Annotated in this window: 53 protein-coding genes, 2 tRNA genes and 1 pseudogene (1 of these 56 only partly in view); 37 read left to right on the top strand and 19 right to left on the bottom strand. The window is 67.5% G+C overall.

The window, feature by feature from the left end; genetic code table 11:
- Window positions 1-396, bottom strand: the 5' portion of a protein-coding gene (locus AB4Y72_RS04700; protein WP_441425019.1) for a hypothetical protein. The gene continues 225 nt to the left of window position 1, outside the view; only the first 396 of its 621 coding nucleotides appear in the window; it begins with the start codon at window positions 394-396; the stop codon falls past the left edge of the window.
- Between the two features lie 87 nt (window positions 397-483).
- Here AB4Y72_RS04700 and AB4Y72_RS04695 point away from each other — a divergent pair, with 87 nt between their 5' ends.
- From AB4Y72_RS04695 to AB4Y72_RS04665, 7 genes are all read left to right on the top strand, one after another.
- Window positions 484-1,620, top strand: coding sequence for a GuaB3 family IMP dehydrogenase-related protein (locus AB4Y72_RS04695; RefSeq protein WP_441425018.1), 1,137 nt, complete (start codon window positions 484-486; stop codon window positions 1,618-1,620).
- 92 nt (window positions 1,621-1,712) lie between these two features.
- Entirely contained in the window at window positions 1,713-3,464 is a 1,752-nt protein-coding gene (locus AB4Y72_RS04690; protein ID WP_441425017.1) for a glycerol-3-phosphate dehydrogenase/oxidase, read from the top strand.
- 89 nt (window positions 3,465-3,553) lie between these two features.
- Window positions 3,554-4,042 (top strand): PTS sugar transporter subunit IIA, encoded by a 489-nt coding sequence (locus AB4Y72_RS04685; protein WP_441425016.1) that lies wholly within the window; start codon window positions 3,554-3,556, stop codon window positions 4,040-4,042.
- A 93-nt stretch (window positions 4,043-4,135) separates the two neighbouring features.
- Complete coding sequence (locus AB4Y72_RS04680) at window positions 4,136-5,020, top strand: SURF1 family protein (protein ID WP_441425015.1); 885 nt, start codon at window positions 4,136-4,138, stop codon at window positions 5,018-5,020.
- Complete coding sequence (locus AB4Y72_RS04675) at window positions 5,017-5,526, top strand: DUF3817 domain-containing protein (RefSeq protein ID WP_441425014.1); 510 nt, start codon at window positions 5,017-5,019, stop codon at window positions 5,524-5,526. The genes AB4Y72_RS04680 and AB4Y72_RS04675 overlap by 4 nt, the downstream gene beginning before the upstream one ends.
- A 172-nt stretch (window positions 5,527-5,698) precedes the next feature.
- Window positions 5,699-7,288, top strand: a complete 1,590-nt coding sequence (guaA, locus tag AB4Y72_RS04670) for a glutamine-hydrolyzing GMP synthase (RefSeq protein WP_441425013.1) — start codon at window positions 5,699-5,701, stop codon at window positions 7,286-7,288.
- Between the two features lie 320 nt (window positions 7,289-7,608).
- Window positions 7,609-11,829 carry a DUF4011 domain-containing protein gene (locus AB4Y72_RS04665; RefSeq protein WP_441425012.1) on the top strand — a complete coding sequence of 1,407 codons (4,221 nt, stop codon included), beginning with the start codon at window positions 7,609-7,611 and terminating at the stop codon, window positions 11,827-11,829.
- Between the two features lie 30 nt (window positions 11,830-11,859).
- Here the strand turns inward: AB4Y72_RS04665 and AB4Y72_RS04660 are convergent, their stop codons facing one another.
- From AB4Y72_RS04660 to AB4Y72_RS04650, 3 genes are all read right to left on the bottom strand, one after another.
- Window positions 11,860-12,429: an RcpC/CpaB family pilus assembly protein gene (locus tag AB4Y72_RS04660; RefSeq protein WP_441425011.1), complete on the bottom strand. Its 570-nt coding sequence runs from the start codon at window positions 12,427-12,429 to the stop codon at window positions 11,860-11,862.
- Between the two features lie 428 nt (window positions 12,430-12,857).
- A complete protein-coding gene (locus tag AB4Y72_RS04655; protein WP_441425010.1) occupies window positions 12,858-13,124 on the bottom strand; it encodes an FmdB family zinc ribbon protein in 267 nt (88 codons plus the stop codon).
- A gap of 139 nt (window positions 13,125-13,263) precedes the next feature.
- Entirely contained in the window at window positions 13,264-13,953 is a 690-nt protein-coding gene (locus AB4Y72_RS04650) for a 5-formyltetrahydrofolate cyclo-ligase (RefSeq protein WP_441425009.1), read from the bottom strand.
- Between the two features lie 105 nt (window positions 13,954-14,058).
- On the opposite strand from AB4Y72_RS04650, the gene galU reads away from it, so the two are divergent.
- The 10 genes from galU (at window position 14,059) to AB4Y72_RS04600 (ending at window position 21,695) form a co-directional block, all read left to right on the top strand.
- Window positions 14,059-14,976 carry a UTP--glucose-1-phosphate uridylyltransferase GalU gene (galU, locus tag AB4Y72_RS04645; protein ID WP_441425008.1) on the top strand — a complete coding sequence of 306 codons (918 nt, stop codon included), beginning with the start codon at window positions 14,059-14,061 and terminating at the stop codon, window positions 14,974-14,976.
- Between the two features lie 5 nt (window positions 14,977-14,981).
- A complete protein-coding gene (locus AB4Y72_RS04640) occupies window positions 14,982-15,602 on the top strand; it encodes a GNAT family N-acetyltransferase (protein ID WP_441425007.1) in 621 nt (206 codons plus the stop codon).
- 141 nt (window positions 15,603-15,743) lie between these two features.
- A complete protein-coding gene (locus AB4Y72_RS04635; RefSeq protein ID WP_441425006.1) occupies window positions 15,744-16,727 on the top strand; it encodes a hypothetical protein in 984 nt (327 codons plus the stop codon).
- A gap of 135 nt (window positions 16,728-16,862) precedes the next feature.
- Window positions 16,863-17,684: an SDR family oxidoreductase gene (locus tag AB4Y72_RS04630; protein ID WP_441425005.1), complete on the top strand. Its 822-nt coding sequence runs from the start codon at window positions 16,863-16,865 to the stop codon at window positions 17,682-17,684.
- A gap of 46 nt (window positions 17,685-17,730) precedes the next feature.
- Window positions 17,731-17,803: transfer RNA gene (locus AB4Y72_RS04625), tRNA-Ala, on the top strand.
- A gap of 312 nt (window positions 17,804-18,115) precedes the next feature.
- Entirely contained in the window at window positions 18,116-18,337 is a 222-nt protein-coding gene (locus tag AB4Y72_RS04620) for a hypothetical protein (RefSeq protein ID WP_441425004.1), read from the top strand.
- 77 nt (window positions 18,338-18,414) lie between these two features.
- Complete coding sequence (locus AB4Y72_RS04615; protein WP_441425003.1) at window positions 18,415-18,576, top strand: hypothetical protein; 162 nt, start codon at window positions 18,415-18,417, stop codon at window positions 18,574-18,576.
- 249 nt (window positions 18,577-18,825) lie between these two features.
- Window positions 18,826-18,898, top strand: a tRNA-Arg gene (locus tag AB4Y72_RS04610).
- 59 nt (window positions 18,899-18,957) lie between these two features.
- Window positions 18,958-20,493: a N,N-dimethylformamidase beta subunit family domain-containing protein gene (locus AB4Y72_RS04605; protein WP_441425002.1), complete on the top strand. Its 1,536-nt coding sequence runs from the start codon at window positions 18,958-18,960 to the stop codon at window positions 20,491-20,493.
- 146 nt (window positions 20,494-20,639) lie between these two features.
- Entirely contained in the window at window positions 20,640-21,695 is a 1,056-nt protein-coding gene (locus AB4Y72_RS04600; RefSeq protein ID WP_441425001.1) for a matrixin family metalloprotease, read from the top strand.
- Window positions 21,696-21,786: 91 nt separating this feature from the next.
- Here AB4Y72_RS04600 and AB4Y72_RS04595 read toward each other — a convergent pair whose 3' ends face one another.
- Window positions 21,787-23,013, bottom strand: a complete 1,227-nt coding sequence (locus AB4Y72_RS04595; RefSeq protein ID WP_441425223.1) for an LGFP repeat-containing protein — start codon at window positions 23,011-23,013, stop codon at window positions 21,787-21,789.
- A gap of 283 nt (window positions 23,014-23,296) precedes the next feature.
- Here AB4Y72_RS04595 and AB4Y72_RS04590 point away from each other — a divergent pair, with 283 nt between their 5' ends.
- From AB4Y72_RS04590 to AB4Y72_RS04580, 3 genes are all read left to right on the top strand, one after another.
- Window positions 23,297-23,767, top strand: coding sequence for a GatB/YqeY domain-containing protein (locus AB4Y72_RS04590; RefSeq protein WP_441425000.1), 471 nt, complete (start codon window positions 23,297-23,299; stop codon window positions 23,765-23,767).
- Complete coding sequence (locus tag AB4Y72_RS04585) at window positions 23,764-25,356, top strand: ABC-F family ATP-binding cassette domain-containing protein (RefSeq protein WP_441424999.1); 1,593 nt, start codon at window positions 23,764-23,766, stop codon at window positions 25,354-25,356. The genes AB4Y72_RS04590 and AB4Y72_RS04585 overlap by 4 nt, the downstream gene beginning before the upstream one ends.
- Before the next feature lie 101 nt (window positions 25,357-25,457).
- Complete coding sequence (locus AB4Y72_RS04580) at window positions 25,458-25,781, top strand: hypothetical protein (protein WP_441424998.1); 324 nt, start codon at window positions 25,458-25,460, stop codon at window positions 25,779-25,781.
- 74 nt (window positions 25,782-25,855) lie between these two features.
- On the opposite strand, the gene corA is transcribed toward AB4Y72_RS04580, so the two are convergent.
- The gene (gene corA / locus AB4Y72_RS04575; protein ID WP_441424997.1) at window positions 25,856-26,851 is read right to left on the bottom strand and encodes a magnesium/cobalt transporter CorA; all 996 of its coding nucleotides are present in this window, start codon (window positions 26,849-26,851) and stop codon (window positions 25,856-25,858) included.
- Window positions 26,852-26,858: 7 nt separating this feature from the next.
- Window positions 26,859-27,398 carry an Lrp/AsnC family transcriptional regulator gene (locus AB4Y72_RS04570; RefSeq protein ID WP_441425222.1) on the bottom strand — a complete coding sequence of 180 codons (540 nt, stop codon included), beginning with the start codon at window positions 27,396-27,398 and terminating at the stop codon, window positions 26,859-26,861.
- Window positions 27,399-27,574: 176 nt separating this feature from the next.
- On the opposite strand from AB4Y72_RS04570, the gene AB4Y72_RS04565 reads away from it, so the two are divergent.
- Window positions 27,575-28,816 carry an MFS transporter gene (locus tag AB4Y72_RS04565; RefSeq protein ID WP_441424996.1) on the top strand — a complete coding sequence of 414 codons (1,242 nt, stop codon included), beginning with the start codon at window positions 27,575-27,577 and terminating at the stop codon, window positions 28,814-28,816.
- 77 nt (window positions 28,817-28,893) lie between these two features.
- On the opposite strand, the gene AB4Y72_RS04560 is transcribed toward AB4Y72_RS04565, so the two are convergent.
- Window positions 28,894-29,391 carry an Lrp/AsnC family transcriptional regulator gene (locus tag AB4Y72_RS04560; protein ID WP_441424995.1) on the bottom strand — a complete coding sequence of 166 codons (498 nt, stop codon included), beginning with the start codon at window positions 29,389-29,391 and terminating at the stop codon, window positions 28,894-28,896.
- 133 nt (window positions 29,392-29,524) lie between these two features.
- On the opposite strand from AB4Y72_RS04560, the gene AB4Y72_RS04555 reads away from it, so the two are divergent.
- Window positions 29,525-30,688: a trans-sulfuration enzyme family protein gene (locus tag AB4Y72_RS04555; RefSeq protein ID WP_441424994.1), complete on the top strand. Its 1,164-nt coding sequence runs from the start codon at window positions 29,525-29,527 to the stop codon at window positions 30,686-30,688.
- A 15-nt stretch (window positions 30,689-30,703) separates the two neighbouring features.
- Here the strand turns inward: AB4Y72_RS04555 and AB4Y72_RS04550 are convergent, their stop codons facing one another.
- Window positions 30,704-32,020: an MFS transporter gene (locus tag AB4Y72_RS04550; protein ID WP_441424993.1), complete on the bottom strand. Its 1,317-nt coding sequence runs from the start codon at window positions 32,018-32,020 to the stop codon at window positions 30,704-30,706.
- 117 nt (window positions 32,021-32,137) lie between these two features.
- Here AB4Y72_RS04550 and AB4Y72_RS04545 point away from each other — a divergent pair, with 117 nt between their 5' ends.
- Window positions 32,138-33,160, top strand: coding sequence for a LysR family transcriptional regulator (locus AB4Y72_RS04545; RefSeq protein WP_441424992.1), 1,023 nt, complete (start codon window positions 32,138-32,140; stop codon window positions 33,158-33,160).
- A 49-nt stretch (window positions 33,161-33,209) separates the two neighbouring features.
- Here AB4Y72_RS04545 and AB4Y72_RS04540 read toward each other — a convergent pair whose 3' ends face one another.
- Window positions 33,210-34,250 carry a nitronate monooxygenase gene (locus tag AB4Y72_RS04540; protein WP_441424991.1) on the bottom strand — a complete coding sequence of 347 codons (1,041 nt, stop codon included), beginning with the start codon at window positions 34,248-34,250 and terminating at the stop codon, window positions 33,210-33,212.
- A gap of 36 nt (window positions 34,251-34,286) precedes the next feature.
- On the opposite strand from AB4Y72_RS04540, the gene AB4Y72_RS04535 reads away from it, so the two are divergent.
- From AB4Y72_RS04535 to AB4Y72_RS04495, 9 genes are all read left to right on the top strand, one after another.
- Entirely contained in the window at window positions 34,287-35,240 is a 954-nt protein-coding gene (locus tag AB4Y72_RS04535; RefSeq protein WP_441424990.1) for an N-acetylglucosamine kinase, read from the top strand.
- Window positions 35,241-35,275: 35 nt separating this feature from the next.
- Window positions 35,276-35,731, top strand: coding sequence for an NUDIX hydrolase (locus AB4Y72_RS04530; RefSeq protein ID WP_441424989.1), 456 nt, complete (start codon window positions 35,276-35,278; stop codon window positions 35,729-35,731).
- A 435-nt stretch (window positions 35,732-36,166) separates the two neighbouring features.
- Window positions 36,167-37,339, top strand: a complete 1,173-nt coding sequence (gene rsgA / locus AB4Y72_RS04525) for a ribosome small subunit-dependent GTPase A (protein ID WP_441424988.1) — start codon at window positions 36,167-36,169, stop codon at window positions 37,337-37,339.
- Window positions 37,340-37,578: 239 nt separating this feature from the next.
- Complete coding sequence (locus AB4Y72_RS04520) at window positions 37,579-38,682, top strand: ABC transporter ATP-binding protein (protein WP_441424987.1); 1,104 nt, start codon at window positions 37,579-37,581, stop codon at window positions 38,680-38,682.
- Entirely contained in the window at window positions 38,682-39,416 is a 735-nt protein-coding gene (locus tag AB4Y72_RS04515) for an ABC transporter permease (RefSeq protein ID WP_441424986.1), read from the top strand. Before AB4Y72_RS04520 ends, AB4Y72_RS04515 begins: the two co-directional genes overlap by 1 nt.
- Window positions 39,413-40,159 carry an ABC transporter permease gene (locus AB4Y72_RS04510; protein WP_441424985.1) on the top strand — a complete coding sequence of 249 codons (747 nt, stop codon included), beginning with the start codon at window positions 39,413-39,415 and terminating at the stop codon, window positions 40,157-40,159. Before AB4Y72_RS04515 ends, AB4Y72_RS04510 begins: the two co-directional genes overlap by 4 nt.
- Window positions 40,156-41,121 carry an ABC transporter substrate-binding protein gene (locus AB4Y72_RS04505; RefSeq protein WP_441424984.1) on the top strand — a complete coding sequence of 322 codons (966 nt, stop codon included), beginning with the start codon at window positions 40,156-40,158 and terminating at the stop codon, window positions 41,119-41,121. The genes AB4Y72_RS04510 and AB4Y72_RS04505 overlap by 4 nt, the downstream gene beginning before the upstream one ends.
- Window positions 41,122-41,249: 128 nt before the next feature.
- Window positions 41,250-42,470 (top strand): pyridoxal phosphate-dependent aminotransferase, encoded by a 1,221-nt coding sequence (locus AB4Y72_RS04500; protein WP_120950967.1) that lies wholly within the window; start codon window positions 41,250-41,252, stop codon window positions 42,468-42,470.
- Window positions 42,471-42,540: 70 nt separating this feature from the next.
- Window positions 42,541-43,395, top strand: a complete 855-nt coding sequence (locus AB4Y72_RS04495; RefSeq protein WP_441424983.1) for a polyphosphate kinase 2 family protein — start codon at window positions 42,541-42,543, stop codon at window positions 43,393-43,395.
- A gap of 13 nt (window positions 43,396-43,408) precedes the next feature.
- Here the strand turns inward: AB4Y72_RS04495 and AB4Y72_RS04490 are convergent, their stop codons facing one another.
- Window positions 43,409-43,636 (bottom strand): exodeoxyribonuclease VII small subunit, encoded by a 228-nt coding sequence (locus AB4Y72_RS04490; protein WP_441424982.1) that lies wholly within the window; start codon window positions 43,634-43,636, stop codon window positions 43,409-43,411.
- 139 nt (window positions 43,637-43,775) lie between these two features.
- The gene (gene xseA, locus AB4Y72_RS04485) at window positions 43,776-45,059 is read right to left on the bottom strand and encodes an exodeoxyribonuclease VII large subunit (RefSeq protein WP_441424981.1); all 1,284 of its coding nucleotides are present in this window, start codon (window positions 45,057-45,059) and stop codon (window positions 43,776-43,778) included.
- Between the two features lie 204 nt (window positions 45,060-45,263).
- On the opposite strand from xseA, the gene AB4Y72_RS04480 reads away from it, so the two are divergent.
- Together AB4Y72_RS04480 and AB4Y72_RS04475 are read left to right on the top strand one after the other, a co-directional pair.
- On the top strand, window positions 45,264-46,124 hold the full coding sequence (locus AB4Y72_RS04480; protein ID WP_441424980.1) for a hypothetical protein: 861 nt from the start codon (window positions 45,264-45,266) through the stop codon (window positions 46,122-46,124).
- A gap of 9 nt (window positions 46,125-46,133) precedes the next feature.
- Complete coding sequence (locus AB4Y72_RS04475; RefSeq protein ID WP_441424979.1) at window positions 46,134-47,222, top strand: 4-hydroxy-3-methylbut-2-enyl diphosphate reductase; 1,089 nt, start codon at window positions 46,134-46,136, stop codon at window positions 47,220-47,222.
- A gap of 31 nt (window positions 47,223-47,253) precedes the next feature.
- Here AB4Y72_RS04475 and AB4Y72_RS04470 read toward each other — a convergent pair whose 3' ends face one another.
- On the bottom strand, window positions 47,254-48,492 hold the full coding sequence (locus AB4Y72_RS04470; RefSeq protein WP_441424978.1) for a DNA recombination protein RmuC: 1,239 nt from the start codon (window positions 48,490-48,492) through the stop codon (window positions 47,254-47,256).
- Between the two features lie 119 nt (window positions 48,493-48,611).
- Between AB4Y72_RS04470 and ychF the strand changes: the two genes are divergently transcribed.
- Together ychF and AB4Y72_RS04460 are read left to right on the top strand one after the other, a co-directional pair.
- Entirely contained in the window at window positions 48,612-49,697 is a 1,086-nt protein-coding gene (ychF, locus tag AB4Y72_RS04465; RefSeq protein WP_441424977.1) for a redox-regulated ATPase YchF, read from the top strand.
- Window positions 49,698-50,724: 1,027 nt separating this feature from the next.
- The gene (locus AB4Y72_RS04460) at window positions 50,725-51,249 is read left to right on the top strand and encodes a hypothetical protein (protein ID WP_441424976.1); all 525 of its coding nucleotides are present in this window, start codon (window positions 50,725-50,727) and stop codon (window positions 51,247-51,249) included.
- A gap of 532 nt (window positions 51,250-51,781) precedes the next feature.
- Here the strand turns inward: AB4Y72_RS04460 and AB4Y72_RS04455 are convergent.
- The 5 genes from AB4Y72_RS04455 to AB4Y72_RS04435 all read right to left on the bottom strand — a co-directional run bounded on the left by AB4Y72_RS04455 (window position 51,782) and on the right by AB4Y72_RS04435 (window position 54,844).
- A complete protein-coding gene (locus tag AB4Y72_RS04455; protein WP_441424975.1) occupies window positions 51,782-52,345 on the bottom strand; it encodes a copper resistance CopC family protein in 564 nt (187 codons plus the stop codon).
- Window positions 52,346-52,434: 89 nt separating this feature from the next.
- Entirely contained in the window at window positions 52,435-53,175 is a 741-nt protein-coding gene (locus AB4Y72_RS04450) for a YcnI family copper-binding membrane protein (RefSeq protein WP_441424974.1), read from the bottom strand.
- A 144-nt stretch (window positions 53,176-53,319) separates the two neighbouring features.
- A complete protein-coding gene (locus AB4Y72_RS04445; protein WP_441424973.1) occupies window positions 53,320-53,910 on the bottom strand; it encodes a hypothetical protein in 591 nt (196 codons plus the stop codon).
- A gap of 146 nt (window positions 53,911-54,056) precedes the next feature.
- A complete protein-coding gene (locus AB4Y72_RS04440; RefSeq protein ID WP_441424972.1) occupies window positions 54,057-54,257 on the bottom strand; it encodes a hypothetical protein in 201 nt (66 codons plus the stop codon).
- Window positions 54,254-54,844, bottom strand: coding sequence for a metal ABC transporter solute-binding protein, Zn/Mn family (locus tag AB4Y72_RS04435; RefSeq protein WP_441424971.1), 591 nt, complete (start codon window positions 54,842-54,844; stop codon window positions 54,254-54,256). The genes AB4Y72_RS04440 and AB4Y72_RS04435 overlap by 4 nt, the downstream gene beginning before the upstream one ends.
- Window positions 54,845-55,044: 200 nt before the next feature.
- On the opposite strand from AB4Y72_RS04435, the gene AB4Y72_RS04430 reads away from it, so the two are divergent.
- Window positions 55,045-56,373 (top strand): CAP domain-containing protein, encoded by a 1,329-nt coding sequence (locus AB4Y72_RS04430; protein WP_441424970.1) that lies wholly within the window; start codon window positions 55,045-55,047, stop codon window positions 56,371-56,373.
- A 15-nt stretch (window positions 56,374-56,388) separates the two neighbouring features.
- On the opposite strand, the pseudogene AB4Y72_RS04425 reads toward AB4Y72_RS04430, so the two are convergent.
- Window positions 56,389-56,823, bottom strand: a pseudogene (locus tag AB4Y72_RS04425) (hypothetical protein); the annotation flags it as partial.

The raw sequence follows: 56,823 nt of genomic DNA, 5'->3' as shown, positions 1-56,823 counted from the left end.
GGGACTGAGCCGGGCCGCGAGCGGGCTGATGGCCTGCAGCCACCGCGGATGCACAGCCAGCGCACGAGGGATGAGCCGTGCTGCCATGCCGAGGGCCGTCCGCGCACCGAGTGCAGCACGCAACTGCAGGTGCCCGGCATCCAGCGTCAACGCTCCGCCGGCGTGCTGGACCCCAATGTCCACCACCCGGATCTCGTCAAAGTTGTAGACGGCAGCGACGAAGTCAGCCACCTCAGCGGTCGGGGCGAGCAAGATCCGCCGGCCCGAGGGCAGTTCCACCATGGCGTCGGCGAAGGGGCCGAACGGGGACCCCTGCCACAGCCCCACCACGGCGCGCAGGCCCGAGGCCGTGCCGATGCCGGCGATGTGGCCGTCGAAGATCCACCGCTTATCCATGCGGCCACCTTACGTCGGTAGCCGTCGGTGCGCTGCCGCGCGGGACACGGTCGCCGGGAAAACCGCGCCCTGGGATAACCTAGAGCAGTGACTTACGAGATTGAGATCGGCCGAGGCAAGCGTGGGCGTCGTGCCTACTCCCTGGATGACATTGCGATCGTCCCCAACCGACGCACGCGTGACCCCAAGGACGTATCCGTCTCCTGGCAGATCGATGCCTACAAGTTCGACATGCCGGTCATCGCGGCGCCGATGGATTCGGCCATGTCGCCGGAAACCGTGATCGCCCTGGGCCGCCTCGGAGGCCTCGGTGTCCTCGACCTCGAGGGCCTTTGGACCCGGTATGAAAACCCGCAAACCGTACTGGACGAAATCTCCGTTCTCGCGGATGAGACCAACAGCCCCGCCGTCACCCGGCGCATGCAGGAGCTCTACCAGGCGCCGATCCAGCCCGAGCTGATCACCTCGCGCCTGGCCGAGATCCGCGCCGCCGGCGTCACCGTCGCCGGCTCGCTGACCCCGCAGCGCACCCAGGAACACTACAAGACCGTGGTGGCCGCCGGCGTCGACATCTTCGTCATCCGCGGAACCACCGTCTCCGCCGAGCACGTCTCCAAGGACCACGAGCCGCTGAACCTCAAGCAGTTCATCTACGAACTCGACGTCCCCGTGATCGTCGGCGGGGCGGCAGGCTACACCCCGGCCCTGCACCTGATGCGCACCGGTGCTGCCGGCGTGCTGGTCGGCTTCGGCGGGGGAGCCACCTCCACCACCCGCCGCGCGCTCGGCATCCACTCGCCGATGGCTTCCGCCATCTCCGACGTCGCCGCCGCCCGCCGGGACTACATGGACGAATCCGGCGGACGCTACGTGCACGTGATCGCCGACGGCGGCATGGGAACCTCCGGTGACATCGTCAAGGCCATCGCCATGGGCGCCGACGCCGTGATGCTGGGCAGCGCCCTGGCCCGCGCCGAGGAAGCACCCGGCAAGGGCTGGCACTGGGGGCAGGAGGCCCACCACCTCGAACTGCCCCGCGGCGACAGGGCCAATGTCGGAACGGTGGGTCCGCTCGAAGAAGTCCTGTTCGGCCCCGGCCACCACACCAACGGCACCTCCAACCTGATCGGCGCGCTGCGCCGTTCGATGGCAACCACCGGATACTCCGACCTGAAGGAATTCCAGCGCGTCGACGTCGTCGTCTCACCGTACGCCGGCAACTGAGCCCTGCCCTGGCGGGTGACTAGCCCTGCCCATCCGGGAGACTTGGACGTAGTCTGGTGCCCTACGAGGTTTGATCCGGATGGAGGCGTGACATGAACAGTTTTCCCGGCGGTTCTGCCGTGGCCGGAGGTGCCCTGGGCCCCGCAGAGCGCGATGCGTCGATCGCGCTGCTCAAGGGCACCGCTGACCCGGGCAAGGAACTCGACATCCTGATCGTGGGCGGCGGCATCGTCGGCGCCGGCGCTGCCCTGGATGCCATCACGCGCGGGCTGAGCGTCGGCATCGTCGAGGCCAACGACTGGGCGGCAGGCACGTCGTCCCGGTCTTCCAAGCTCATCCACGGCGGCCTGCGCTACCTGGAGATGCTCGACTTCGCGCTGGTCAAGGAGGCCCTGCACGAGCGCGGGCTCATTCTTTCCGTCCTCGCCCCGCACCTGGCCCGGCCGGTGCCGTTCCTGTACCCGCTGACCAAGCACGTGGTGGAACGCCCGTACGTGGGCGCCGGGATCGCGCTGTACGACGTCATGTCGATCACCGGCGGACACAGCCGGGGAGTGCCGTTCCACAAGCACCTGAGCCGCCGCGGGACGCTGCGGGCCGCCCCGAGCCTCAAGGACGACGCCTTCGTGGGGTCCATCAGGTACTACGACGGCCAGGTGGACGACGCGAAGTATGTGGCCAACCTGGTCCGGACCGCGGCGCACTACGGCGCGCATGCGGTCAACCAGATGTCGGTGGTGGACTTCCTGCGCGAGGGGGAGCGCGTGGTCGGCGCCAAGGTGGTCAACCACGAGGACGGCTCAACGTTCAACATTCGGGCCAAGCAGGTCATCAACGCCACCGGCGTCTGGACCGACGAGACCCAGGCCATGGTCACGGACCGCGGACAGCTCAAAGTGCGCGCCTCCAAGGGCATCCACCTGGTGGTGCCCCGGGACCGGATCCAGTCCACCGTGGGCCTGATCCTGCGGACCGAGAAGTCCGTGCTGTTCGTGATCCCCTGGGGCAGGCACTGGATCATCGGGACCACGGACACCGACTGGCACCTCGACAAGGCCCACCCGGCGGCCTCCAGCAAGGACATCGACTACCTGCTGGAGCACGTCAACAAGGTCCTCAAACGGCCCCTGACGCGCGAAGACGTCGAGGGCGTCTACGCGGGACTGCGCCCGCTCCTGGCCGGGGAAAGCGATTCCACTGCCAAGCTCTCGCGCGAACACGTGGTGGCCCACCCCGTGCCGGGGCTCGTGGTGGTGGCCGGCGGGAAGTGGACCACCTACCGGGTCATGGCCAAGGACGCCGTGGACGAGGCAACGCGCAGCATGGACGAGCGCGTCCCGCCCAGCTGCACTGAGTCCATTCCCCTGCTGGGGGCCAGCGGCTTCAAAGCAGCGTGGAACAAGCGGAACCGGATGGCGGAGGAGACGGGTGTGCACGTCGCCCGGATTGAACACCTGCTCAACCGTTACGGCGCCATGACTCCGGAGGTGCTTGCCCTGATCGCCGGCAACCCGGAACTGGCCGAGCCGTTGCCGGGCGCGGACGACTACCTCGCCGCTGAGGCCGTCTATGCGGCCACGCACGAGGGCGCCCGGCATGTCCAGGACGTCCTGACCCGACGCACCCGGATCTCGATCGAGGCCTGGGACCGCGGTGTGTCCGCCGCTCCGGTAGTCGCTAAGCTAGTGGGAGACGTTCTCGGCTGGAGTGATGCGCAGCGCGAGGGCGAAATCAAGCACTACCTGGCCCGGGTCGATGCCGAGCGCCTGAGCCAGCAGCAGCCGGACGATGAATCCGCCGACGCCGCACGGCTGGGTGTGGAGGATATCGTCCCGCTGCGCTGAGCCGCAGCGGCGGCCGGCAGTGCTGACCAGATCGCTAGTCAACAGACTGCCGGCCGGCGTGCACTGACGCCACTTCGAAGGGACATCACTTGGCGCAACCACTGGACCGGTACGACGCCGGGCTCACCACGCCCGAGATGGTGATCCTCGAAATGGACGCCGCCGACAAACTGGACGCCACATCCCAGCTCGCCGAGCGCATGTATGCGGCGGGTCGGATTTCCGATCTCGATGGCTTCCTCAAGCAGGTGAACGCCCGGGAGCACCAGCTCGCCACCGGCCTGCCCGGCGGAGTCGGACTGCCGCACGCCCGCAGCGAGCTGGTCTCGCAGACGTCCATCGCGGTCGGCATCACGAAATTCGGCAGGGCGCTGGACTTCGGCGCCGCAGACGGGCCGGCCACCGTGATCCTGCTCATCGCCACGCCGGCGAGCTCCTTCTCCGATCACCTGGAAGTGCTCGCGACCCTGGCCCGCTCACTGTCGAAGGAGTCCTTCCGCGAGTCGCTCCGCCGGGCCTACGACGCCGAAGTGATCGCCGAACTCATCAATTCGTCCCTGGTGTTCTTCGACCACTAAAGATTGGCGCAGGCCCTCTCGTGTCGACTTCTCGCCACGTAAGGACCGGGGCCCGTTTCGCTGTTCTACACGGGGACGAAGTACGGTTAAGAGGTGCTGAAAACTGCCCTCAAACCCCGCTGGATCGCAGGACTTGTGTTCGCGATCGCCATTTCCGGGGTGTTTGTGCTGCTCAGCCAGTGGCAGTTCGGCCGCTCAACGCAGCCGGAAGCCCCGGTTTCCACCACAACCGAGGACCCCCGCGAGCTCACTTCGGTCCTGCAGCCGGGGGGATTCTTCCCAGGTTCGGTCGCGGACCAGATCGTCTCCGCAACCGGCAGCTACGATCCCCAAAAGCAGGTTCTCGTCCCGGGCCGACTCAACGACGGCGCCAAGGGCTACTGGATTGTCTCGGCCTTCGCCGTCAAGGATGCCCCCGTCCTTAAGGGCGCCGGAGCCACACCGCAGACCTGGATCCCGGTGGCCCGCGGCTGGGTCGCGGATCCCGCGGACGCCGTGGCGCCGCCGTCGGGCACCATCAAACTGACCGGGCGGCTGCTGCCATCCGAGTCCCCGCTGCCGCGCACGGACCCTGGCCCGGGCCGTGTCAGCGCCGTCTCGGTCGCCGAACTCATTAACAACTGGAACGTCAGCAGCTATCCGGGCTTCGTCGCCGCGCGGACGGAGTTCTCCGCCGGAACCGACGTCGGCGCGCCAGCCCGCAGCGGTGCCGTCAAACCGCTGCTGATCGGGCCGCAGCCGCCGGCCCAGCAAGTCAACTGGCTCAACCTCTTCTACTCCGTCGAGTGGGTGGTCTTCGCGGGCTTCGCGCTGTTCATTTGGTGGCGGCTCGTGAAAGACGACTACCGCCGCGACCTCGAAGACGCGCTCGACGACGAATTGTCCGGCCAGACCCCCGACTCGCATCCCGCAGATCCCTATCCCACCGCCCCCCATCCCACAGCCCCCCATCCCACAGACCCGAGAGTGCAATCATGATCGAGCCCCAGCCCGCCATCCAGCCGCAATCAACCAACGGCGCGGGGGCCGCCGGCAAGAAGCGACGCTTCGGCGGCACCGAGGCCCAAATCCGGTCCGCCCTGAAGTTCTACAAGGTGCTGGCCTACCTGACCGGCTCGATGCTGCTCCTGCTGTGCGCCGAGCTGATCGCCCGCTATGGCTTCGGGCAGTACCTCTTCGCCGGCGGCACCGACGCCGTCACCGGGCAGCCCTTCGGCCTGGGATTCGCCGACGCCGAGCCGCCGGGGGTGATCGGGGGCGTCAACCTCTCCATCACCGTCCTGATCGTGCACGGCTGGATGTACGTTGTCTACCTGATTTCCGACTTCCGTCTCTGGTCCCTCATGCGCTGGCCGTTCAGCAAGCTGGTGATCCTGGCCCTGGGCGGCGTCGTGCCGTTCCTGTCCTTCTTCGTCGAGAAGAAGTTCCACGCCGAGGTCGAGGCCGAACTCGCGGCGAACCCCCAGGCACCCCAGCGGTACTGACCCTGCGGTACTGAAGCGGTACTGAACCCGGCGGTAGTGAAGCGGTGCTGAACCCGGGCACCCTCCGGCTGCCGCCGTCGGGCGTGTGAATTCGCTTACCCCGGGCGCGATTCCGGGCCCGCAGCGGCTTCTCAATGTGCGGGCAGGCTGCGGCGCGAAGTAGTCTTGTGGGGTGACTACTCCCACTGCATCCCAGACGTCCCACAGGCCGGTTCTGGTCGTTGACTACGGTGCCCAGTACGCGCAGCTGATTGCCCGCCGCGTCCGGGAAGCGAATGTGTATTCGGAAGTGGTTCCGCATACCTACAGCACCGAGCAACTGCTGGCCAAGAATCCCGCCGCCATCATCCTCTCGGGCGGCCCCGCCAGTGTCTACGCTGACGGTGCCCCCAGCGTGGGCGCCGACCTCTTCGAGGCCGGCGTCCCGGTCTTCGGCATCTGCTACGGCTTCCAGGCCATGGCGAACGCCCTCGGCGGCAAGGTCGCCCAGACGGGACTCCGCGAGTACGGCGCCACGGAGACCACCACGATCGGGGAAGGCCGGTCCATCCTGGCCGGCATGCCGCAGCACCAGAGCACGTGGATGAGCCACGGCGACTCCGTGCATGAGGCCCCGGAGGGCTTTGAGGTCCTCGCGACGACGGCGGGAGCCGACGTCGCCGCCTTCGCCAACGAGGACAAGCGGCTCTACGGTGTCCAGTGGCACCCTGAGGTCAAGCACTCGGCGTACGGCCAGCAGGTGCTCGAAAACTTCCTGTTCAAGGGCGCCCGGCTGGAACCGAACTGGACCACGGGCAACATCCTCGAGGAGCAGGTCCAGCGCATCCGCGACCAGATCGGCGACTCCCGGGTCATCTGCGGGCTGTCCGGCGGCGTTGACTCCGCAGTGGCGGCTGCCCTGGTCCAGCGTGCGGTCGGCGAGCAGCTGACCTGTGTCTTCGTCGACCACGGCCTGCTGCGCGAGGGTGAGGCCGAGCAGGTCGAACGCGACTTTGTGGCTGCCACCGGCGTGAAGCTGTATGTCGCCAACGAGCAGGAGCGCTTTCTGAGCGCACTGGCCGGCGTCAGCGATCCGGAGACCAAGCGCAAGATCATCGGCCGCGAATTCATCCGCGCCTTCGAAGAAGCTGAACTCGCGATCATCGCCGAGGCGGCGGCACACGGGGAAAAGATCAAGTTCCTCGTCCAGGGCACCCTGTACCCGGACGTCGTCGAATCCGGCGGCGGCGAAGGTGCGGCCAACATCAAGAGCCACCACAACGTGGGCGGACTCCCCGAAGACCTGCAGTTCGAACTCGTGGAACCGTTGCGCGCCCTGTTCAAGGACGAGGTCCGCGCCGTCGGTGCCCAGCTCGGCCTCCCGCAGGAAATCGTCGGCCGCCAGCCCTTCCCCGGACCGGGGCTCGGCATCCGGATCGTCGGAGACGTCACCAAGGAACGCCTGGACCTGCTCCGGAAGGCCGACGCGATCGCCCGCGCCGAACTCACGGCTGCCGGGCTGGACAACGAAGTCTGGCAGATGCCTGTGGTGCTGCTCGCGGACGTCCGCAGCGTGGGCGTCCAGGGCGACGGCCGCACCTACGGGCACCCGATCGTGCTCCGGCCGGTGTCCTCCGAGGACGCCATGACCGCGGACTGGTCGCGGCTGCCCTACGATCTCCTGGCCCGGATATCCAACCGGATCACCAACGAGGTGGACGGCGTCAACCGGGTGGTGCTGGACGTGACCAGCAAGCCGCCGGGAACCATCGAGTGGGAATAAGAATGTGAATGGCCGGCCTTTCGAGGCCGGCCATTTCATTTTGTTTCTGGCAATGTTTCTGACAATTCAGCCTGAATTTTGCGCCGTCCAGTGTTGCGGCCCCGCACGGGCAGGGGATTCGGGCTACCCTCGAATGCATGCCGGTATGGTCCAGGGCGTCCCGCGGGAGCCAAGCAACCGCGAACACACGATACGCGGCCGGGGAAAACGCGGACGCAACACAGACAAGCGTTCAGACGAACGCGCTCCGGGCGGCCCCGTCACGGACCGGCGCAGATAAGTCGAGCACAGAGAAGTCGAGCACAGAAAAGAAGGCAGCAGTGTCAGTTGGTCAAGGCCACCCCGAGGGCTCCGAGGAGTTCAGGAAATGGCTGTCGGGACTCAAACCCGTCACCGGAGCAGATACGATGCTGCGCTTCACCAAGACGCCCGAAGGCTCCATTGACCTGACCCACGCGCACCCGTCGGGGCTCGCCCAGCTCATGGCGGGCCGGCGCACCCGGCTCTCAACCCTGATCCGTGACCGCCAGCAGTACGTCATTGCGGCCAGGGCCTCACGCAACCTGCGCTCCAAGATCTTCGAACTGGCCAACGACCGCGGCATCGAGGCCGGGTACCTGTCCGCCGGCACGGTGGTCTGGACGTCCGCCGTCGGGGGCAAACCGCAGCGGATTTCCGCGCCGGTCATGCTCACCGCGGTCTCCCTCACGGTGCGCCCCGGCGAGGACGACTACGAACTGCAACTCACCGAACAGGCGCAGATCAACCCGGCGCTGGTCCGGCATCTCAAGTCCGTCCACGGGATTGTCTTTGACGTCAACGCGGTGACGCGGATGGCCTACAGCACGGCCCGCTACGACCCCCAGCCGGTGCTGGACCGCCTCGGCACCCTGGTCCAACCCATCCACGGCGCCGAGGTTGAGCACAATCTGCTCGTTTCCACCTTCGCGGATCTCTCGGGCAACCTGGTTGATCCGTGGATCAACCAGAACAACCCGATTGTCACCGCTCTGGCACGCGCCGGTTCCGGCGAGCGGGTCGACGTGCCCGCCCTCGACCCGGGCCGCTTCCCCAGCACGGACCAGCGCGACCCCGCCGAGGAGCTTTTGCTGCTCGACGCCGACACGGACCAGCAGTACGTCATCGACGCCGTCCGGGCCGGCGATTCGCTCGTGGTCAGCAGCCCGCCGGGCACCGGCCAGACCCAGACCGCCCTCAACACCATCGGCGCCCTCGTGGACGAGGGCAAAACGGTGCTGGTGGTCGGCGACAGGCGGGCCAGCCTCGCCGAGATCTCCGCGCAGCTGGACGGCCTCGGCCTCGATTCCGTGCTCCTGCAGCTCACCGGCCAAGCCAGCCCCCTGCAGCTGAAGGCGCAGCTGGTCCGGGCGATCGTCCGCAACGAGAAATCACTCCAGCCGCAGCTCAGCAACCTGCACGCGACCCTCACCGGGCACCGCCACGCCCTGATGGACCACGTCGCGTCGCTGCACAACGTCCGGGACCGGTGGGGATGTTCCCCGTATGAGGCCATGCAGTCACTGGCTGAACTGACCTCCATCCAGCCGGCGCCGGCCACGACGGTCCGGCTCAAGCGCAGCGTGCTGGACAGCATCCGCGACCGCGAGGAACTCGCCGGCCGGCTCCGCCGCGCCGCCGAACTCGGCAGTTTCAGCCGGGCGTCCACCACCAGCCCCTGGCACGGGGCGCGCCTGCTGACACGCAAGGAGACACAGGAGGCCCAAAAGGTCGCCCAGTCCGTGGCGGAGAAGCTGCCGTTGCTGCGCGGCCGCATGGACGAAGTCGCGGAACACGCCGAAATCCGCCTCGGCGGAACCTTCGCCGAATGGGGCGGCCAGATCGAGCTTCTCGTCGCCGTCCGCGAAAGCCTGGACAAGTTCACCCCCGACATCTTTGACCGGCCCGTCCACGACCTGATCTCGGCCACGGCGTCTTCCGCCTGGCGCCGTGAACGGGGGATCGAGATGCCGTCCATGCAAAGGTCCCGGCTGCGCAGGGTGGCCAAGGAATACGTCCGGCCCGGCGTGCACATCGCGGACCTGCACAGCTCCCTGGTCCTCGTGCAGGAGCAGCGCGCCGCCTGGTCCGGCTATGCGACGACCCAGCGGCACCCGGCCGTGCCGTCCGGGCTCGCCGAAATCTCCGGCCTTTACCGGGAACTTGAAGCGGAACTGGCTGAGCTGGGCCAGGCGGTCAAACACACCGCCGCCGGCGGCGAGCTGGAGAGCGCACCCTACGACGAACTCCTGACCCGGGTCCGGCGGCTCGTGGCCGACACCGCGACCCTCGAAACCCTGCCGGAGCGCACGCTGCTTGTCGAGAACATGCGCGAACACGGCCTCGGCGAGCTGCTCGCGGACCTCGCCGAGCGTGAGGTTGCGGAGGACTCCGTGACCGCCGAACTCGAACTGGCCTGGTGGCAGTCCGCCCTGGAAGCCATGATCAGCGGCGATGACTACCTTGCCATGTCCGACGGCGACGCCCTGCGCCAGCTGGAAGCGGAGTACAGGCTTGCGGACAACGCCCATATCGCCAGCGGCGCCGCCCGGCTGCGGTGGAACCTCTCGGAGCGCTGGCGCGCGGCCATCGCGGCGTACCCGCGCCAGGCCGAGCTGCTGCGCAGCCTGCTGAAGGACGGCCGGGTAACCCTGTCGGCCCTGAGTGGCCAGGCGCAGGAGCTGCTGCCCACACTCGTGCCCGTGTGCTCCGTCAGCCCCTACCTCATGACAGGCCTCCTGCCGATCGAGCAGACCTTCGATGCCGTCGTGATCCTCGACGCCGAGACAACGTCCCTGCAGGCCGTCCTCCCGGCCATCGCCCGTGCCCGCCAGGTCATCGCATTCGGCGACGAACAGATCGCCAGCCCCCGTACCTTCACTGTGGGCGTGGAACGGCTGGCCGCGGGGGAGAGCTCCTACCAGAGCGTCGACAGCGCCTACCGGGCGCTCTGCGCCGTGCTGCCCGTGTGGAACCTGCGGACCGTGTACCGCGCGGTGGATGAAGATCTGGTGCGCCAGCTCAGCAAGGGATTTTACCGCGGGGAACTCTCCCGGCTCCCGGAAGGGCAGTCCGCCACGGGCCTTGACCGGGCCCTGAGCGTGGAATACCTCCCCGACGGCACGGGGCTGCCCAGCGCCGACCACGACGGCGTCGAATCGGTTGTCGCCGAGGTGAACCGGGCGGTGGAGCTCGTCTTTGAGCACGCCCGGCTCCGGCCGCGGACCTCGCTGGCCGTCGTCACCGGCAGCCTGCGCCATGCCGCCCGGATCGGCGAGGCCATCCGGGCCCAGCTGCCCAATTACCCCATGCTCGGGAGCTTCTTCACGGCCGGGGACGAGTCCTTCCGCGTAGTGGATCTGGAACGCGCGCAGGGCCTGGTCCGCGACCACGTCATCTTCTCCCCGGGCTATGGCCGCACGCCCCACGGGCGCACGCTGCACAGCCTGGGCCCGCTTTCCGCGGACGGGGGGCGCGCCAAGTTCGCCTTGGCAATGACGCGCGCGCGCCGATCCCTGCACGTGCTCAGCTGCTTCCGCCCCGAGGACCTTGACGTCAGCCGGCTCAGCCACGGCGCCGTGGATTTCTACCAACTGCTGGACCGTGAAATTGCGGGCAATTCCGATCTTGGCAGCCCCGCCTCCCGGGCCGCTGCCAGTGAGCAGGCCCTCGGCGCCGATCCGCTCGTGGCAGACCTGGGCGACCGGCTCCGGGCCCGCGGCGCACGGGTATGGCACCAATACGACGGCGTCCTGAACATGGTCGCCGCCGCCGATCCCATGACCACGATCGGACAGGACGACGCGGAAATTCCCCGTCCGGTGGCGATAGAGTCGGACGGCACCGGGCACTACCGGCGGATGAGCGTCCGCGAACGCAGCCGGCTCCGCCCGCAACTCCTGGAACGCCTCGGCTGGCGGTACATGCCGCTGTGGACCATAGAGGTCTTCACGGACCCCTCGGCCTGTGCCGACAGGATTGGGGGCTACCTCGGGCTGGAGAAGCCTGCCGTGTCCACCCGGCTCCAGGCGGCGCACGGGTTCTTCGATGACGACATTGAGCATTTGGCGCTTGATGATGCGCGCGCCGCGGAGGTCCGCGTGTTCCCCGCGGCCGAACCTGCGGGGCAGGCGTTCACGGGGCACAGGGCGGCACCAGGCATGGCAGGCAGCACAGGCATGGCAGATATGACAGGTAGTACAGGTGTGACAGGCAGTAAGGAGGCCGGCGGCATGAGTGCGGACGGCGACAGTCAGAACAACACCGGCCAGGGAACCCCCGGTGCCGGCGAGGGTGAAGGCAACGGCGCCGCTGCGGCGCAGGCGGCAGAGGCAAGCGGGGACCGGCCTGACCAGGACGCGGCCGAAGAGAAGTCCCGCCGCGCGGCGGAACCGGCGGCCGGCCCCGAGGGCGTCCTGCCTAACAAGGCAGCCGAGGACGATCCCCGGCGCTGGGGCGACCAGCCGGACAACTACGATCACGATGCTTGGCTCCAGGAGCAGAAGCCCCCGCACTGGGGCTAAGGTTCCGGCGGTCGGGGGACTGCCCGGCAGCTAACCGGGCGCGGCCGCCACGAGCACGAAGAACAGCTTGCCCCGGGTGGAGGCGCCAGCAAGCCGTCGTGCCTGATCGGCCCGGGCCGCAACGACGATGAGCCCGTCGGTATCCGCTGTGGCGAGCCATGGCCCCGCCTTGCCCCCGTGCCCGGATGTCCAAAGCACCGGGACGGCCTCGGCCAGGACTTGGCTTTCGGCTGTCTGTCCGAAGCCGTCACCGCCAGTGAGGACCACGTTGACGAGCTGCCCGGGGGACACCAGCTGGATGGACGCCGGATCCGACAATCTCAGCGGCACGGCGGCCGTGCCGGCAGGGCTTCCCGCGAGCAGGCCCGGTCCCAGAACCTGGGCATCGGTGAGGAGCTGGCCCCGGCGCAGGGGTGCGGCGAGCTGCTTTCCCTCGAACGCAGTCTTGCTGTCCGGGCTGCCGGAGGGGACCAGACCGGGAGGCACGCTGATACCGCTGATATCGCCGGGTTCAAGGGTCCTTCCGGCGGGGAGATCCACCGCCGCAGCGAACGCAGTGACGGTGTCCGCCGGTGCGGGAGCAAGCTGTTGAACCGTCAAGCCGGCCGCGATGCATAGCAGGAGGGTTGCAGTGAGCCGACGGTTCCGGCTAAGCCAACCGCTCAGGCGCCGCCGTGATGGCCGGCTACCGGGGCGCCGCCCGGCCGACTTCCCGGAACCAGTCCGGCGTCGGGAGGAGTGGGCGGCCGTGGACGACGTGATGGGAAGAACGCCGCCGGAGCGGAACACCTTGCGCGTCCAGCGACCGGATTCCGCCGCCGGCGATGGCCCGACGAGCCGGAAAAGTACGAGCCAAGGCGGCGGCAGGCAGGGAAGGGACGAACGCGCAAACGTCGTCAGGTGACCCGCGCTGAGGGAAAGTGCCATGCCGCCACGCTACGGACCCGGGGATGAGCGCGGCAGCGGCGATACCGCCTATGTGGATAACGCCATGCCGGTAATGGGCCCTCGGGCCCAGCCCTGGGGGCCTAGCTGGCCGGGGCGGCTGCGGGTGCCGGCGTAGGCGCCGGTGCGGCTGCCGGAGTGGCAGGAGCCGGGGAGACGGTGCTGCCCTTGGTGTCACGCGAATCGTTCCGGTAGAAGCCGGAGCCCTTAAACACGACGCCGACGCTGTTGAATTTCTTGCGCAGCGTGCCCTGGCACTCGGGGCAGGACGTCAGGGAGTTGTCCGTGAACGACTGCACGATCTCGAAGGCGTGGCTGCAGTCCTTGCAGGCGTATGCATAGGTGGGCACTGGAAATCCTCCTTTGGGACAAACGAGCAGGTCCCGTGCTGTCGAGGCCGGATCACTGTCGATCTGTCGATCGACCGGTTCCGTCACTAGCAGTCGCAGGGCCTGAGTGCTAATTCTATCACCCCGTCCGGGACCTCCCTCAGCCGAGCTGGATGATGCCGCCCGGGGTCAGTGCCGCGTGGACTCTGCGGTCGAACGACTCGGCCGGAATGCTGCCGGCGGGGAGCACCTCGGTGTCATAGACGACGGCGGCAGTGGGCAGCGCTCCGACGTCGGAGGCGTCTCCCGACGCTGCCTCGGACCCGGACACCGGCCCGAACGCCGACCCGGACCCGGACGCCGACGCCGCCCCGGACGCGGGGGAGAGAGCGGCCAGGGAGGCGAGGAATACGTCGTAGTAGCCGCCGCCCTGCCCGATGCGGTTGCCCGCGAAGTCCACGGCGGTGGCGGGGAGGAATATTCCGCTGGCGCCCCGCATGACCGCCGTACCGTGGCGCTCCCCGACAGGTTCCTGGATCGGAGCAAACCGGCTCCGGACAAACCCCGACGCCGGAGTCCAATACACCCAGCTGAGCTTCAGGTCGGGTTCGCACACCGGAAGCAGCACCCGGTGCCCGGCGTCCGCCAGGGCGGTCAACAGCGGCAGCGTGGGCGGTTCCGAGCCGACGCCGAGGTAAGCGGCGTAGGTGGCCGGGCGGCCGCCGGCCAGCCCGGCAGCCCACTGCAGCCCGTGGCGGGCGATGCGTTCGCCTGCCGCTTCCAGTTCCGCCGGCGAAAGCTTGGCACGCCTGGCCCTGTGGCTGGAGCGAATGTCATTTTTTGTTGCCATGCTGGCCCGTCCTCCGCCGCTTACAGCCCGCACCACACCGTCAGAGGGTCCGCGGTTCGGTCCGACTAATTACGCAATGATTGGTCCCTCCGTTAGATTAGTCGAGTGAATACACCCAACGCTTCCGTCCGCAAGGCTGTTATCCCCGCCGCGGGCCTTGGTACCAGGTTCCTTCCCGCAACGAAGGCCATGCCGAAGGAAATGCTGCCTGTCGTCGACAAACCGGCCATCCAGTACGTCGTCGAGGAGGCCGTGAACGTCGGCCTGAACGACATCCTGATGATCACCGGCCGCAACAAGCGGGCGCTGGAGGACCACTTTGACCGTGTTCCGACGCTGGAGTCCACCCTGGAGGCGAAGGGCGACACCGCCAAGCTCGAATCCATCCAGGCTGCCAGCAACCTCGGCGACATCCACTACGTCCGCCAGGGCGATCCCATGGGTCTCGGCCACGCGGTCCTGCGGGCCAAGCAGCACGTCGGCCAGGAGCCGTTCGCGGTGCTCCTGGGCGATGATCTCATTGACGCCCGCGACGAGCTGCTCAGCACCATGATCGAAGTCCAGGCCAAGACCGGCGGGTCGGTGGTCGCGCTGATCGAGGTGGACCCGTCCCAGATCAGCGCCTATGGCTGCGCCGACGTCGAGGCGATCGCCGGCGAGGAGTATGTCCGCATCAAGCAGCTCGTGGAGAAGCCTGACGTCGAGGACGCCCCGTCGAACCTGGCCGTGATCGGCCGCTACGTGTTGCACCCGGCAGTCTTTGACGTACTCGAGCGCACCGCACCCGGTCGCGGCGGAGAAATCCAGCTCACCGACGCGCTGCAGGAGCTTTCCGCCGGCACCGGAGAGGGGTCCGGCGTGTACGGGGTCATTTTCCGCGGCCGCCGCTACGACACCGGCGACAAGCTCAGCTACCTCAAGGCCTGCGTCCAGCTTGCCTGCGACAGTGAGGACCTGGGCCCGGGCCTGCGCGAATGGCTGCCCGGATTCGCGGCCAGCCTGACTCCCAGCCTCACCAAGTAACTTCCGTGGGGGGCAGCTTCACCTGGCCGGTGACCCTGGAGAGCGGCGACATCGTGCTGCGCCCCATCCGATACCGGGACCGCAAGGAGTGGACTGAGCTTCGGTCCCGCAACTGCGAGTGGCTGGCCCCGTGGGAGGCATCTAACCCGATGCCCGGCGGCGGGCTGCCCGACTACCACCAGATGGTGCGGTCGCTGAAGTCCCAAGCCGCGCAGGGATCGGCATTGCCCTTCGTGATCGCCGAATGGCGGCCCGGCCACGAGAAGCCGGTGATCGTGGGGCAGTTGACGGTGTCTTCGATCGTGTGGGGATCGGCCATGATGGCGACGCTTGGCTATTGGGTCGACAAGGACCGGGCCGGCCGGGGGATCGCCCCCACCGCTGTGGCGATGGCGACGGACTACTGTTTTGGTACGCTCGGCCTGCACCGCATGGAGATCAACATCAGGCCGGAGAACGGACCGAGCCTGCGGGTAGTGGAAAAACTCGGTTTCCGGGACGAAGGATTCCGGCCCCGGTTCCTGCATATCAACGGTCAATGGGCCGACCACCGGACCTTTGCGCTCACGGCCGAGGAAGTGCCGGAAGGCCTTCTTGCGCGGTGGTTGCGAAGCCGCCCGGCCTGAGCCGGTGATGCGGGTCTGACCAGCGACAACGCCTGGGGCCGGTGAATTGGCGCCGCGCGTGCGACACACCCCTGACAATGCGGCGCCGCACCACCTATACCTCATACGGTTTTGAGTGTGGACTTCCCTCTTAGCAGCTCTGTGATCCTTGTCATTGCTGTTGCGCTCTGGATCGTGTGGGTGGCGCCTTACGTTCTCCGGAACGGGCGCCACCAACTGCAGCCTGCGGGCGATTTCCTGGCGGACGTCGTCGACATGGGACCGGCAGATCCACAAGCGGGGAAGGTTATGAAAATGGCGGGGCACCAGGAGAAACCCATGATCAGCAACCAGCGCGCAGAACCTGCCGCCGGCACCGCAGGGCCTCCGGCGACGCCTGTGCCTGCCCGGGCCGCCTCGGCGTCCCCGGCGTTCCGGATCCGTTGGGGGCGGCTCGTGCTGGCGTTGGCAGGGCTGCTCGCCCTGCTCACGGCAGTGGTGTCCGCCGGCCTTCTTCTCTTCGGCGTTGGCACCGGCGTACTGCCGATCGCTGCCCTGTGCGGCGCCGTCGTGTCCGTGGCGCTGCTCCGCCGCCTCGCTGTCCGTGACCGCCGGCGGAAGATGAACGCCGCTTTCCGCGCCGCCATGGGGGGCCCGGGACACCGTACCGCGCGGCCGTCCGCGCCCGAACACGTCCCCGCCCTTCCTGCTGACCGTCCCGCTGCGCGGCCGGAAAGCCCGCTGTTCGACGCCGAAGCGGGTCGGGACACTCCGGAACCTGAATCGAAACCGCTGACCGCGCTGGATCTCCGCCAGGCTGCCCTGGCCGAGGCCGCAGCCTCTGGCGACACTGCGGCGGCCGTGGCCGCCGGAGCGGGGGCCGCTGCCGAGGGCTCCAGTTGGGAGCCCGTCGACGTTCCCAAACCGACCTACGTTGAAGCGGCGAAGGCCGAACGCGCGGCCCCCATGCCGCTCGATCTCCCTGAGGCGCCGAAGGCCGTCGGCAAGCCGTCGCTGAAGCAAGCCTCGGCACGGCCTGCCGCGTCCGACCGCCGGACCTCTGACGATTCGGAAGCGAAGCCGCTCGGCAAGGCCCAGAGTGCCTTGAGCAACCTCGACGACGTCCTCCAGCGGCGGCGCGCCTGACCTTTCCCGCACCTGCGGAGTCCTCGCCCCGGGCAGCCAGCAATGGCTGCCCGGGGTTTTTCATTGCCCCATTTGATTGGCTATTGGATTACCCCGTGGCGACGCTGACGGTGGCGCCTGCGGTAGCCTCTGGTCATGACAAGAATTTGCGTCGCCGGCGGAACTGGCCAGGTGGGCAGGGAAGTGGTGCGCCAGGCTGTTGATGCCGGGCACTCCGTGGCCGTCCTGAGCCGCAACCTTCCGGTTGCCGGCGCCGCCGGCAGCACTGCGGACGCGGAGTACTTCCGCGCAGATGTGACGACCGGGGAGGGGGTAGCGGCCGCCGTGGCCGGGGCCGACGTCGTGGTTGACTGCCTGGAGGGACGCTCCGGGAAAGCGCGGAAGGGCTTTGCCGACGGCGGCGCGCGGCTGCTGGCCGCCGCCCAGGACGCGGGGACGGCCAAGGCCGTCATGCTGTCCATCGTGAATTGTGACCGCAGCAACGCGGCCTTCTACCGCTCTAAGGCTGCCAAGGAACATGTCTACGCGCTGTCCGGGCTGGACACTGCAGTAGTCCGGGCCACCCAGTTCCACTCATTGCTGGCGATGATGTTTGGCGCCGGAGAGAAGCTTCGGATTATCCCCGTGATCAGGCGCGCCCGGTTCCAGCCCGTCTCGCCGGCCGACGTCGCGATGATGCTCCTGGAAACCGCCCTGGCGCCGTCGCCGCCACCAGAGTCGCCCTCTGCTGGTCCACGGCACCGCCTGCTGACCATCGGCGGACCCCAAATCAAAGACATGGCCGATTTTGCCAGGGAGTGGCAGCGGTCCACCGGGTCGAAGGGGCATATGGTGAGCCTGCCGCTGCCCGGGGCCATGGGCCGCTACCTGCGGGCGGGGCTCAACGTCGTGCCGGAGGCGCGACACGGCAAGGAGACATTCGAGGGCTGGCTGGCAAAGAACGCAGATAGTTTGTAGCCTAGGGAGACCGGCAACGCCGTTCCGTCAGGATCGGCGTTGTTTCGGGGCTATAGCTCAGTTGGTAGAGCGCTTCGTTCGCATCGAAGAGGTCAGGAGTTCGAATCTCCTTAGCTCCACAAATAGCAGGGATTCGTGGGTCATCGGTACCCCGGATTAAACACTTTGATATAACTTTGGGCCCTCGAATCCAAAGGTCCAATCGCCAGCATGTTGTCCCTCATGCCGGTGACCACAGCGGCCCTTGCCGATCGGTTGATGGATTGCAACCGCTCAGCGGCAGGTTCGTGCCGTCCGGGACGTTCCCCTGCCCGGGCTGCACGCCACAGACCTCCTCCGGCGACACGCTGCCTCGTCCGGCGCTGCGTTTCGGCGACGTTGAGTTAGGCTGTCCGAGGATCCGCGAGGACCAAGAATTTGGGGGATACATCTTGAAATCGAACACACGCATGCCCGCCGTCCTGGCAACCCGGACGGCAGATGCGGCCCTGGCGCTCGGCGCCGCGGGCCCCGCCCAGGAACGAACCTGCGCACGAGGCTACGTCCTCGCGGTCGCAGGGGATGGAGCCGAGGGCTACTTTGCCAGCTCGACGGGCGGAGTCCCGGGCGGCGGCGGCCCCACAGGTAGAGGCGCTTCCACAGTCCCCGGCTGACCGCCGACGAAGCGCGCAGGCACCTGAAGGTCCTGGAGACCCTCACCACCCGGCCCGCCTTCGACAAGAAGGCATCCGTGACCGCCAGATGCTTCCGCAACGAGGTCACGAGCCGCGACTACGCTAAGTGGCTGTTCCAGCTGGTAACCGGTGAGTACTGCGTCCCGCTGCGGCGGGTCGTCTCACCGACCCTGGACGGCGCCGCGCACCCGTTCGACGCACCGGCAAAGCCTGCATAAGTCGGTCCGAAAACGCCTGCGAACTCGGTTACTAGCCAGCGGTGCGTAAACCTGCAACTGCCGCACACATGAAAGATCTACGCCGGGAAACAGCGACTGCCCCGGGCCCGAGGGAAGCCGTCCGACCAGGGCTCCCGGGACTCAAACTTGGCGGACGTGGTGCCAATGCCACGGAGCGCCCGAGCACACCGTAAAGGTGTCGGGGCGGAGATTCGGTGCTGCCACCGTATTGAACCGCACATTGGCACGGCCCGGATAGCTCAGCGAATAGAGCGTCCCGCTCCTAAGGGGAAGATCGCAGGTTTGAATCCTGCTTCGGGCACGCATTACCCCGCGGCCGGAACGGACCGGAGCGGTGCGAACGACGAAAGCTTGGCACCGATGAGTGAAAACCTGAAGAATCTCCTTGAAACGGCCGTACCGTCCCGCCGTGGCCTTATCGTTGCCGCGCTGGCAGGAACCGCGGCGGCCATGACCGGACTGTCGCCCGCCGTCGCGGCGACGACCGTTGCGGCGTCGAACGGATTCACATTCCAGGGCGAGAACCGCAGGCTCGGCACATCGAGAAATCAGCTGCCGACATCGTGGGGGACCAGCGGTGCACTGCAGGGCTTCCTCGGGCAGCACGCGTCCACGGCCAAGCAGCGGGTCGTCGACCTGTTCGTCAATTCCACCCAGAAGACCTTCCAGGTGAAGGCCTACCGGTTGGGAAACTATGCCGGGCTGGGCCAGCGCCTGGTCTGGTCCTCGCCTGTAACACCAGTCGTTGCGCAGGCCCCGGCCACCGTGGACCCGGCCACCCGGGCGACGTTCTGTAACTGGAAAGTCAGCCTCAAGGTGGACACCTCGGCGTGGCCCGAAGGATTCTACTACCTGGTCCTCTCCGCCCCGTCGCCCTGGTACTCCCGGACCCCGTCCCCGCAGGCCCACATGATCCCGCTCGTGGTGGAATCGGCGTCCCTGGCCGGCAAGGCCGTGCTGGTCTTCAACGACCTGACCATGCAGGCCTACAACAAATGGGGCGGGGCGTCCCTGTACACCGGGCGTGACGGCAAAGTACCGACCCGGTCCCTCAAGGTCTCGTTCGACCGGCCCTACGCCAATCCTGACGTGTTCGAGACCTACAACGTTCCGATGATCCGCACCGCTGAGAGCATCACCGACAGCCGGGTGTCGCTGGGCTACACCACCGAAGCACGGCTGGCTGGAAACCCCGCTCTCCTCACCGGAGCGGCCGCGATCCTGTTCTCGGGCCACTCCGAGTATTGGTCGCACGGACTGCGCCGCAGCGTCGAAGCAGTACGGGACGCCGGGACAAACGTGGTGTTCTTCGGTGCGAACAACGTTTACTGGCGCATCCGCACCGAACCCTCCGCCCTCGGACCCGACCGCCTTGTCGTGTGCTACCGGGAAGCTGCGCTGGACCCCCTCGCGTCGGCGCACCCGGAGCTGGCCACCACCCGGTGGCAGGATGGCCCCTCCCCGGAGCCGGCGTGCTCGCTGACCGGAAGCATGTATGGGGACCTCGGCGTCACGGGCTTGTTCACCGTCACCGAACCCTCGTTCTTCGCCTTCCAGGGAACCGGGGTCAAGCGCGGAGCGACGTTCCCGGGCCTGATTGCAGGGGAGACTGACGCCAACTGCAACCTCCCGTCCCAGCCCGGCAACCTCGTGATCTTCTCGCACTCACCCGCGCCCGGTTCTTACCGAGCCAAGGACTGGAGCGACGGCTCCATTTACACCACCAAATCCGGATCGGCCGTCATCAATATGGCCACAACCAACTGGCTGGCGGCCCAGTATGACCCCGCCGTCCCGGCCCGTTCACGCGACTTCGCCGCCCGGGTCACCCGCAACATCATCACCGCGGCCGCCCAGGGGCCCATCGGGCAGCGCTACGGGGGGACGGCCGTCTAAGCCCCGGGAAGGAGTTCCGACCTGGACGTGGTGCGCCGGCTCGGTATCCCCTACGCTGACACCGGAGCCGACGACGATGGGGGTAGGGAGCAGCGATGAGTGAGCAGGGGGAACCGCATCCAATTCCGCTGCGGAAGCATGAAGAGATGGCCGACCATCAGGCCCTGCCTCCTGGCTGGCACAACCCGAGTCCGCTGCCCCCGGGCTGGGACGCGAGCCAGGTCCACACCTACCCCTCCTTCCAGGACCCCCGTGCCCGCGTCGCCCCGCCGATCCGGCCCTTCCGGGGCGCGCTCAGGGTCACCGCAGCCCTTACCGTCGGCGCGCTCCTGTTCACCTTCAGCCTCTACCTGCATGGTTACCTGAAACCCTCAGCGTTCCTCGGCGGCCCCGCGCAAGCTCCCGCCCCCGCGCAAGCTCCCGGCAACAGTGACACCGGCCCCCTGATTTACCACACCGGCCCGGACCCCGCCGGGTCTCCGGCACCGGCTGACGCTGACGGCTCCGTGCCCCTCACCGGCTACCCGACCCCGGGCCGTGAAGAGGCCTCTGCCCCGCTCGGGCGCCCCGCACCGGTGCCTGCCAAGTCCGCAGCCTATACCTTCATGGACAAAGGCGATGACGGGCAGCCGGTCAGGTACGACCCGTGCCGGCCCATCCACTACGTCACCCGTGCCGCCAACCAGCCATCGGACGGAGCGGAACTCATCCAGCAGGCCATCTCCGCCGTCTCCCGCGCGACCGGGCTGGTGTTCATCAACGACGGGCCCACCACGGAGGCGCCGTCAGCGCAACGCGACCCTTACCAGCCGGCCCGGTACGGTGACCGCTGGGCGCCGGTGCTCATCGCCTGGGAAACCACCGCCGAGGAGCCCCGCTTCACCAACCCCGACGAGGGTTACACCATCCTGGGCATCGGAGGCAGCGAGGACGTCAGCATCGGAGACACCGGCTACACCTACGTCAGCGGCCAGCTGAAACTGAACGCGCCCGCCCTGCACTCCATCATCGAAGATGAAGGCCCGGCGCAGGCCCGCGGCACCATCGAACACGAACTCGGCCACGTCGTGGGACTGGGCCACGTCCAGGACCCGTCCCAACTGATGAGCCCGACCGACTCCGCCGGCTTGAACAGCTACCAGGCCGGGGACCTCAACGGCCTGGCCATTCTCGGCCAGGGGGAGTGCCGGCCCGGGATCTGACCGGGGGAGCCGGGGCGGTCCTGCCCTGCATGAGAACACAGCTCATGATCACCGTCCGAGGGGATTCGGGGACCGGCGGTTTCCCTTCCTGTCAGGGGGTGATGCCGGCTCTCCCGGCCGGGCTTGGAACCAGGGAGCCTTTCAGCGTCCCGCTCTGTACTGTCGGCGTCGATGATGCACTCGGCGACGGAGTCGGAGCCTCCGTCGCCGGCGCCGTGGGAGAAGGCGTCGAAAGCGTGACCGTGAACTTTCCGTCCGGGCCATGCGTCACCGAGCCGTGTTCGAAATCCACCGCCGTCCCGCCAGCCACGGCGTGGACGCCGCTCATGGGGTATCCCAGGGCATCCAAGTCCGAGGTGCTGACTCCATCCATCCAGGCGTTGGGCAGGTAATGGACTCCTGCGCCGGCCTTGTAGAAGATGCCGCCGTTCTGGAACCACTGGCCGGCAACGGAGATGGCTCCGGTCACTTCATCGGGTTGGCCGGTAACTTCGTTGCCGGAGATGTAGCCGGTGACTTTGACGCCGCCGGCCGCGAGGTATTCCTTGTAGAAGTCCCCAAGCACGACGTGGGCGTGGCCCGGGTCCTCGTTGAAGACGGGGACCCACACGCCGTTCCAGGAGATCATGCCCTGCTCGAAGTTCTGGTAGACGTAGCTTGCCCCGGCGTCCCGGACGCTGATCTCACTTGAGGTGGGGAACCCGAGCAGGCCGCGCTCTGCACCGGCCTGGGCGTACAGGGAGCGGACCGCACCCAGCGTGGCGTGGGCGCCGCGGGACGCGGTCCAGTAGATGATCCCGCCTTTGAACTGCTGGTAGACGCCGCCTCCGACTGTTGCCTTTTCCTCGGTGATCGGCAGCCCGAGTTTGCCGGCGTCGGAGCCCTGGCTTCTGTACTCGCCGAGGATCCCGCCACGCACCGAATGGGCGCCGGTTGCCCGCGACCAGTAGATGATCCCGCCTTTGAACTGCTGGTAGACGCCGCCTCCGACCGTTGCTCTTTCCTCGGTGATCGGCAGTCCGAGTTTGCCGGCGTCGGAGCCCTGGCTTCTGTACTCGCCGAGGATCCCGCCACGCACCGAATGGGCGCCGGTTGCCCGCGACCAGTAGATGAGCCCGTACCGGAAGTTCTGGACCCGGTCCGCGTGGCCACTGTACTCGTTGGAAGTCGGGGCTCCGAGGGTGCGCCCCTGGGAGTTGTAAAGGGAGCCGATGGCTCCGCCGGTGGTGTATCCGGCCGCGTCCGCGGGCACAGATGCGGCGACGGTGCTGCCTGCGAGGGCCAGGACGGCCATGGCGAGCGAGAGCGGGCGGTGCATGAACACTGCAGACCTCATATTTTCCGCAGCGCATAGCGCTGCCTCGAACCGGTGATGTCGGGCTTGACGCCGGCTGAGACAGTTCCCCCGCCTGATTGTTTCCCCCAAGGAGGACAATACGTGCAACTCACTAATTTATGCATATCGAATCGGGATCAAACAGGGGTGGATCCGGAGGGGATCTTTGTCGCGCGTGAGGATTTCCTGCGACGCCCAACGGATTTTCCTGGTGACCGGCTCCGACGGGTTCTGCCTTAGCCTTGGTAGTGACACGAGGAGAACAATGACCACCCTGAAAGAACGCCTGCACGCCGACGTCGTGAGCCACATGAAGGACCGCAACAAAGTTGCCCTCACCACCGTCCGCAACGTCCTGGGCGAGATCGAAACCCGCGAGAAATCGGGCAAGACGCCGATCGTGCTGGATGACGCGCAGGTTACCTCGCTCCTGCAAAAGGAAGCCGCCAAGCGCCGCGACACGGCCCGCATCTACACCGAGGCCGGCGAGACCGAGCGTGCCGCCGCCGAGATCGCCGAGGCTGAGGTGATTGAGGCCTACCTGCCCAAGGCGCTCACCGCCGCGGAGGTCGAGGCCATCGTGGACGAGGCCATCGCGGCGCTCAAGGCCGACGGCGTCGAGCTGTCCCTGCGCCAGCTGGGGGCCGTGATGAAGCCCGTCACCGCCAAGGTGGCCGGACGTTTCGACGGCAAGGCCGTCAGCGAAATCGTGCGCAACCGTCTCGCGCAGCAATGAGCCTGATCCGGCTGCACGACATCGGGGTCCGGTTCGAGAACGCACAGATCCTCCGCGAGGCGTTCTTCCGCCTGGAACCGGGGGACAGGGTGGGCCTGATCGGGAAGAACGGTTCCGGGAAGACGACCATACTCAAGCTGATCCTGGACCAGGTCTCCCCGGACGCCGGGACGGTCACCCTGGAGCAGGGCACCAAGGTGGGGTACTTCTCGCAGTTTTCCGAGCTGGATGGCGAGGCGGCCATCCTCGAGGTCCTTGACGGGCTGTTCGTCGAGATCAAGGCTGCCGAGGCCGAATTGGCGGACATTGACGCGGCTATCGCGGCAGACCCTGCCGGCGACGAGCTGGACCGGCTGATCCGCCGCCAGGCCGAGCTGTTCGAGGACATGGACCGTCTCGACGGGTGGGATTACACGCGCCGCATTGACACCGTCCTGACCACGCTGGGGTTCAGCGAGGCTCACCGCACGTGCGCCATTGACGAACTCTCCGGAGGGTGGCGCAACCGCGCCGCCCTGGCCAAGATCCTGCTGGAGGGCCCGGACGTGTTGCTCCTGGATGAGCCCACCAACTACCTGGACGTGGCCGGCGTCGAATGGTTGGAGAGCTGGTTCCGCGACTACCGCGGTGCCGCGATCATCGTCTCGCACGACAGGAAGTTCCTCGATGCCGTGGTCACCCGGATCATCGAGGTAGAAAACTTCCATCTGCACGAATACCCGGGGAATTTCGCCGAGTACGTTGTCCAGAAGCAGTTCCGGCTCAAGACGCTCGAGGCCCAGTTCGTCCATGAGTCCGAGCTCCTGGCCTTTGAAGCCGAGGGCATCGCCGACCGGCGCGAGGCCGCCAAGGCTGCCAGCCGCGGGCTGGGGAACCAGCTGGCCAAGATCAAGAAGGCACGCACGCCCCGGCCGGTCGACCAGATCGTCACGGAGATCTATGGCGGCCTGCATGTGAAGGACGTGCTCTGCCGGGTAGACGGCCTGGCCAAGTCCTACGATGACAAAGTGTTGTTTGAGGACCTGAGCTTTGAGATCCGCCGCGGCAACAGGATCGTGGTCCTGGGCTCCAACGGCAGCGGCAAGTCCACGCTGCTCAAAGTGCTGACCGGGGAGGAACCGGCGGATTCCGGTGATGTGGTCTGGGCCAAGGGGCCGGGTTTCGTTTCGTACAACAAAATGCTGGACGAGCTCGACGACGCCGACACTGTTTCGCACGCGGTCAACGCGCTGCCGGACAGCCTGGCGTTCAGCGCGACGAAGAAGTCCGTCAACAGGTTCCTCGCGATGTTCCAGTTCTCCGAGGCGGACCTCAAGCAGAAGATCGGGAACCTCTCCGGCGGGCAGAAAGCACGCGTCGCCATGGCGCAGTGCCTGCTGTCCGGGGCCTCGGTCCTGCTCCTGGACGAGCCCACCAACCACCTGGACATGTCCAGCACCCAGGTGATGGAGCGGGCGCTGCTCCATTTCCCCGGGGCCGTGGTGGTGGTCAGCCACGACCGGTTCTTCACCGAAAAGATCGCCAACCGGCAGCTTGTGTTCGGCAGCGACGGCTCGGAGCCCGGAGAGGTCGACGTCCGCGCCGCCTGAAGGAACTGTCGTGACGGACCGAGACTTGGCGCTGCGGGGCTCCGCCACGGCGGTCGGCCTGCCGCCGAGCGGAGACGGCCGGTCCGCGGGATAATGAGAGCATGACCGACCAGCAGCAGGACCGCGACCCGTGGGAAGAGTTTGACAGGCTCAAGCCCGCGGGCCCGGACCGCGTTGCCGGCTACCCCGGAGGCGAGCCCCAGGGCTTTGGTTTCCGGACCGGCGTCCGCAGCGCGCGTGTGGCCTTCGGGTTTGCCGTCTACTCGTTGGCGCTCGGCAGCATCCTGGTCCTCACCGGGGCTGTCGTCTTCATCGGCAGGGGGAACTGGCTCCTGCTCGGTCTCATGGTGCTGATCGAACTCGTCTTCGTCCTGGCCTTCCGGCGGCTCGTGGCCCAGGCCCGGAACCGGCGCTCCTCCAGTTAGGGCACGGAATGGCTCCGGACCGGCGCCCGCGGCCCGGACCGGCGCCCTTCGCCCGGTGCCCGCGGGCCGCTCCGCTAGAGCCAGCCCTTCTTCTTGAAGATGACGTACATGAGCGCCGCCGTGCCGATCATGAGCCCGATCGCCATTGGGTAGCCCAGGGTCCAGTGCAGCTCGGGCATGACGTCGAAGTTCATGCCGTAGAGCCCGGCCACGAAGGTCGGTGCGAAGAAGATCGCGGCCCACGATGAGATCTTCTTGACCTGTTCGTTCTGTTCCGCGCTGGCCTCGTTCTGGCGGTTGGCGGTCAGTGTCCCGTCCAGGGTGAGCGCGTTCTGCAACAGGTCCCGGAAGGAATCGGCGCGGGAAATCAGCCGCTCCACATGGTCCTCGACGTCGCGGAGGCTGTGCTGCAGTTCGGTGTTCACCATGTACTTTTCGAAGCCACGGCGGAGTTGGTGCATCATGGCCGGCAGCGGATGGATGGCGCGCTGGAAATGGATGACCTCGCGGGCGAGTTCGTAGATGCGCCGGGACACCAGCGGGTCGCCGCTGAAGAGCTGGTCCTCGATCTCGTCGATGTCGTTTTCCAGCCCGGCCACCACCGGCCCGTAGTCATCCACCACCTGGTCCATGAGTGCGTACAGGACGGCCTCGGGGCCGTGGCACAGCAAGTCCGGGCGGCTCTCCAGCCGGCGCCGGACGTGGCCCACCACTTTCGTCTCGGCGTGCCGGACCGTGACCACGAAGTTCCGGCCCGTGAAGACGTGCAGTTCGCCGAACTCCACGGTCTCGGTCTCATCCAGATACCGGGCAGGACGGAGCACCGTAAACAGGTTGTCGTCGTACCGTTCCAGTTTGGGGCGCTGGTGGGCCGAGATCGCGTCCTCCACGGCCAGCCGGTGCAGTCCGAATTCCGCCGCGACGGCTGCCATTTCGTCCGGCGTGGGCCGGTACAGGCCAATCCAGGCCATGCCGCCGTGCTCTGCCAAGGTCTCGAAGGTCTGCTCGAGGTTCCGCGGCTCGGCGCTGCGCTTGCCATCCACGTAGACGGCGTTGTCGATGATAGTCACCGGAACATTATCCAGTGTTTGCCTGTTGTTCGGCGGAAGCGGCCCGGCGCGACGCCGGCCGGCCGGGGGCGAGTGCGCTGCCCTGGGCGAGCCTGCTGATCAGCGGCTCGGTGCGGTAGGGGATATGGGTGTGCAGCGCCAGGACGGTTTCCGTGCGGATCACGCCCTTGATCCGAAGAATGGACCGGAGGGCGGCCTGGAGATTGTGGGTATCCGTCGCCACCACGCGGCACCAGACGTCGCCTCGTCCGGAGATCTCATGGACTTCCAGGACCTGGGCGATCAGCCTGAGGGCGCCCACCACGCCGTCGAGCTCCCGGTGGTTGACCTCGATCGTCACGAACGCGACGACGTCGTATCCCACCGCCTCGAGGTCGATCTCACGGCCGCCGTCGTGCAGGATGCCCGAGCGAAGCATGCGCCGCACGCGCGACTGGGCGGTGTTCCGCGCGATGCCCAGGGCATCGCTGAGCTCGCCGATCTGGATCCGCGGATCCCGGATCAGCTCCAGCAGGATCTTCAAGTCGGTGGGGTCCAGACTGTTCAAATCATCACTCCGGTTCACTTCAACAGTCAGAGAATGACTGTTTTGCTCAATTTTGGCACAGAATTTGGCTATCCAGATCATTGGTATTGCAGTCTGTAGGTATAAATCTTTCGACCGGGCCGTCGGTGTTCCCCACAGGGAACACATGCGGCCCGATTTCATGCAAGGGCACGGACATGACAGTCTTCAGCGAACTCCGCATGCGCCCGGCTACAGCTGACCGCTGGGGCTGGGATGCTTCCACCACCGCGCGGCTCGTCATGGCAGGCGTGGTGATCTTCACGCTGCTGGTCGGCGCGAATCTTGCGACGCCGCTGTACCCCCTGCTGCAGGCAAAGCTCGGCATTACGGCGCTCGACGTCACGGTGGCGTTCTCCGCCTATGTGCTGGCGCTCGTGGCAACCCTGGTCCTGGCCGGTCACTGGTCCGACCACATCGGACGGCGCGCGGCCCTGGTGCTGGCGGTCCTCGTGGGCCTGGCCGGCGGTTTCGTCTTCGCCACCGCGGGCAGCCTTGCGGCATTGTGCGCCGGCCGCGCCCTGCAGGGCGTGGCCGTGGCGCTCGCCACCGGCGCCAGCTCGGCAGCCCTGCGCGAACTCCTGCCCAGCCGGCCGGAGTGGGCCTCCCGGTTCACGCTCCTGGCCTCGGCCGGGGGCGTCGCTGCCGGCCCTGCGATCGGCGGAATGCTCTCGCTCCTGCCCGGCCCGACGTCGACGCCGTACTACCTGCACTCCGTCGTCCTCGCGGCCGTGCTGGTGCCGCTCTACCTGCTCAAGGCACGGCCCGCGATCACCCTTCACGCCGGCCCCCAGCCGCTGCGCGTTCTGGCGCCGCGGCGGCCCTCGGTCTCGTCTGACGCGCGCGGCGCCTTCTGGCTGGCGTCGTCCGTAGGCTTCCTGAGCTTCACCGTCTTCGGCTTCTGCCTCTCCCTCGCGCCCGGCTACTTTGCCCAGATTGTCCACGCCGATTCACGGCCGCTGATCGGCCTCCTGGCCGGACTGACGCTGGGCTCCTCGGCCCTGAGCCAGCTGCTGGCTATCCGGGGACGGTTCGCCGTGCCCGCCGGCCTGGCGGTTCTGGGCGTCGCTGTCCTGCTGATTGCCGCGGCCGCCGCCGGCAGCAGCCCGTGGCTGCTCATCCTGGCCAGCATCGCGGCCGGCGTGGGACAGGGCGTGGCCTTCCGCACAGTGTTCAACGATGTGGCCGGCAAAGTGGAGGCCGCCCGGCATGCCCAGATCATCAGCACCGTTTACGTCATCACGTATCTCGGGAGCGCCTTCCCGGTGATCGGGCTGGGGCTCGCGGCCGGGATCGTGGGGCTGCAGGCCGCCGTCGCCGGCTTCGTGACCGTATGCGCCGCCGCCGCGCTGACCCTGGCGGCCATCACGCTGCGGAGCGCGCTGCGCCGTCGCGCCTGAGCCGGCTGGCCTGCGCCGTCGGGCTTGCGCCGGGGGTCCCTGGACGCCCGCGGGATCAGCGGATGCCGCGGGAACGGTTACGGCAGGGGGCCGTGGTTGCCCTGGATGTGGTCGAAGACCAGCGTTGTTTCGGTGTGGCCCACGACGGGGTCGGTGGCCAGGTTGTCCAGCACCCAGTCGCGGAGGTCCTCGGTGGTGGCAACGGCGATGTGCAGCAGGTAATCCACCGACCCGGAGGTGTGGAAGGTCGAGAGCACGGCCGGGAGGTTCGGGACCCGGGAGGTGAAGCGGTCGATCTGTTCGCGGTCGTGGGCGCGGAGCCGCACGGCGATGAGCGCCTGGACCGAGCGGCCGATCGCGGACAGGCTCAGGTTGGCCTCGAAGCCTTCGATGATGCCGCGCTCCGACAGGGCGCGGGTGCGCATCAGCGCCGTCGACGGCGCGATCCCCACGAGCTCTGCCAGCTGCTTGTTCGAGATCCGGGCATCCGCGACGAGGGCAGCGAGCAGGCGCTCGTCGATCGCGTCCAGCGGCTCGCCGGCTCCCGGCCGAACATTCTTCGCACTGCTGCTCACGGATCCTCCATCTGGTGTTGTGAGTTCATCATAAACGGCAATATCCGACAGTTCCATTCAGAACCCCTGTAAAACCTCGAATTATTGCCAGATACTTGCGGAATTCAATGGCGAATGTTCGTAAGGAGTTACGGTGCTCTCTCAAGATTCACTGGCGGTACACGCAGGACGGGACGGGCTCGCGGAACTGGGCGTGCACGCGGTGCCCATCGATTTGTCTACAACGGCGCCGCTGCCGTCCGTGCATGACGGCGGCCTGGCCTACGAGCACATGGCCACCGGCGGGTCCCACGTGGAGGGCCAAAGCACCGTCTACCAGCGGTTGTGGAATCCCACCGTGGCACGCTTCGAGTCAGGCGTCGCTGTCCTGGAAGGCACCCCCGAGTCGGTCGCCTTTGCCACCGGAATGGCGGCGCTGAGCGCGGTGCTCCTCGCCGTGGTGGCAACGGGCAAGAGGCATGTGGTGGCCGTGCGGCCGCTCTACGGCGGCAGCGATTACCTGCTCGCTTCCGGGGTCCTTGGCAACGAGATCACCTTTACGACGCCGGAGGGCGTCCGCTCCGCGCTCCGGCCGGACACGGGCCTGGTGATCCTGGAGACGCCGGCCAACCCGACCCTCGAGCTCGTCGACATCGCCGCGGTTGCCGCCGCCGCCGACGGGGTGCCGCTGCTGGTGGACAACACGTTCGCCAGCCCGGTGCTGCAGCAGCCCTTCAGGCACGGCGCCGCCATGGTCCTGCACAGTGCCACGAAGTTCCTGGGCGGCCACGGCGACGCCATGGGCGGCGTGGTGGCCGCAGCCCCTGAATGGGCGGTGCGCCTGCGCCAGATCCGGGCCGTGACCGGCGGAATCCTGACCCCGTGGCCGGCCTACCTGCTGCACCGCGGGCTGGCAACGCTCCCCGTCCGGGTGCGTGCCCAGCAGGCCAGCGCCGAGAAGGTCGCAGTGGCGTTGTCCGGGCACGGGCTCGTCAAGCGCGTCTACTACCCGGGGCTGGCCGAATGCGACCCGCAGAGCCTCATCGGCACGCAGATGTCCGGCCCGGGGTCTCTCATGGCCTTCGAACTCGCCAGCGCCGAGCACGCCGAACGCATCCCGGCCGCCGTCGGCATGATCACGCACGCCGTCTCCCTTGGAGGGATCGACACCCTCATTCAGCACCCGGCCGGGCTTACCCACCGGCCGGTCGAGGCCTCGGCCAAGCCGCACGCGAGCCTGCTGCGGATCTCGGTGGGACTGGAGGACCCGGCCGACATCGTTGCCGACCTCGTGCAGGCGATCGAGGCCACCCGGTAGCTGGCGGCCCGGGGCCTACCGGGACGCGGCGGCCGGGCCGGTTCCGGCGGCGGGCGCGGATGCCGGATGCGCGACGGCGGTGATCACCGCCGTCGCGCCGGCCAGTCCAATGACCGTCAGGGCCAGGGCCGTCCAGCCGAGGCTCTGGAACACCAGGCCGCCGGCCCAGCCGAGCACGCTGGAGCCGAGGTAGTACGCAAGGTTGTACAGCGAGGCAGCCTGCGCCCGGCCGGTCGTGGCGATCAGCCCGGTCCAGCCTGAACCGATGCTGTGCGCTGCGAAGAATCCGCCGGTGAACAGCAGCAGCCCCACCAAAATCGGGACCAGCAGTTGGGTGAGCGTCAGGGCCAGGCCGGCCGCCATCAGCCCGGTGCCGGCGATCAGGACTGTGCGCCGGCCGAACCGCAGGGTCAGCCCTGCTGCCCAGCGCGCCGAAACGGTGCCGGAGAGGTAGGCCAGGAAAATCAGGCTGATCGCGGTGGCGGGCAGGCTGAACGGCGCCCCGGAGAGCCGGAAGCCGAGGTAGTTGTAGACGGCCACAAAGCCGCCCATGAGCAGGAACGCCTGGAGGTACAGGGCCAGCAGCCGGGGGTTGCGGGCATGACCGGACAGCGTGCGCAGGGCCCCCCGGAAGCCGCCCGCCGCTGCGGCGGTGAACCCCCGGGCCCGCGGCACGAGGAGCAGAAACACGACGGCCGCCGCGGTGGCCAGAACGGAGACCGCAAGGGCCGCGGCCCGCCATCCCCACAGTTCGCCGACCGGTCCGGCGACCAGCCGGCCCGCCAGGCCGCCCAAGGTGGTTCCGGCGACGTAGCTTCCCGCGGCGAGCGCGGCGTGGGCCTTGTTGACCTCTTCGTTGAGGTATGCGATCGCGATGGCCGGGATGCCGCCCAGGGCCATGCCCTCCAGCATCCGCAGCCCCAGCAGTACGGGGAAGCTGGGGGCCAGGGGGACCAGCAGGCCCAGGATGGTCGCCGCGCTGATGCCCCACATCATCGCCCGGACCCGGCCAATCCGGTCGGCCAGGAAGGACCACGGGAGCACCGTCAGGGCCAGGCCCACGGTGGCCAGCGAGATCGTCAGCGCGGCCTCAGCGGCCGATATCTTCAGATCCGCGGCCAGGATGGGGAGGACCGCCTGGGTGGAGTAGAGCTGGGCGAAGGTCGCGACGCCGGCGAAGGCGAGCCCGGCGAGGATCCGGCGGTATGCCTCGGAGCCCTTCGGATGACCGGCCCACGTGACGGGTGCGGGCGCGGGACTCAACACCGGGCCCGGCGCGGGCCCGGGGCCGGGGCCGGGCGTGGTGGTGGAGGTGGCGGATAAGCGAGGCATGCCTTCAGCGTAGAACCTGCCCGAGGGATGCTTCCAATGCATGATTTCCATAGAATAGATAGCAAATATGGAATAGTGCGACGTGCGGGCCGGGGTGGGAAAGGTGGCGGGTAAAGCGTGGACGCAGAACACAAACAGCTGGTGCAGCTGCTTCCCCTCCTGCCGCTGCTGGCACAACTCGGCCGGACGGAGCACATTACCGAGACTGCGGAGCTCCTGGGCCTGCCACAGTCGACCGTGAGCCGGGCGGTTGCGCGTGCCAGCGCCATCGTGGGGACGGACCTCGTGATCCGGGACGGCCGCGGCGTGCGGCTGACTCCGGCGGCGAAGTCACTTCTGCCCCACATTGAAGCGGCCCTGGCCGAGTTCCAGACGGGCCTGGCTGGGGTCCGGCACGAATCGGACGTGGTCCGGGGCCGGATCGCCGTGTCGTTCCAGCACACCTTCGGCGAGGCCATGCTGCCGGTGCTCATCAGCGCGTTCCGGAGCCGGCATCCGCAGACAGCCTTTGACCTCAGCCAGGGATCCCGGGACGGCTGCCTCGCCGAACTGGCCGCAGGATCCGCGGACCTGGCGCTTACCGCCCCGGTTGCCGTCCCGGGCAGGAGCATCGGTTCGGCCGCACTGTACCGGGAACCGCTCCGCCTGGTGGTGCATCACCGGCATCCGCTCGCAGGCCGCCGTCGGGCACGGGTTGCCGATCTCCGCCAGGAGCCATTCGTCGCGATGGGACCCGGCTACGGCATGCGCTCGCTGACCGATGCGCTGTTCCGGGAGGCCGGATTCCGCCCCCGCATTGCCTTCGAGAGCCAGGACTCGCACACCGTCCGCGGGCTCGTCTCGGCAGGGCTGGGCGTCAGCATCCTGCCGCCCGGCGGTTCCGCACCCGGCCGGCACCTCCCGCCGGCAGGCGAGGGACCAGACACCGGAACCGACCACGGCGGCCTTGGGTGGGTGGAGATTCCGCTGGATTCGGCCCTGGCGTTCCGCGAGATCGGCCTGGCCTGGCGGGAACGCCGCGGGGGAGCGGATGCCAGGGCCGATGCCGAGCCTGACCCCGTGCGGCTGTTCCGCGAACTCGTGCTGCGGGACGGCCCTGAGCTCCTGGCAGGATTCGTGCGCGAACGCTCGGGAAGCTGAGCCGGGCGAGCCCGGACCGGGTCCGCTAGTGAGCGGCACCCTCGTTCTGTCAGCCCAGCAGACCGGCCAGGATCCCGGCCACCGGTCCGGACTGGGCCCGCTGCCAGCCCGTGCCTGCCCACAGGTTGAGGCGCTCCGCGTCCCCGGCTGCGGCAGCCGCGGCCCGGATGGGTGCCGTGAGGTGGTGGACGGCCGGGTAGGCCTCCGGTGCATCGGGGTGGTCGCGGACGAATTCGTTCTCCAGGGCACGGGCCCACCGGCCGGTGAAGGCACGCGTCAGCGACGTCCGGGTGAAGTGTGGATCCGCCAGCGCGTCCTTGTGCAGTGGCCGGGCGCCGCTTTCATCCGTCCGCAAGAAGGCAGTGCCCAGCTGTGCTGCCGCGGCTCCGGCGCGCAGCACCGCGTCGAGCCCGGCCGCGTCCATGACGCCGCCCGCGGCCACCAGCGGGAGTCCGACGGCGGACCGCACCTCCGCGAGCAGCTCCGCCGTCGTGCCGCCGGACCCGCCAGGCTGGGGTTCTTGCCGCTCCGCCGCCAGGAACGCAGCGCTGTGTCCGCCGGCGCTGGCGTGCTGCACCACCAGGGCGTCCACGCCCTGTTCGGCCGCACGCCGGGCCTCGGCCGCGGTGGTGACAGTTGCCAGCACCGCCGACCCGGCCCGCTGCAGGGCCCGCACGACGTCGGCGCCCGGGAGCCCGAAGGCGAAACTGACCAGTTCGACGGGATCCGCCAGCAGGGCGTCGACCTTGCCCCGCCACTCGTCGTCGTCATCCAGCCGCAGCTGCGGGAGCTCCACACCGTAACGCCGGGCATCGGCACGCAGCCGCTGCCGGTACTCCTCGAGCCCCGCCAGTGCGGCCCGGGACGGCGCCAGCTGGGCCGGATCAGGAACGAACACATTCATGCCGAACCGCGCGCCGGACTCCCGGATGGTGCGGATTTCCGCCTGCATGGCCGCCACGCTCTTGTAGCCGGCGGCCAGGAAGCCGAGTCCGCCGGCCCGGTGCACCGCCGCGACAAAGGGCGGCGTTGAGGTTCCTCCGGCCATGGGTGCCGCGATGACGGGTGTGCCGAAAAGATCGTGGGGCATTGCGGGCTCCTTGCAGCGATTCAGTAACCTGTTCCAGTGACTAACACTGAATTCCCGCCGGCGGCGGACTCCGTTCCATCTTCCACCACGCCATCCGCCCCGGCGACGACGGGTGCCGTGATCGGCCTGGATATCGGTGGCACCAAGACCCGGGGTGTCCGTTTCGAGGACGGCCTGCCCGTGGCCGACGAGTCGGTGGGCAGTGCCAATGTCCAGAACGTCAGCCCCGAGGAAGCGGCCCGCAACCTGGCGGAACTCTTCGGCAGGATCGGCGGGGGAGCAGTGGCCCAGGTCTACGCCGGGGCCGGCGGCATCGACACCGACGACGACGCCGCGGCGCTTGCGGCGCTGATTGCCCCGCACGTGCCCGGCGCCCGGGTCACGGTGGTCCATGACTCCCGGTTGCTGCTCGCCGCGGGCGGCGCCAGCACCGGCGTCGCCGTGATCGCCGGCACCGGCTCGGCCGCGTGGGGCAGGAACGGCCGCGGCGAGGAAGCCCGGGCCGGCGGCTGGGGCTACCTGCTCGGCGACGAAGGCAGCGGCTACTGGCTGGGCCGGGAGGCCGTCCGCCACAGCCTGCGCCGGATGAACCAGGGGCTCGAACCGGACGAACTCACCAGGGCACTCCTGGCATCCTGCGGGGTGGATGACCCGAACAAACTGATCGCGCTGTTCCACTCACCCGAGACCGGACGCCGCTTCTGGGCCCAGCAGGCCCGGCTCGTGGTGGAGGCCGCGGACGCCGGCCATGCACCGAGCCAGGCCCTCATGGACCAGGCCGGGCGCGACCTCGCGGACCTGGCAGCGCAGACCGTCAGGCAGCTCGGCATCGAGGGCCCCGTCATCCTGGGCAGCGGGCTCGGCATGAACGTGCCGCGGCTGCAGGAGTCGTTCCGCGCGGCACTGGCCGCCGCCGGGATCACCGATGTCCGGGTCTTGCAGCAGGAGCCGGTCTTCGGGGTGCTCCAGTTGGTCGCGGAACAGGAGTAGCCGGCGGTAGAACCGGCGGCCACTACGCTGGGAGGATGAGCATGCAATTCGACACCAGGCCCGCCGCCTACGCCGTGATTATCCGTGACGCCGAGATCCTCCTGGCGTACTGGAAACAGGACGGCCGCGAGGGCTGGACCCTGCCCGGCGGCGGCCTGGACCTGGCCGAGCACCCCGTTGACGGGTGCCGCCGCGAGATCCAGGAGGAAACCGGCTACGACGCCGAGATCGGCGTCATGCTGGGGATCGACGTCGGGCACTGGCCTTCCGAGGTCAGGCTCGACGGCGGCGAGCGGGACTTCCAGTCGCTCCGGCTCGTCTATAAGGCGACGATCACGGGTGGGGAACTGCGCCACGAGGTCAACGGCAGCACCACCCATGCGGCCTGGATCCCGCTGGACGGCGTGGCGGAGCTGAACCGGGTCTCGCTGGTGGACGCCGGGCTGCGGCTGTACCGCGAGAGGCCGCTGAACGGAAAACTTTCCGGCTAATTCTCTAGCCAGGCACGGGCCCCTTGGCTATTCTGTAGGAGCCGCCGGGAGCAGCCCCTGCGGAACAGGCAGCAGTCCCATGACGGGGAGGTGGAAGCAATGAAAGCGATATTTCTGAGCGCGCAGCGCACCGATACACGCCACGTCATTACTCCTGCCCCGTCCCGCAGCGCAGCCTAGCCATAAAGCGGCAGCCCAGCCTTAAAGCGGCAGCCCAGCCTTAAAGCGGCAGCCCAGCGCTAGTCTCCACGCCCGCAGCACCGCACGCCGCTGGCGTGCGTTCGCGCCGCAGTACGGGGCCCCACCAAAGGGTTTTCGTTGACCAATAATGCTGCATCTCCGGGCGCGCGCAACGCCCGCCAAGCCACCTCGTCCGGCACCACGTCGCCTGTGCCCCGTCCAACCGGGCCGGCCCGGTCCCTTAGGCCGGGCCCCTTGTGTGACGACCACCTCGCGGGCCCTGTCCGCTACGGCTACACGGCCGGCACCGCGGAGCGGTTCGCGGCCCATCCCGTGCCGGGAGGCCACCGGCCGGGCCGCGTCATCCGGGTGGACCGCAACCTCGTCCTGGTGGCCGACGGCGACGTGACCTGCCACCTGCCCTATCCCCGGGACGGGGAGCTTCCCGCAACCGGGGACTGGGTCTGGCTGGGCCGGAACGCAGCGGGCGAGCCCGTCATCGCGGGCGTCCTGCCGCGCCATTCGGAACTGAGCCGCAAGCGCGCCTTCGAGTCCTCGTCCGAGGCGCAGGTCCTGGGTGCCAACATGGACGTCGTCGGCATCGTTGTCCCGGTGGACCGTCCGCTCACGCACAACCGGCTGGAACGGACCCTCGTCGCGGCCTGGGACTCGGGAGCGACGCCGCTCGTGATCATCACGAAGGCGGACCTGGCGGACCTGGCGGACGACGTCGTCGGGACGGTGGTCCGCCAGGCGGCCGGCGTCGATGTCGTCACTACCTCGGCCGAGCACGGCGACGGACTCGACCAACTGCTAAGTCATCTGCCGCCCGGCGGCACCCTGGTCCTGCTGGGCCCTTCGGGCGCCGGGAAATCCACGCTCATCAACGCCCTGGCCGGCGTTGCTGCCCAGGAGACCGGCGCCGTGAGAGCGGGCGACGGCAAAGGCCGGCACACCACCACATCCCGCGAGCTCGTTCCCCTGCCCGGGGGCGCCGTGCTGATGGACACGCCGGGGGTGCGCGGCTTCGGAATTTTCGACGCCGGGGCCGGCATGGAAGAAATGTTCGGGGACCTCGAGGAACTCTTCGTTCAATGCCGCTTTTCGGACTGCGCGCACGGCCGGGAACCCGGCTGCGCAGTCCAGGCAGCGCTCGCCGACGGCATCCTCGATGAGCGCCGCTGGGCCAGCTACCTGAAGCTGCAGCGCGAACTCGCCGCACTTGCGCGCCGCCATGATGCGGCGGCGCGGCGGGCCTACCAGCGCGAATGGCACCAGAAGATCGCGGTCGCGGGCAAGAGCCAACGATCGGCCGAACGGGACAGCCAGGAGAACGCGCCGGGTCACGGTAGTGGCAAGAACAGCGGCAAGAACGGTCATGGCAGTGGCAAGAGAGGTTCCAAGGGCCGCCGGCGTCGCTCGCCCTGACGCACACCGCGGCCTGCCAGCGTGGTGCGGGTGGCGCGTCGGATGCCTTCCGGTGCGCCACCCATCCGGCATCGTTATGGTTCCGAAGCCATACAGGAGCCGCTGCGTCGCTGGCCGCATTTCCATGACTTTGTCATGAGTGCTGGTTAGTCTAAGTGCTAACTGCTTTATGGCCGGCACACTGAAGAACAGTAGGCTGGTCCGTTCGATGTTGCGCCAACAGTTAGGTAAGCCCGGAAATGGCCGAAGCCATGATCGAGTTCCAAAACGTCACGAAGCAGTACCAAGGCGGCCAGGCCGCGGTTGACGGGCTAACCATGTCCATTGACAAGGGCGCCATTACGGTTTTCGTCGGACCCTCCGGCTGCGGCAAGACCACCTCGCTGCGGATGATCAACCGCATGGTGGAACCCACATCCGGCGTCATCACCGTGGGAGGGGCGGACGTGACCTCGGTGCCCGCGGCTCAGCTGCGGCGTTCCATGGGCTACGTCATGCAGTCTTCCGGCTTGATGCCGCACCGCTCCGTGCTGGACAACATCGCTACCGTTCCCCGGCTCAACGGGGTCTCCAAAGCCGATGCCCGCAAGCGCGCGCAGGAACTGCTCGACGTCGTCGGACTGGCCTCCACGCTCGGCAAGAGGTACCCGTCCCAGCTTTCGGGCGGCCAGCAGCAGCGCGTAGGCGTGGCGCGTGCCCTGGCGGCCGATCCTCCCGTGCTGCTCATGGACGAGCCCTTCAGCGCCGTGGACCCCGTGGTCCGCGACGAGCTGCAGCAGGAGCTCCTCCGGCTCCAGCGCGACCTCGCCAAGACCATCGTCTTTGTCACCCACGACATCGACGAGGCTACCGTCCTGGGCGACAAGGTGGCCGTGTTCGGCCTCGGTGGCAGGCTGGCGCAGTACGCCGCCCCGGAACAGATCCTGCGGGCCCCCGCAAGCGACTTCGTGGCCTCCTTCGTGGGCCGGGACCGGGGCTTCCGGCACTTGGGCTTCAGTCCGTCCGACGGCGTCACGCTCCACCCCATCCGCACGGTCACGCCCGACCAGCTCCTGCAGGAGGGCAGTTCCGGCGAATGGCAGCTGGTGGTCGACGGCGCGCTCCGTCCCCTCGGCTGGGCCGGCCCCCGCACCGGTGCTGGCCCCGCCCCGGAGACAGTGCCCGGCGGCTCGCTCTTCCGCAAGGGGGACACCCTCCGCCGGGCCTTGGACGCGGCCCTGTCCTCCCCATCCGGCCTTGGCGTCGCGGTGGACGACGACGGGCGGGTGACCGGGGTCATCGCCGCGGCTGAAGTCCTCGCCGTGATCGAGTCCGACCGCAATGTCCGGCATGGAGGTCTCTGATGCAATGGTTCCTGGCCAACAGCGCTGAGGTGTTCACGCTCGCGGGCCAGCACCTTGTCCTCGCCGTCCTGCCGATGATTTTTGGCCTGGTGATCTCCATCCCGCTGGCCCAATTTGCCCGGCAGAACCGGGGGCTCCGCTCCGTGGTGCTCACCGGGTCCTCGCTGTTGTACACGATCCCCTCGCTGGCGCTCTTCATCATCCTGCCCACCATTCTGGGAACCCGGATTCTGGATCCCGTCAATGTGGTGGTCGCCCTCACCATCTACGCGGTGGCGCTGCTGGTCCGCGCAGCCCTGGACGCCTTTGATTCCGTGGACGAGGACCTTCGCCAGGCCGCGGTCGCCATGGGCTTCACGCCGGTGGCCCGGTTCTTCCACATCGACCTGCCGCTGTCCTTGCCCGTGATGTTCGCCGGCCTGCGGGTGGTGTCCGTCAGCAACATCTCGCTTGTGAGCGTCGCCGCCCTGCTGGGGATCGGGAACCTGGGGATGCTGTTTACCTCGGGCCTGCAGCGGGACTTCGTCACCGAGGTCGTGGTGGGCATCATCGCCATCCTGATCCTCGCACTCCTCATGGACTCCCTCTTGGTGTTGCTGGAACGGGTGCTGACTCCGTGGACGCGGGCTGCCGGGCCGGCCGGAGCCGCGAAACCCGGAGCCGGTAGCGAAGCGGCCGGGCCGCGGGGCGGGGCGCGGCCCTTCTCTGAGTCCAAGGCCGGGGGCACCGCATGAGCAACGTCGTCACGGACACCTTCAACTGGCTCACCGATCCCGCGAACTGGAGCGGCAGCAACGGGATTCCGGTGCGGCTTGTCCAGCACCTGGAGTACACCGGGCTCGTCATGGTGATCGCCATCGCGATCGCTGTGCCGGTGGGCCTGTTCGTGGGCCATACCGGCCGCGGGCGGGTGGCCATCGTGGCCCTCGCCGGCGCGCTGCGGGCCCTGCCCACCCTCGGCCTGCTGACCTTGTTCGTCCTGCTCGCCGGCATCGGGCTGATGCCGCCGATCTGGGCCCTGGTGATCCTGACGGTCCCGCCCCTGCTGGCCGGCACCTACGCCGGGATCTCGAGCGTCGATGCCAACGTGGTGGATGCCGCCCGCGCCATGGGCATGACCGAGATGCAGGTGCTGTTCCGTGCGGAATTTCCCAACGCACTGCCCGTGATGTACGGCGGATTCCGGACCGGCGTGCTGCAGGTGATCGCCACCGTCTCGGTGGTGGCCTACATCAACCTGGGCGGCCTGGGCCGATACCTGTTCGACGGGCTTGTGCTATCCGACTTCCCGCAAATGCTGGGCGGTTCCCTGCTGATCGCTGCCCTCGCCATCACCGTCGACCTTGTCCTTGCCCTTATTCAGAGGCTGTTCCTGTCACGGGGAGCCTCGTCCCAGCCAAACCGCAGCCAGCAGGCTGCGGTTGATCTCACAGACCCCGTATTCGCGGAGACTGTTGTTCAAGGAGGTATGTCATGAAGGAATCCCGCCAACGAGCCCTAGGCAGGCGCGCATTCGGCGGCCTGGCTGCAGGCGTGGGCCTGGCCATGGCCCTGTCCGCCTGCGGAGGCTCATCCAACCCGCTGAGCTCGGCCCCGGCCAGCAGCGGCGCCGCGTCCGGTTCCGGCGGCGCCTTGGTGATCGGCTCCGCTGACTTCCCCGAGAGCCAGATTCTGGGCGAGATCTACGCCGGCGCCCTGAACGCCGCCGGTGTCACGGCCAGCACCAAGCCGAACATCGGCTCCCGTGAGGTCTACATCAAGGCGGTCCAGGACGGATCGGTGGACGTCGTACCCGACTACAGCGGCAACCTGCTGCTGTACGTGAACAAGGACGCCACGGAGGTCTCCGCCGAGGACATCATGAAGGCACTCCCGACCAAGCTGCCGCAGGGCCTCGCGGTGCTCGACGCCTCGAAGGCCGAGGACAAGGACGCCATGGTGGTCACGAAGGCCACGGCCGAGAAGCACCAGCTCAAGTCCATCGAAGACATGGCGAAGGTCTGCGGCGACCTGGTCATCGGCGCCCCGGCAACGTTCTCCGAGCGCGCGTACGGGCTGCCCGGCCTGAAGAAGAACTACAACTGCGTGCCCAAGAGCCTGGAGCCGTTCAGCGACGGCGGCGGCGCCGTCACGCTCAAGGCGCTGCTCTCGGACCAGGTCCAGGTCGCCGACATCTACACCACCACTCCGTCCATCCCGGACAACGACCTCGTGGTGCTGGAGGATCCAAAGAACAACTTCATCGCCCAGCAGGTCCTGCCGCTCTACAACTCCGCCAAGATGACGGACAAGGCGAAGGAAGCCCTCAACGCCGTGTCCAAGGTCCTCACCACGGACGACCTCATCAACCTCAACCGTGCCGTCAGCGGCAGCCAGAAGCAGAATCCGAAGGACGCCGCGGCCGCGTGGCTGAAGGAGAAGGGCTTCGTCAAGCAGTAGCCGGCGGCTCACGGCACGTCACAGGCACATTGCTGATGCGCCACTGACACGTGGTTGACAAGCTCCTAGCGCCGGCATGTGAGTCATGTCTCAGCGGAAGAACATCCTCCATATGGCATATTTGATGAATGGCAGAATTCAAGCAGTCCACCAAGCTTCATAATGTCCTTTACGACATCCGTGGACCGATTCTTCAGGCCGCCCAGCAGATGGAGGCGGAGGGTCACCGCATCCTCAAACTGAACATCGGCAACCCGGCCCCCTTCGGGTTTGAAGCGCCGGACGCGATCCTGGTGGACATGATCCGCCACCTGCCCCATGCCCAGGGCTACAGCGACTCCCGCGGCATTTTCTCCGCCCGCACGGCCGTCTCGCAGTACTACCAGACCCGCGGGATCCAGAACATCCACGTGGATGACATCTATCTCGGCAACGGCGTCAGCGAACTCATCACCATGTCGCTCATGGCCCTGCTCGACGACGGCGACGAGGTCCTGATCCCCACCCCGGACTACCCGCTGTGGACCGCCTCGGTTGCCCTGGCCGGCGGCAAGCCCGTCCACTACCTCTGCGACGAGGAGTCCGGCTGGCAGCCCGACCTCGAGGACCTGGAAGCGAAGATCACCCCGCGCACCAAGGGCATCGTGGTCATCAATCCCAACAACCCCACGGGTGCGGTGTATCCCGAAGCGACGCTGAAGAAAATCGTCGCCCTCGCCGAGAAGCACGGCCTCGTGCTCTTCGCCGACGAAATCTACGAGAAGATCCTCTACGAAGACGCGGTGCACGTAAACCTCGCCTCGCTGACGGGCGACGACGTCCTGTGCCTGACCTTCAGCGGCCTCTCCAAGGCCTACCGGGTCTGCGGATTCCGGGCCGGCTGGATGGCCATCTCCGGCCCGAAAAAAGACGCCGCGGACTACCTCGAGGGCATCAACCTGCTCGCCAACATGCGGCTTTGCGCCAACGTGCCGGCCCAGCACGCCATCCAGACCGCCCTCGGCGGCTACCAAAGCATCAATGACCTCATCCTGCCCGGCGGCCGGCTCCTGGAACAGCGGAACAAGGCCTACGACATGCTCAACGCCATCCCCGGCGTCAGCACGCAGCAGGCCCGCGGCGCCATGTACCTCTTCCCGAAGCTCGACCCCGAGGTTTATCACATCCGCGACGACGAGAAATTCGTTCTGGACCTGCTCCGCGAACAGAAGATCCTGCTTTCCCACGGCAGGGCGTTCAACTGGGTCCGGCCGGATCACTTCCGGATGGTGACGCTGCCCAACGTCAAGGACCTGGAGGAAGCGATCAACCGGATGGCGGACTTCCTGAGCCGGTACAAGGGGAACTAGGCTTCGGTCAGCAGCGCAACGGGGCTCTCGCCCCGCAGTCCACGGCTGCGCAAACCGGAAAGAGGCATTGATGGCAGGCTCCGCGACATTCGATGACCACCCCTCGAAACTCCTGAAGGTCGGGAAGGGCTTCAGCCTGAAGGCGTTGGACCCCGGTTCGACGCCCGGCTACGACGGCGACAAGCCCGATGGCGAGGAACTGCTGGACGCTCTGGACGACAAACTCGCCCAGCTCCAGGAGCAGCTCTTCGCCGAGTCCCGGTTCGGCGGGACCAAACGAATCCTGCTGATCCTGCAGGCCATGGACACCGCCGGCAAGGGCGGCATCGTCACCCACGTTATGGGCGCCATGAATCCGCACGGGGTCCAGTTGAAGTCCTTCAAGGCGCCCACTCCGGAAGAAAAGTCGTACGACTTCCTGTGGCGGATCGAGAAGGAAGTGCCGGCCGCCGGGATGGTGGGAGTCTTCGATCGCTCCCACTACGAGGACGTCCTGATCCACCGCGTCCACCGCTGGGCCAGCCCCGAGGAACTGGAGCGCCGCTACCAGGCCATCAACGAGTTTGAGGCCCGGCAGGCGCGGGCCGGGACCAAGATCGTCAAGGTCATGTTGCACATCAGCCGTGACGAGCAAAAGGAGCGCCTCCTGGCCCGGCTGGACGACGCCGCCAAACTGTGGAAATACAGCACTACGGACCTGAAGGAGCGGGCCTTCTGGGCAGACTATATGGACGCCTACCAGAAGGCCTTCGACAAGACCAACACCGAATTGGCGCCTTGGCACGTCGTGCCGGCCAACAAGAAGTGGTACGCCCGCATCGCCGTGCAGCAGCTCCTCCTCGAAGCGCTGGAAGGCCTCAAGCTGCAATGGCCGGTTCCCGAATTCGATGTGGACATGGAACGGGAACTGGTGCTGCGGTCCTGAAGTAGGCAGGCGCCTAGCCTTCTGCCGCCTGGTCCCGGGCTGCGGCAAGGCGCTTGCGGGCGCCTTCCAACCACTGTTCGCAACGCTTGGCCAGCGCCTCGCCGCGTTCCCACAGCGCGAGCGATTCCTCCAGGCTGGCGCCGCCGGCCTCCAGCTTGCCGACCACCCCTAGCAGCTGCTCGCGGGCGTCCTCGTAGCTGAGGGCCTCGACGTCGGCGTTCGGGGATGATTCTGCTGCCATGTAGGTGCTCCTTGGTTTGTCTGGTGTCGCTGTGTCTCGTGTGTTTGGGTCCGCTTCGCGGAGTCGCATCCGTGATCGAGGGGCTCCGGGAGTTGGGTGGCGGGTTGAGCACGGTTGAGCCCCGTCAAGGTCCCGCGGGTCACTCCTCGGCCGGCTCCTGGCCGCCGGTGGACTGCGCGGCGAACTTTCCGCCGGCCACCCGTACCGTCAGGTCCGTCCCGGCGGGCACCTGCGACGGGTGCCGCACCACGTCCCGGTGCGCCCCCGGGGCGGTTCCGGCGTCAGCGAGCTGCACGACGGCATAGCCGCGGTCCAGCGTCTTCTGCGGCGAAAGGGCACGCACCTGGGCCTTGAGGTGGACCAGCTGATCGGCGGCCCGCACCACAGCCGTGCTGACGGCCGAGTGCGAACGGACTTTGAGCCGCTCGACGTCGTCATGGCGGTGGGTAATCATCACCCCGGGGGACAGCAGCACGGGGCGGGAGCGCAGGGACGCCAGCCGGTCGCCTTCGCGTTCCACGAGCCGGGTGACGCCGCGCCGCAGCTGATCCCGCGCCTGCCGCACCCGGATGAGCTCTTCGGCGACATCCGGAACAATCCTCTTCGCGGCGTCCGTCGGTGTTGACGCCCGGAGATCCGCGACGTCGTCCAGGATCGGGCGGTCCGCCTCGTGCCCGATCGCGCTCACCACGGGCGTGGATGCCGCCGCGACAGCCCGGATGAGTTCCTCGTTGCTGAACGGCAGGAGGTCCTCGAGGGCGCCTCCGCCGCGGGCAATGACGATGACGTCGACCTCGGGGTGGCCGTCCAGCTCCCGCAATGCAGCGATCACCTGGGCCACGGCCGTGTTGCCCTGGACTGCGACTTCGCGGATCTCGAATTCGACGGCCGGCCAGCGCAGGGCGGCATTGCGCAGCACATCCTTCTTGGCGTCCGAGTCGCGTCCGGTGATTAGGCCGATCCGGTGCGGGAGCAGGGGGAGCCGTTTCTTGCGGGAGTCGGCGAAGAGCCCCTCCGCGCCGAGGGCCTGGCGGAGCCGCTCGATCCTCGCGAGGAGGTCGCCGAGCCCGACGGGCCGGATGTCCTTCACGGACATGTTCAGCCGGCCGGTCTTGAGCCAGAATTCGGCCTTCAGGAGTGCCACAACCCGGGATCCGCGTTCCAGCGGAGCGTTCTGGCGGTCCAGCACGGTGGTCCAGACCGACGCCGGCAAGGAGATCTCGGCGTCGATGTCCCGCAGGGTCAGGTAGGCGTTGCTGCCGCGCCTGTTCAGCTCAATTACCTGGCCCTCGACCCAGGCGGAGGGGGCGCGGTCGATGTGCATCTTGAGCTTTTGGGAAAGCAACTGCAGCGGCCAGGGATTGTCGGGGCTGGTTTGGGCCGCGGTGGCCGGTAGCGTGGTGGCCGCCGCCTCCTCAGGCATGCGTGGGCTCCTTGGCTGAGCGTGCCTCGTGGAGTGCCGTGTGCATATGCGTGCGTGTCCTTTGCTGGGTGCCCGTTACTGCATGTCCGCAGGAAGTTATCTCGTTCAACTCTATCCATAGCTCTACCACCGGGGGCTGACTTTATGACCACGACCGGGCCCGCCATAGGATGGGTGGCAACCCAACGACCTCCTAGGACTCCTTTGCGCACTTTTGTCTCCGCCGCCGCCGTACTTGTCGGGCTCCTCATGGCCGCCGTCGCCGTTCCTGCCATGTGGGTGGACCGGAACATCGTCCAAGAGGACGGCTTCGTAGCCCTGACCGCACCGCTGGGCCAGGACCCGGCGTTCCAGCAGCGGCTGGCGACGGCCGCCGTCGGCACGCTGGCCTCCGGCGCCAACATCCCCGATGTCCTCAAGGAACTTGCCCGCCCGGTCCTGGACAAAGCGGCCCAGTCGCTCACCGGACTGCCCGGCTACCCCGACGCCTGGGCCGAAACCTTGCGCAAGAGCCACCGCCTCACGTTCGCGGACCCCAGCACGCTGCCGCCGGAAGCTGACGGCAGCTCGTCCCTCACCCTGGATGTCGCACCTCTTGCGGGGCTTGTGGCGAAGCAGATTTCGGACACAACGAGCATTCCGCTGAAGGCCCCCGGCCAAGTGCTCATCAATATCGGGCACTCCGACCAGCGCCAGCTGATCGAACGGGTCACCGTCTACGCCCCGATGGGCTATGCCGTCGCCGTCGGCGCGGGCATAGCCTTCGTCCTGGCGTTCGTCGCCGCCCGGCGCCGGTGGACCGTCTTGGTCGGCATGGGCGTCGGAGCGCTGGTGCTCGCCGGGGTGTGGAAACTGGCCAGCGACGCCGCGGGCACGGCCGTCGCCGCGACCTCGAGCGGAAACGACGTGGCGGAACTCTTCAAGAGCGAATTTGTCGCGGCGTGTTCGGCCAGCTTCGGCCAGTGGATTCTTGCTGCCGGCCTTGTGGGAGCAGTCCTGCTGGTCGCCGGTATTGCTCTCCGCGTTGTCGGCGGCCGCAAGCGGGGCAACATCGAACACCGGTAGCATGGGGGCATGACCACCACCGCTGTTTCCGTTCCGATGCCATCCGTTCCGCGCCGGCGGCGTTCACCGGAAGATGTCCTGGCGGCGGCCCCCGTCGCCGGTCCCAAAAAGGTCCTGCTCGCAGCGCCGCGCGGCTACTGTGCCGGCGTCGACCGTGCGGTCATCGCAGTGGAAAAGGCCCTGGAGCACTACGGCCCGCCTGTCTACGTCCGCAAACAGATCGTGCACAACGTCCACGTGGTCAGCTCCCTGGAAGAGAAGGGCGCAATCTTCGTCGACGAGACTGATGAGGTTCCGGAAGGCGCCCTCGTGATCTTTTCCGCGCACGGCGTCTCGCCCGCCGTCGTTCAATCCGCCGAGGATCGTGGCCTGCGCACCATCGACGCGACCTGCCCGCTGGTGACCAAGGTCCACCGCGAAGCGGTCCGGTTCGCCAAGGACGACTTCGACATCCTGCTGATCGGCCACGACGGCCATGAGGAAGTAGAAGGCACCGCCGGCGAGGCACCCGAGCACATCCAGATCATCAACGGCCCGCACGAGGTCGACAAGGTCACGGTCCGCGACCCGGAGAAGGTCATCTGGCTCTCGCAGACCACCCTCAGCGTGGACGAGACCATGGAGACGGTCCGGCTCCTCAAGGAGCGGTTCCCCACGTTGCAGGATCCGCCCAGCGACGACATCTGCTACGCCACCACCAACCGCCAGGTGGCCATCAAGAAGATTTCACCCAAGGCGGACCTGGTGATCGTGGTGGGATCCGCCAACTCGTCGAACTCCGTGCGCCTCGTGGAGGTGGCGCTGGAATACGGTGCCAAGGCCTCCTACCGGGTCGACTTCGCCAACGAGGTTGACGAGGCCTGGTTCGAGGGCGTCGCCACCGTGGGCGTAACCTCGGGGGCGTCAGTCCCGGAAGTGCTCGTCAAGGACGTGCTGCGGCTCCTGGCCGACTACGGCTACGGGTCGGTCGAGGAGGTCGTCACGGCGGAGGAAGACCTGCTCTTTTCCCTGCCGAAGGAGCTCCGGGCCACGCTGAAGCAGGCGGGCGACGTCTCGCGCGCCCTTGGCGGCCGCGGCACCCGCCCCGAGCAGTCGTAGGCCCCGAGCAGTCGTAGGCCCGGCGGCGGTCCTACGCCGCTGACTCCTCCGGCTCGTCCCGCGACTGCAGCTCCGGGGCCGCCACCGCACGCGGCGTGACCTCGACGGCAGGGGAAGTGGCCAGGCCCGTCGCTTCGAGGGCGTTCAGCTTCCGGGCGGTAGGCAGCACCCGGGCCTCAAGGGTTCCCACCATGGAGTTGTACCGCTCCACCGAGGTCTTCAGCGAAGACCCCAGTTTGGTGACGTTCTCGCCGAGCGTCCCCATCCGGTCATAGAGCTGCCGCGCGAGCTCGAAGAGTTCCCGGGCGCTGTCCGTCAGCACGTCCTGCCGCCAGGTAAACGCCACGGACTTCAGCACCGCCAGCAAGGTCCCGGGCGAGGCCAGCACCACGTTCTTGGACAGCGCATAGTCCAGCAGCGCCGGGTCCGCCGTGAGGGCGGCGGCGAGAATGGACTCCGCCGGCAGGAAGCAGACCACCAGCTCCGGGGAGTTGCCGGGGATGTCCCAGTACTTCTTGCTGCCCAGCGCGTCCACGTGGGCCTTCAGGGCCTTGGCATGGGCGGCCAGGTGGACCTGCTGGCTGCCGGGCAGCTGCGAGGACTGCTGGCCGGCTTGGGACGCGCCGAGGTCCTGTGCGGCGAGGTACGACGCCAACGGCACCTTGGCGTCCACCACCAGCTGCTTGTCGCCGGGCAGCTGCACCACGAGGTCGGGCCGGAGGGCGCCGTCGGATGCGGAGCTGTGGGACTGTCCGCTGTGGACCTGTTCGTGGAAATCCACATGCCGCAGCATGCCGGCTGCCTCCACCACCCGGCGCAGCTGGACCTCGCCCCACTGGCCGCGGGCGCTGTTCGAGCGAAGGGCAGACTCCAGCGCATGTGTGGAGCGCAGCAGCTGCTCGTCAGACAGACGGGCCTCCTGCAGCTGCTGGGCCAGCTGGCCGTACTGCTCCAGCCGGTCACGCTCCAGCAGCGAGACCTGCTGCTGCACCGCTGTGAGTTTTTCCGCCACCGGCGCCAGCGCACGGAGCACACTGCCGTCCTGGGTCCGGGAATCGCCCAGTTCCCGGTTCTGGGCGGCGAGAAGGCGCCTCTCGGCGTCGGCGGCCGCGAACTGCGAACTGACCTCGGACAGGCGCGCCGAAACGCCGTCGAAGTCCTGCTCCACGGCGAGGTAGCGCCGGCGGAGCGGCACGTAGACCCCGGCGGCGCCGGCCACGGCGCCCAACAGCAGCATGAACAGGGCAAGAATCAGTGCAAAAGCATCCATGACTTCACTGTGGCATGCACCTGTGACAGTTTTGGCCGCGACGCCCGGAAGGCCCCTGAACTGGCGCCCCTGCCGGCCGCCGCAACAATCCCCAGCCGGGGCAGGTAGAATATATGCTCGTGGCACTTACTATTGGCATCGTCGGACTGCCCAACGTCGGCAAATCAACCCTTTTCAACGCACTGACCCGCAACCAGGTCCTCGCAGCGAACTACCCGTTCGCCACGATCGAGCCCAACATCGGCGTCGTGAACTTGCCGGACTCCCGGCTTGAAAAGCTGGCCGGCATCTTCGGGTCCGCGCGTCTGCTTCCGGCCGCCGTGTCCTTCGTGGACATCGCCGGCATCGTCAAGGGCGCCTCGGAGGGCGAAGGCCTGGGCAACCAGTTCCTCGCCAACATCCGCGAGGCCGAGGCCATCGCGCAGGTTGTCCGCGTGTTCGATGACCCCGACGTCATCCACGTCGACGGCAAGGTCGATCCCCGCTCCGACATGGAGACGATCAACACCGAGCTGATCCTGGCCGATCTGCAGACGATCGAAAAGGCGATCCCCAGGATCGAAAAAGAAGTCAAGATCAAAAAACGCGAGGCGGCCGAGCTGGCAGCCATCCTTGCTGCCCAGGCCGTGCTGGAACGCGGCGACACCATCTTCTCGTCCATCAAGCGCGACAAGCTGGAGATGGAGCACCTCAAGGAACTGGGCCTGCTGACGGCCAAGCCCTTCATCTACGTCTTCAACGCCGACGAGGGAATCCTGGGCAGCCCGGAGAAGCAGGCGGAACTGCGCGCCCTTGTGGCCCCGGCAGACTCCATCTTCCTGGACGCCAAGCTCGAGTCGGATCTGGTGGAGCTGGACGAGGCGGAAGCCCGCGAGATGCTGGAAATGAACGGCCAGGATGAATCCGGGCTGGACCAGCTGGCCCGCGTCGGCTTCCACACCCTGGGACTGCAGACCTACCTCACGGCCGGCCCCAAGGAAACCCGCGCGTGGACCATCCGCCGGGGCGACACCGCCCCGCAGGCGGCGGGCGTGATCCACTCCGATTTCCAGCGCGGCTTCATCAAGGCCGAGGTGGTCTCCTTCGACGACCTCGTCGAGGCCGGCTCCATGGCCGAGGCGAAGGCCCGCGGCAAGGTCCGGATCGAAGGCAAGGAATACATTATGGCCGACGGCGACGTTGTGGAGTTCCGCTTCAACGTCTAGTTCCTGATGCTCATCCTGGTAAGACGCCGCCCGGTACTCGTGTGCCGGGCGGCGTTTTGGGATCATCTGGCCAACTGGGCTGGGCGTGCTTAAGTTGTCGGAATCGAAGACGTGTCTGGCCGCGAGGACGAGGAGCATGCACGTACTAGCCACCCATCCGGGGAGCTGCGTGGTGGCTTGTCCGGTGCCGGTGGACGGTCCAGCTGCGTTGCGGGACCTGTGCGAATCACAAGGAATGGCGTGCGATCGGGCTTGACGACTTTGAGTTGTTGGAGCTGTTGGAAAAGATGTGGGACATTTCCGAGTACCGCATGGCCAGGGCGGCTGGCGCGTCAGCCTTGGATGAAGTGCGTGCTGAGCCCGACGCGTGAGCGGTAACCGCGTCGAATTCACAGGCTTATGGCCGAGCCGTGATCAAGCAATCTTTAACCGCACGCAACTCACCGACGTTCCTAAGGCTTCATCTGTCTGACCCTGCTGGGCGGGAAGCGTGGCCCCTTTGTCGAAGGGAGATGCCCTCCAGTCGTGCCGGCCTGGACAGGTTCATGCCTGAGGGCTGGCGCCGCCTCACGACGATTGGACATGTCCTCTTTTGCTGGGCAGGACGAGACAGAATGTCTATATGTCCGCCGGCAACGTCGGCAAATGAGCATGTCCCACCGGGAAAGAGGGTAAGAGAGTGCATGTCCTCCTAGACGGCTCACGAGTGGACATATCCCCAGATGAAGGGCGGTATGAATGAGCATGTCCTCCAGTGGGTCAGGCAGGCCAGGGGCATGGCCGTTTGGTAGGGGCTCGCGGGGGCACGTTCGCCGGATAGGGGTGCGAGAGGGCATGTCCGCAGGAAATAGCTGCAAACTGCGGCTGCGAGTGAGCTACGTAAGGCGCTCCGGCGATGCATCCGGTGAGACCATTCTCTTTAATGCCTGACGACATAATGTCTGACGACCACTGGGCCGTGGCCTCGGTTGTCCACACATGGCAGGTTTCTGGCCTACGCAGCGTGCTGCCCGTTCAGAATCGTCGTATGGGAATCCGATACTACGCATACGCGTTCGACAGCGATCAGACCAGGAAGGCACTTGCTGACCCACTCACCGTGATCGGCTCCGACCCGCTCGCGGACGCGTGCGGTCTCGAACCTGGCTTCACGCAGGGCGTCACAGACTTCAGGCAATCCCTGCCGGAGCGCGACCTCCTCTACCTCGACAAGGCATGGCCGTACCTGCAATGGCTCACTGCTCCGCGCTCTTCGGGTGCTGCAGCCAGGGCGGCCTATCGAATGTTCGAAGGGCAGGTTACATACGCCGACGATGGTTTTACATGGCGTCCATGGGTGCGCGCACTTCCGCCTCATGACGTCGCACTTATCGCCCGGGACCTTGAGACGATCAACGGCCACGACATCAAAGCCGGCCTGAGCGGGGCCCAGTCGTCTGGTCAGTTGCTGGACTCCGAGTTGGCCTATGCCACCGCGTTCCTTTATAAAGCCAGAGCCTTCGTTCACGCGGTGGCCTCGGACAGGCGCGGTTTCGCCTACATGATCGGTTGACAGCGGTTCAACAGCAACGGGCGCACGTTGAATGGGGACTGCCCCGGCTTTTGTTGATCTTCTCCCTCAGCTGCGTGAGTTGTTCGGGTGCGTGCGACCATGGACGCCCTTCGGTCATGATGAGTTCGTACTCGTTACGGGAGGGGTCGAGTGTCACGAGATCGATCACGTTCGGCCCATGGACTCCGGCCAAGTCAGAGCTCCTATCGACTGATTGTGGGAATGGCGTTGACGTAATCGGTCTGTATTCCAAACCACCGACCGGCCACCGCATAGTACTGGTATTGGCGACACCGACCGGGGCACCTCAAGGCATGCCCTGTGAGGGATCCTGAAACGGGACTGGCCGGCGCTCTGCGTTGGACGGGCCGCCCTAGAGAATCATCGGGCTGAGCTCCCCCTTCCGGCCCGCAGGTGTCCGTGGCGCCCGTTAGCGGCGACCTCACAGTCTTCGAAACCGCGGACCGGTTCGCCGGCGTCGCCGGACTCGCCCCCCACCTATTGCGACCCGCGGGTCAGGCGATCTGGCTGCTTAGCTCTCCGCTTTCGGACCGCCGAGGCGGCGCTTGACGAAGATTCCGGCCACGACCAGCGCAATCAGCAAAACGATCCCGACTGCTCCTGCCGTGATCAGCTCGGTTTGAATGCCGGCACCGGCAGGGGCGGGGGCCGGCGCCGGCGTTGCCGTGCGGGGGGTGCTGGCAGCGTCGGCGGTGAACGTGAAGGTCCCTTCGATGGGGTGGCCGTCGGAGGAAACGACCCGCCACACCACCTTGTATTTGCCTTCCGGGGCGTCGGTTTTGACGGCCTGGGTGACGTGATTGTCCACGATGGTCACGGGCCCGTCGGCCTGGTCGGTGCCGGTGGCGTCTTCGACGCGGACGACGGAACCGATGGCAATCGGTGTGTGGTCGAAGGTCAGGCCGATCTTTGCGGGAACGGTGCGGACCGTGGAGCCGTTGTCCGGGTCGGTGGTTTCGAGGACATCGTGGGCCTGCGCCGCCGCGGCGGGAACGATCAGGAGTGCTGCCGTGGCGAGGGTCACCAGGTATCGCGTGAGCCGGACTTTCGGACCGTGACGGAGCGTTGTCTTCATGGGAGGGTCCTTTCAGAGGGCGGGAACCTCAGGGCTGTGGCGGGACGGAGGTCCCGCCACAGCCCCGAGGTTGTTGTTACTTATCTGCGTTACTTGGCGGCGCTGCGGGTGCGCCGGCCGGCGAGGACCAGGCTCAGCGCGGCTGCGCCGAGGACGAATCCGGCGGCGCCCAAGACGATGCCCCACACCGCTGCCGAGTCGCTGGAGGTCTCCTGGGCCTGGGCAGCGGCCGCCGGGGACGCTGCAGCCGATGCCGATGCGGCGGCGGGGTCGGTGCCGTCTTCGGCGGTGGTGGTGAAGGACGGGGCCGGGTGCTTGGGCTCGGGCTGACCCTCGGCGCTGGCTTCGTCCCAGTTCACGACGGTCCCGTCGGTGTAGGTCTGGGCCGCTTTCAGGGTCACGGTCGTCCCTGCTGCGGGGAGTTTGCCCACGGAGAGTGAGAACGCCTGGTATTGGTTTTGTCCGAGCTGGTGCGTTGCGTCGGCGGTCCAGACCACGGAGCTCGGGGCCTTGGTGACCGTTGTGCCGGACACGGTGACCGGCTTGGGAAGCTCGCTGGTGATGACCTTAGCGCTCCAGCCCTCGACGGGTTTGACCGAAACCGAGGTGAACGGGGTGTCGGTCGGCAGCTTGACTTCGAGTTTGCTGGTCTTCGCGGTCGGGGATTCGTTCGGGACGTTGAACGTCAGGTGCGTGTAACCGTTGGCTCCGGTGTCGTCAGGGTTCACGGTGACGTGGGCGGAGGCCGCGGTGGCGCCCAGGGCGATCATCCCGGCCGAAGCGGTGACGGCGGTGAGGGTTTTGAGGGTGCGACGGATTGAGGTTTTCATGAGTTGCCTTCCAAAAAATGGGTGCGCCAAAGAGGGCCGCTCGTGCGGCGGCGCAGGGAGAGGGAAACACAGCAGGCTCCCGGCAGCGGAGTCCCTGCTCATGGGCAGGGCCGGCGGGGTCAGCGGCGTAGGGGCAGGTGCCGCTCAGAGAGCGGGCTGAACAGGCGGCGGCCCGCGCAGGGCGGGCAGCCTGAGGCTTCTCCACCGGGAAGGAACGGTGATCAGTTGCGGGGGTGGAACGTGCGGCCAGTCAGGAATGATGATCGCAGTCAGGATCCGGGCCAGGGGTCTCAGCCACGCGGCCAGCGCCCACACGGCGGCCTCGCCGCGGGCCAGGACCAGGGCGGTGGCCAGCGTCGCTGCGGCGTGCAGGATCAGCATCAGCGTCCCGGGGGCTGCGGCGTGCTCCGGCATCAGGGCCCCCGCCGAAGCGGGCCCCGGGCCGGTGCCGTGCAGATGCCCCCCGGGAACGGGAGTGAACCCTGTCGACACTGACAGGGCAGTGAAGGCCTCGTGCAGGACCAGCTCGCCGGCACCGAGAAGCCCGGCCATCACCGGGGCAGTGATCCTGATTTTGGCCAGGATCATCACCGGTGCCAGCACCAGGGTGACGAGCCCGGCGAGGATGGCCGGCCCGGGCAGGGCACCGCCGGCCAGCACGTGGGCACCGGCCGCCAGGGCGAACATGGCGGCGGTAAAGGTAAGGGCACGGGGGAAGCGGAACGGAGCCGTCATGCCAACCCCCGCCCTTCCATCCCGAAATGTTGCCGGTCTCCACTCTAGAGAAAGCCGGGGCCTGGCGTGTAATCACGCGGCCGGCAATGTCGATCGAGTGCAACGGGAAAGGGGCGCAGGAGAGGCCGTGCGTGATCGAGCCGGGGTCAGCCTTGGAGGGTCTTGTCGATGTGGTCGACGTCGGCGCTCATCCATTGCAGGTAGGTCTGGTCTGCGGGGAGGGTTTCGGTGAAGTCGATGACGGGTACTCCGGCTGATGTGGCGGCGTCCTTGAGGGCGGTGGTCTGGTTGTTGTAGGCGAGGAACTTCACGGACCTTGTGGAGATCAGGTCCAGGGTGTCGTTCATGACGGCGGCGGGAACGTCCTGGCCGGCTTCGATGGCATGGCTGTATTCTGCGGGGTTTTGTTGACGAGCCCGACGGCCTGGAGGAGGTAGAGGGGCACGGGTTCGGTGATGGCGACGGCCCCGCCGGTGTGGTGTGCTTTCAGGGCGGCGGCGAGGTCTTTGAGCTTGCCGAGGTCGGCTTTGAACCGGGCGGTATTGGCGGTGTAGGTCCCGGTGTTGGCCGGGTCGATGCCGGCAAGGTTCTTGGAGAGGGTGCCCGCGAACGCGCCCATGGTGTCGAAGCTGTACCAGAGGTCTTCGTTGAAATCCGTGCCCGCGGCGGGGGATTGCGTGGAGACCTGGGTGGTGGCCTGGTAGAAGTGCGGGTCCTGGGCGGTGGTGTGGATGATCGGGGTGACGTGGACCTTGTCGCCTCCGATCGCGTGGACAATGTCGCCGTAAACGTCAGTGGAGGTTACAACCTCCACCGTTTTCGACCCGGGTGCCGGAGTCGTTCCGGCCGTGCTGCAGCCGGTCAGCAGGACCGCGGCCGCCGCAGCGGCGACGACGGCCGTACGTTGGGCCCGCGTAAAAGTTCCTTGGTGCATGGCAAGTCCACTGTCACTAGTTAATGAGAATGAATCTCGTCACGCATACGTGGAACTCGTCCATGTATGTTCACAGGGGGGCAGTAGCGGATTCCGAAGCCTGTTGCCCGGCTCGGTTACCATGGGGGCGGCCCCGACCGGATGGGAACCGCCTTGTGGCGGACCGGAGGGCCGTTCAGACAACAGAAAACTCAGGTCTCATGTACACACGAATTGGGCGGCGCGTGTCCGCTGCCGTCACGGTCGCTGCGCTTTGCTTTTTCTCCTCACCCGCGGGGGCAGCCAGCGCCTCCACCTCCGAGGATCCCTACGCTAAAGAAGTCCTGGACCTGATGAACGCGCAACGGGCGACGGAAGGGCTGCCGGCTCTGCGGTGGAACCAGTCCATCTCGAATATTTCCCAGGACTGGTCAAACCATCTCGCTACGGCCACGAACAGTCCGACGTTCAGCTTCGCAACGATCCACCGCCCGGACGCGGGCGGGAACGAGATACCGGCCGGCTCGGACTGGTACCGCGAAATCATCGGCTTCAATTTCTCACCCGCTGACATCGTCGACTGGTGGGCTGGTTCTCCCGCGCACCGCGACGCAATGCTCTCCGGTTGCGCCACTGACGTAGGGATCGGCTACACCGTGCCCAAGTCCGGGCCCTACGCGGGGTACCACCTGGTGGTTTCCAACCTGGCCGGATATCCGGGCGCGGGAACGATACCGGTGCGAAACGGTGCGGTTCTTTCCGCCTGGGTGGCGCAGGGATGCGCGGCAGGGCGCCTGGGGCAACCGACCGCGCCGGAGGCGCCCGCGGCGAACGGCGGCGTTTACCAGAGCTTCGAGCACGGGATGATCTACTGGTCGGCCGCCACCGGTGCCCACACGGTGTGGGGCGGCATAGCGGCGAAGTGGGGGACCCAGGGCTCGGAGGCAGGCCGGATGGGCTACCCCACCTCCGATGAGATACCCGCGGCGAACGGCGGCGCCTCTCAGAGCTTCGAGCACGGGATGATCTACTGGTCGGCCGCCACCGGGGCCCATACGGTGTGGGGCGGCATTTCGGCGAAGTGGGGGACCCAGGGCTCGGAGGCAGGCCGGATGGGTTACCCCACCTCCGATGAGATACCCGCGGCGAACGGCGGAGCCTCTCAGAGCTTCCAGTACGGGATGATCTACTGGTCGCCCACCACCGGGGCCCATACGGTGTGGGGCGGCATTTCGGCGAAGTGGGGGACCCAGGGCTCGGAGGCAGGCCGGATGGGTTACCCCACCTCCGATGAGATACCCGCGGCGAACAGCGGCGCCTATCAGAACTTCCAGTACGGGACGATCTACTGGTCGCCCACCACCGGTGCCCACATCTCGTGGGGCGGGATTCGGTCTGCCTGGGCCGCGCAGGGCTATGAAGGCGGCCTCCTTGGGTACCCGGTGAGCGATGAATACGTCCTCGCCCCGGGGGTGATCGCCCAGGATTACCAAGGAGGCCGTATCATCTGGTCCGCCGCCACCGGGACCAAGGTGGCACTCCGAAACTAACCGGCGCTGATGGGGTCAAAGTACTTCCGGCGGGTGCAGGGCTGAGGGGTTCGACGGGGTTGTCGGGCACTGGTAGTTGTAGTCGAGGTCTCCGGCGGTGAATTGGGTCAGCGTGATGGTCCCGCCGGTTGTGAGCGGAGTGGACGCGCAGTTCGCCTGTGCGGACGCCGTCGACGCCGCTCCGGGGATCCAGTTCTTGAGCCGGTCCAGGTTGCTGCCCGGATCGACTGTGCCGGCAATTTTTCTGAACTGGGAAACGGTGGAGTAGATGCCGACTTCCGCCCCGGTGCTCCGCAGGTACGCGGTCATGCCCTCCAGGTCCGCCCTGTTAGCAGTGGTATCGGGTGACCAGCTGTTCCCGGTTTCCACGTCCAGCCACCACAGATGGTGCGCCGGATCGGGGACGCCGCGCAAATTGGCATCGTCGAAGGCCATGGCGTAGCCGTACGT

The organism is Arthrobacter sp. YAF34, from assembly GCF_052113245.1.
Lineage (GTDB): Bacteria > Actinomycetota > Actinomycetes > Actinomycetales > Micrococcaceae > Arthrobacter.
This window is presented reverse-complemented; position numbering and strand designations above follow the sequence as displayed.

Excerpts from the sequence above, each read along its gene's own strand:
- AB4Y72_RS04690 (WP_441425017.1), top strand. The coding sequence starts at position 1,713 with ATGAACAGTTTTCCCGGCGGTTCTGCCGTGGCCGGAGGTGCCCTGGGC.
- AB4Y72_RS04675 (WP_441425014.1), top strand. The coding sequence starts at position 5,017 with ATGATCGAGCCCCAGCCCGCCATCCAGCCGCAATCAACCAACGGCGCG.
- AB4Y72_RS04650 (WP_441425009.1), bottom strand. The coding sequence starts at position 13,953 with ATGGCAACAAAAAATGACATTCGCTCCAGCCACAGGGCCAGGCGTGCC.
- AB4Y72_RS04630 (WP_441425005.1), top strand. The coding sequence starts at position 16,863 with ATGACAAGAATTTGCGTCGCCGGCGGAACTGGCCAGGTGGGCAGGGAA.
- AB4Y72_RS04605 (WP_441425002.1), top strand. The coding sequence starts at position 18,958 with ATGAGTGAAAACCTGAAGAATCTCCTTGAAACGGCCGTACCGTCCCGC.
- AB4Y72_RS04600 (WP_441425001.1), top strand. The coding sequence starts at position 20,640 with ATGGCCGACCATCAGGCCCTGCCTCCTGGCTGGCACAACCCGAGTCCG.
- AB4Y72_RS04595 (WP_441425223.1), bottom strand. The coding sequence starts at position 23,013 with ATGCACCGCCCGCTCTCGCTCGCCATGGCCGTCCTGGCCCTCGCAGGC.
- AB4Y72_RS04590 (WP_441425000.1), top strand. The coding sequence starts at position 23,297 with ATGACCACCCTGAAAGAACGCCTGCACGCCGACGTCGTGAGCCACATG.
- AB4Y72_RS04585 (WP_441424999.1), top strand. The coding sequence starts at position 23,764 with ATGAGCCTGATCCGGCTGCACGACATCGGGGTCCGGTTCGAGAACGCA.
- AB4Y72_RS04580 (WP_441424998.1), top strand. The coding sequence starts at position 25,458 with ATGACCGACCAGCAGCAGGACCGCGACCCGTGGGAAGAGTTTGACAGG.
- AB4Y72_RS04565 (WP_441424996.1), top strand. The coding sequence starts at position 27,575 with ATGACAGTCTTCAGCGAACTCCGCATGCGCCCGGCTACAGCTGACCGC.
- AB4Y72_RS04550 (WP_441424993.1), bottom strand. The coding sequence starts at position 32,020 with ATGCCTCGCTTATCCGCCACCTCCACCACCACGCCCGGCCCCGGCCCC.
- AB4Y72_RS04540 (WP_441424991.1), bottom strand. The coding sequence starts at position 34,250 with ATGCCCCACGATCTTTTCGGCACACCCGTCATCGCGGCACCCATGGCC.
- AB4Y72_RS04530 (WP_441424989.1), top strand. The coding sequence starts at position 35,276 with ATGAGCATGCAATTCGACACCAGGCCCGCCGCCTACGCCGTGATTATC.
- AB4Y72_RS04520 (WP_441424987.1), top strand. The coding sequence starts at position 37,579 with ATGGCCGAAGCCATGATCGAGTTCCAAAACGTCACGAAGCAGTACCAA.
- AB4Y72_RS04515 (WP_441424986.1), top strand. The coding sequence starts at position 38,682 with ATGCAATGGTTCCTGGCCAACAGCGCTGAGGTGTTCACGCTCGCGGGC.
- AB4Y72_RS04510 (WP_441424985.1), top strand. The coding sequence starts at position 39,413 with ATGAGCAACGTCGTCACGGACACCTTCAACTGGCTCACCGATCCCGCG.
- AB4Y72_RS04505 (WP_441424984.1), top strand. The coding sequence starts at position 40,156 with ATGAAGGAATCCCGCCAACGAGCCCTAGGCAGGCGCGCATTCGGCGGC.
- AB4Y72_RS04500 (WP_120950967.1), top strand. The coding sequence starts at position 41,250 with ATGGCAGAATTCAAGCAGTCCACCAAGCTTCATAATGTCCTTTACGAC.
- AB4Y72_RS04495 (WP_441424983.1), top strand. The coding sequence starts at position 42,541 with ATGGCAGGCTCCGCGACATTCGATGACCACCCCTCGAAACTCCTGAAG.
- AB4Y72_RS04490 (WP_441424982.1), bottom strand. The coding sequence starts at position 43,636 with ATGGCAGCAGAATCATCCCCGAACGCCGACGTCGAGGCCCTCAGCTAC.
- xseA (WP_441424981.1), bottom strand. The coding sequence starts at position 45,059 with ATGCCTGAGGAGGCGGCGGCCACCACGCTACCGGCCACCGCGGCCCAA.
- AB4Y72_RS04475 (WP_441424979.1), top strand. The coding sequence starts at position 46,134 with ATGACCACCACCGCTGTTTCCGTTCCGATGCCATCCGTTCCGCGCCGG.
- AB4Y72_RS04470 (WP_441424978.1), bottom strand. The coding sequence starts at position 48,492 with ATGGATGCTTTTGCACTGATTCTTGCCCTGTTCATGCTGCTGTTGGGC.
- AB4Y72_RS04460 (WP_441424976.1), top strand. The coding sequence starts at position 50,725 with ATGGGAATCCGATACTACGCATACGCGTTCGACAGCGATCAGACCAGG.
- AB4Y72_RS04455 (WP_441424975.1), bottom strand. The coding sequence starts at position 52,345 with ATGAAGACAACGCTCCGTCACGGTCCGAAAGTCCGGCTCACGCGATAC.
- AB4Y72_RS04450 (WP_441424974.1), bottom strand. The coding sequence starts at position 53,175 with ATGAAAACCTCAATCCGTCGCACCCTCAAAACCCTCACCGCCGTCACC.
- AB4Y72_RS04445 (WP_441424973.1), bottom strand. The coding sequence starts at position 53,910 with ATGACGGCTCCGTTCCGCTTCCCCCGTGCCCTTACCTTTACCGCCGCC.
- AB4Y72_RS04440 (WP_441424972.1), bottom strand. The coding sequence starts at position 54,257 with ATGAACGACACCCTGGACCTGATCTCCACAAGGTCCGTGAAGTTCCTC.
- AB4Y72_RS04435 (WP_441424971.1), bottom strand. The coding sequence starts at position 54,844 with ATGCACCAAGGAACTTTTACGCGGGCCCAACGTACGGCCGTCGTCGCC.
- AB4Y72_RS04430 (WP_441424970.1), top strand. The coding sequence starts at position 55,045 with ATGTACACACGAATTGGGCGGCGCGTGTCCGCTGCCGTCACGGTCGCT.